Annotated in this window: 44 protein-coding genes and 1 riboswitch (1 of these 45 running past the window's edge); of the genes, 21 read left to right on the top strand and 23 right to left on the bottom strand. The window is 38.1% G+C overall.

The features are described 5' to 3' along the window. On the top strand, positions 1-180 hold the 3' end of the coding sequence (locus tag NU09_RS14970) for an SRPBCC family protein (RefSeq protein ID WP_129752119.1). It extends 279 nt beyond the left edge of the window; only the last 180 of its 459 coding nucleotides appear in the window; its start codon lies off the left edge, out of view; the stop codon is at positions 178-180. Positions 181-236: 56 nt separating this feature from the next. Here the strand turns inward: NU09_RS14970 and NU09_RS14965 are convergent, their stop codons facing one another. From NU09_RS14965 to NU09_RS14945, 5 genes are all read right to left on the bottom strand, one after another. Next, positions 237-2,444, bottom strand: a complete 2,208-nt coding sequence (locus tag NU09_RS14965) for a TonB-dependent receptor (protein ID WP_129752118.1) — start codon at positions 2,442-2,444, stop codon at positions 237-239. Positions 2,445-2,528: 84 nt separating this feature from the next. Further along, positions 2,529-2,620: riboswitch (TPP riboswitch) on the bottom strand. Positions 2,621-2,703: 83 nt separating this feature from the next. Then, on the bottom strand, positions 2,704-3,105 hold the full coding sequence (arfB, locus tag NU09_RS14960; protein WP_129752117.1) for an alternative ribosome rescue aminoacyl-tRNA hydrolase ArfB: 402 nt from the start codon (positions 3,103-3,105) through the stop codon (positions 2,704-2,706). Positions 3,106-3,111: 6 nt separating this feature from the next. Then, a complete protein-coding gene (locus tag NU09_RS14955) occupies positions 3,112-4,971 on the bottom strand; it encodes a DUF4301 family protein (RefSeq protein ID WP_129752116.1) in 1,860 nt (619 codons plus the stop codon). Continuing rightward, entirely contained in the window at positions 4,932-5,567 is a 636-nt protein-coding gene (gene pnuC, locus NU09_RS14950) for a nicotinamide riboside transporter PnuC (RefSeq protein ID WP_129752115.1), read from the bottom strand. Before pnuC ends, NU09_RS14955 begins: the two co-directional genes overlap by 40 nt. A gap of 2 nt (positions 5,568-5,569) precedes the next feature. Then, the gene (locus NU09_RS14945) at positions 5,570-6,205 is read right to left on the bottom strand and encodes a 4'-phosphopantetheinyl transferase family protein (RefSeq protein ID WP_129752114.1); all 636 of its coding nucleotides are present in this window, start codon (positions 6,203-6,205) and stop codon (positions 5,570-5,572) included. Between the two features lie 155 nt (positions 6,206-6,360). Between NU09_RS14945 and ahcY the strand changes: the two genes are divergently transcribed. Beyond that, positions 6,361-7,677, top strand: coding sequence for an adenosylhomocysteinase (gene ahcY, locus NU09_RS14940; protein ID WP_129752113.1), 1,317 nt, complete (start codon positions 6,361-6,363; stop codon positions 7,675-7,677). A gap of 125 nt (positions 7,678-7,802) precedes the next feature. Here ahcY and NU09_RS14935 read toward each other — a convergent pair whose 3' ends face one another. From NU09_RS14935 to NU09_RS14925, 3 genes are all read right to left on the bottom strand, one after another. Continuing rightward, a complete protein-coding gene (locus tag NU09_RS14935; RefSeq protein WP_129752112.1) occupies positions 7,803-8,366 on the bottom strand; it encodes a DNA-3-methyladenine glycosylase I in 564 nt (187 codons plus the stop codon). 6 nt (positions 8,367-8,372) lie between these two features. Next, the gene (locus tag NU09_RS14930; RefSeq protein WP_129752111.1) at positions 8,373-12,065 is read right to left on the bottom strand and encodes a TraB/GumN family protein; all 3,693 of its coding nucleotides are present in this window, start codon (positions 12,063-12,065) and stop codon (positions 8,373-8,375) included. 98 nt (positions 12,066-12,163) lie between these two features. Next, a complete protein-coding gene (locus NU09_RS14925; RefSeq protein WP_129752110.1) occupies positions 12,164-12,817 on the bottom strand; it encodes a queuosine precursor transporter in 654 nt (217 codons plus the stop codon). Between the two features lie 189 nt (positions 12,818-13,006). Here NU09_RS14925 and ald point away from each other — a divergent pair, with 189 nt between their 5' ends. From ald to NU09_RS14910, 3 genes are all read left to right on the top strand, one after another. After that, the gene (ald, locus tag NU09_RS14920) at positions 13,007-14,101 is read left to right on the top strand and encodes an alanine dehydrogenase (protein ID WP_129752109.1); all 1,095 of its coding nucleotides are present in this window, start codon (positions 13,007-13,009) and stop codon (positions 14,099-14,101) included. 70 nt (positions 14,102-14,171) lie between these two features. Next, complete coding sequence (locus NU09_RS14915; RefSeq protein WP_129752108.1) at positions 14,172-14,732, top strand: hypothetical protein; 561 nt, start codon at positions 14,172-14,174, stop codon at positions 14,730-14,732. A gap of 72 nt (positions 14,733-14,804) precedes the next feature. Next, a complete protein-coding gene (locus NU09_RS14910) occupies positions 14,805-15,380 on the top strand; it encodes a hypothetical protein (RefSeq protein ID WP_129752107.1) in 576 nt (191 codons plus the stop codon). Between the two features lie 78 nt (positions 15,381-15,458). On the opposite strand, the gene tsf is transcribed toward NU09_RS14910, so the two are convergent. The 10 genes from tsf to NU09_RS14860 form a co-directional block, all read right to left on the bottom strand. Continuing rightward, entirely contained in the window at positions 15,459-16,283 is an 825-nt protein-coding gene (gene tsf / locus NU09_RS14905) for a translation elongation factor Ts (protein WP_129752106.1), read from the bottom strand. Between the two features lie 100 nt (positions 16,284-16,383). Next, positions 16,384-17,142, bottom strand: coding sequence for a 30S ribosomal protein S2 (gene rpsB, locus NU09_RS14900; RefSeq protein WP_129752105.1), 759 nt, complete (start codon positions 17,140-17,142; stop codon positions 16,384-16,386). Between the two features lie 165 nt (positions 17,143-17,307). Beyond that, positions 17,308-17,694: a 30S ribosomal protein S9 gene (rpsI, locus tag NU09_RS14895; protein ID WP_129752104.1), complete on the bottom strand. Its 387-nt coding sequence runs from the start codon at positions 17,692-17,694 to the stop codon at positions 17,308-17,310. Further along, the gene (rplM, locus tag NU09_RS14890; RefSeq protein WP_129752103.1) at positions 17,695-18,150 is read right to left on the bottom strand and encodes a 50S ribosomal protein L13; all 456 of its coding nucleotides are present in this window, start codon (positions 18,148-18,150) and stop codon (positions 17,695-17,697) included. 209 nt (positions 18,151-18,359) lie between these two features. Then, entirely contained in the window at positions 18,360-18,734 is a 375-nt protein-coding gene (locus NU09_RS14885; RefSeq protein WP_129752102.1) for a hypothetical protein, read from the bottom strand. Positions 18,735-18,766: 32 nt separating this feature from the next. Then, positions 18,767-19,324, bottom strand: a complete 558-nt coding sequence (locus NU09_RS14880) for a hypothetical protein (RefSeq protein WP_129752101.1) — start codon at positions 19,322-19,324, stop codon at positions 18,767-18,769. Positions 19,325-19,458: 134 nt separating this feature from the next. Further along, a complete protein-coding gene (locus NU09_RS14875; protein WP_129752100.1) occupies positions 19,459-22,326 on the bottom strand; it encodes an alpha-amylase family glycosyl hydrolase in 2,868 nt (955 codons plus the stop codon). A gap of 56 nt (positions 22,327-22,382) precedes the next feature. Next, positions 22,383-23,483, bottom strand: a complete 1,101-nt coding sequence (locus NU09_RS14870; protein ID WP_129752099.1) for a SusE domain-containing protein — start codon at positions 23,481-23,483, stop codon at positions 22,383-22,385. Positions 23,484-23,504: 21 nt separating this feature from the next. Further along, a complete protein-coding gene (locus tag NU09_RS14865; RefSeq protein WP_129752098.1) occupies positions 23,505-25,106 on the bottom strand; it encodes a RagB/SusD family nutrient uptake outer membrane protein in 1,602 nt (533 codons plus the stop codon). 10 nt (positions 25,107-25,116) lie between these two features. Next, positions 25,117-28,074, bottom strand: coding sequence for a SusC/RagA family TonB-linked outer membrane protein (locus NU09_RS14860; protein WP_129752097.1), 2,958 nt, complete (start codon positions 28,072-28,074; stop codon positions 25,117-25,119). A gap of 227 nt (positions 28,075-28,301) precedes the next feature. Between NU09_RS14860 and NU09_RS14855 the strand changes: the two genes are divergently transcribed. From NU09_RS14855 to NU09_RS14815, 9 genes are all read left to right on the top strand, one after another. Next, complete coding sequence (locus NU09_RS14855) at positions 28,302-29,324, top strand: LacI family DNA-binding transcriptional regulator (RefSeq protein WP_129752096.1); 1,023 nt, start codon at positions 28,302-28,304, stop codon at positions 29,322-29,324. Positions 29,325-29,527: 203 nt separating this feature from the next. After that, entirely contained in the window at positions 29,528-30,880 is a 1,353-nt protein-coding gene (locus NU09_RS14850) for an MFS transporter (RefSeq protein WP_129752095.1), read from the top strand. A gap of 12 nt (positions 30,881-30,892) precedes the next feature. Beyond that, positions 30,893-31,549 (top strand): beta-phosphoglucomutase, encoded by a 657-nt coding sequence (pgmB, locus tag NU09_RS14845; RefSeq protein WP_129752094.1) that lies wholly within the window; start codon positions 30,893-30,895, stop codon positions 31,547-31,549. A gap of 1 nt (position 31,550) precedes the next feature. Continuing rightward, positions 31,551-33,860, top strand: coding sequence for a glycoside hydrolase family 65 protein (locus NU09_RS14840; RefSeq protein WP_129752093.1), 2,310 nt, complete (start codon positions 31,551-31,553; stop codon positions 33,858-33,860). A gap of 68 nt (positions 33,861-33,928) precedes the next feature. Further along, positions 33,929-35,764 carry a glycoside hydrolase family 13 protein gene (locus NU09_RS14835; protein ID WP_129752092.1) on the top strand — a complete coding sequence of 612 codons (1,836 nt, stop codon included), beginning with the start codon at positions 33,929-33,931 and terminating at the stop codon, positions 35,762-35,764. A gap of 5 nt (positions 35,765-35,769) precedes the next feature. Next, positions 35,770-37,200, top strand: a complete 1,431-nt coding sequence (locus NU09_RS14830) for an alpha-amylase family glycosyl hydrolase (protein ID WP_129752091.1) — start codon at positions 35,770-35,772, stop codon at positions 37,198-37,200. 89 nt (positions 37,201-37,289) lie between these two features. Next, a complete protein-coding gene (locus tag NU09_RS14825; RefSeq protein ID WP_129752090.1) occupies positions 37,290-37,976 on the top strand; it encodes a glycerophosphodiester phosphodiesterase in 687 nt (228 codons plus the stop codon). After that, complete coding sequence (locus tag NU09_RS14820; RefSeq protein WP_129752089.1) at positions 37,973-39,196, top strand: NAD(P)/FAD-dependent oxidoreductase; 1,224 nt, start codon at positions 37,973-37,975, stop codon at positions 39,194-39,196. The genes NU09_RS14825 and NU09_RS14820 overlap by 4 nt, the downstream gene beginning before the upstream one ends. A gap of 58 nt (positions 39,197-39,254) precedes the next feature. Further along, positions 39,255-39,836 (top strand): hypothetical protein, encoded by a 582-nt coding sequence (locus tag NU09_RS14815; RefSeq protein ID WP_129752088.1) that lies wholly within the window; start codon positions 39,255-39,257, stop codon positions 39,834-39,836. A gap of 58 nt (positions 39,837-39,894) precedes the next feature. On the opposite strand, the gene NU09_RS14810 is transcribed toward NU09_RS14815, so the two are convergent. The 3 genes from NU09_RS14810 to NU09_RS14800 form a co-directional block, all read right to left on the bottom strand. Then, positions 39,895-40,467 (bottom strand): hypothetical protein, encoded by a 573-nt coding sequence (locus NU09_RS14810; protein ID WP_129752087.1) that lies wholly within the window; start codon positions 40,465-40,467, stop codon positions 39,895-39,897. Between the two features lie 121 nt (positions 40,468-40,588). After that, entirely contained in the window at positions 40,589-41,278 is a 690-nt protein-coding gene (locus NU09_RS14805; protein ID WP_129752086.1) for a DUF4397 domain-containing protein, read from the bottom strand. Positions 41,279-41,377: 99 nt separating this feature from the next. Further along, positions 41,378-41,854, bottom strand: a complete 477-nt coding sequence (locus tag NU09_RS14800; RefSeq protein WP_129752085.1) for a TspO/MBR family protein — start codon at positions 41,852-41,854, stop codon at positions 41,378-41,380. A gap of 90 nt (positions 41,855-41,944) precedes the next feature. Between NU09_RS14800 and NU09_RS14795 the strand changes: the two genes are divergently transcribed. From NU09_RS14795 to NU09_RS14775, 5 genes are all read left to right on the top strand, one after another. Continuing rightward, positions 41,945-43,030 carry a diphosphomevalonate/mevalonate 3,5-bisphosphate decarboxylase family protein gene (locus NU09_RS14795; RefSeq protein ID WP_129752084.1) on the top strand — a complete coding sequence of 362 codons (1,086 nt, stop codon included), beginning with the start codon at positions 41,945-41,947 and terminating at the stop codon, positions 43,028-43,030. A gap of 57 nt (positions 43,031-43,087) precedes the next feature. Beyond that, a complete protein-coding gene (locus NU09_RS14790; RefSeq protein WP_129752083.1) occupies positions 43,088-44,026 on the top strand; it encodes a mevalonate kinase in 939 nt (312 codons plus the stop codon). A gap of 112 nt (positions 44,027-44,138) precedes the next feature. Beyond that, positions 44,139-45,059: a geranylgeranylglycerol-phosphate geranylgeranyltransferase gene (locus NU09_RS14785; RefSeq protein ID WP_129752082.1), complete on the top strand. Its 921-nt coding sequence runs from the start codon at positions 44,139-44,141 to the stop codon at positions 45,057-45,059. A 25-nt stretch (positions 45,060-45,084) separates the two neighbouring features. After that, positions 45,085-45,996, top strand: coding sequence for a pseudouridine synthase (locus NU09_RS14780; protein WP_129752081.1), 912 nt, complete (start codon positions 45,085-45,087; stop codon positions 45,994-45,996). A 43-nt stretch (positions 45,997-46,039) separates the two neighbouring features. Continuing rightward, positions 46,040-46,402, top strand: coding sequence for a nuclear transport factor 2 family protein (locus tag NU09_RS14775; protein WP_129752080.1), 363 nt, complete (start codon positions 46,040-46,042; stop codon positions 46,400-46,402). 46 nt (positions 46,403-46,448) lie between these two features. Here the strand turns inward: NU09_RS14775 and NU09_RS14770 are convergent, their stop codons facing one another. Further along, on the bottom strand, positions 46,449-48,569 hold the full coding sequence (locus tag NU09_RS14770) for a M3 family metallopeptidase (RefSeq protein ID WP_242501887.1): 2,121 nt from the start codon (positions 48,567-48,569) through the stop codon (positions 46,449-46,451). A gap of 206 nt (positions 48,570-48,775) precedes the next feature. Here NU09_RS14770 and NU09_RS14765 point away from each other — a divergent pair, with 206 nt between their 5' ends. Continuing rightward, positions 48,776-51,658 carry an AsmA family protein gene (locus tag NU09_RS14765; RefSeq protein ID WP_129752078.1) on the top strand — a complete coding sequence of 961 codons (2,883 nt, stop codon included), beginning with the start codon at positions 48,776-48,778 and terminating at the stop codon, positions 51,656-51,658. Positions 51,659-51,689: 31 nt separating this feature from the next. Here NU09_RS14765 and NU09_RS14760 read toward each other — a convergent pair whose 3' ends face one another. Then, on the bottom strand, positions 51,690-52,589 hold the full coding sequence (locus NU09_RS14760; RefSeq protein WP_129752077.1) for a NifU family protein: 900 nt from the start codon (positions 52,587-52,589) through the stop codon (positions 51,690-51,692). Positions 52,590-52,871: 282 nt separating this feature from the next. Between NU09_RS14760 and NU09_RS14755 the strand changes: the two genes are divergently transcribed. Next, the coding region (locus NU09_RS14755; RefSeq protein ID WP_129752076.1) for a choice-of-anchor L domain-containing protein at positions 52,872-57,671 on the top strand (4,800 nt) is incomplete at its 3' end.

The raw sequence follows: 57,671 nt of genomic DNA, 5'->3' as shown, positions 1-57,671 counted from the left end.
GACCATTTGTTTGAAGAAAGAGATGGTATTGTGATTCTTACTGATGTTTTTGATTATAAGAGTCCGTTTGGAGTGTTAGGTAGGTTTGCAGATTTACTTTTTCTTAAGTCTTATATGAAAAGACTGCTTGAAAAGCGAAATGACATAATAAAAGAATTCGCTGAAGACGATACTAAGTAAAAAAAATCCTGCCCCTTTAAAGGCAGGATTTTTAGCATTACTAAATTATATTAAGCTTAAAATTTTAAAGTAGCGCCAGCCAGGAAGTTAATTCCTGCCTGAGGATAATAGCCCGCACCTTCTACAGTTGTAATTGTTCCCGGTACAGAGAAGTCATCATCATACGTGTAGAAATATCCGTTAGACTCATACTTAACATTAAATATATTGTTTATAAGTCCGCTAAGCATAATAGATTTAAATATCTTATTAGTTTTAAATTCATAAGAAACATTTAAGTCATTTATAAAATAGCTGTCCAGTTTAGAGAAGTCAGAGTCAATGTTACCCATATACTGCTCTCCTACATATTTTGAAAGTAAGGTAATCTGAAGGTTTTTAACGGGTAATCCGGTAAGGGCGTTTGCAGCAACCAGGTTAGGAGAGTAAGCAATGTTTGTATTTCCTAAGTTTTGAAGTTCCCCGTCTCTCTGGAAGTAAAAATCGATATTCTTATTAGTACTTACCGATACATTAGGGTGTAGTATTAAAAAGTCTGTCAGGAAAAATGTAGCATCCGCCTCAATACCTAAACGGTAACTGTCGCCACTGTTTGTATATACAGGTGCCCCTACATCGTTAAGTGCCCCTGTAAGTACCAACTGGTCTTTGTAACGCATGTAGTAACCATTAATGCTCATTCTTGTTTTAACGGTAGTGTATCTCCAGCCTAACTCAAAATCATTAAGGGTTTCCGGCTTAGAACTGCCATTTTCATAATCATCCCTTCTTGGTTCTCTATTAGCCCTTGCATAAGAAAAGTAAATGTTGTTTTGGTTGTTTAAGGTATAGGTAAGTCCCGCTTTTGGATTAAAGAAATTAAACAGGTCGTTTACAGGATCGGCAAGGACACCATCTGCCTTATAGCGCACTCTTCTATATTGCATATCTCCAAAAAGATTTAGCTTTTGATTAAGTTGCCAGTTCGCTTTAGCAAATGCATTAAAATCAGTCTTTACTGCATTATCGTCATAATAACGGTCTCTTATTTCACTTTGTGAAGCATAACGTGCCCATATTATTTCTCCAAAATGGTCGCCCTCATACCTGTTTAACGCACCACCAACAATAACATTCACGTTATCATTTTTGTAGTTTGCAGAGAAAGTAGTTCCGTAAAAATCGTTTTCAAGCCATCTTCTTCTAATAAGATCAGTAGAATTAATGGTCTCACCACCTATAGTTATTTCGTTAAGTCCGTAATCTGCAAAATCCTCATCCTGCCTATATTGTTCGTAATACCCTTTACCTATGGTGTAGTGAAGCGCAGCATTTGTACTCCAATTATCTGATATTTTTTCATTCCAGTGTAACTGATAGTGGTCCTGCTGGTAGTTGTCGGTCTCATTGTCGTAGAAACGGGTAACACCATTTTCGTCGGTGTATTCTCCGGCACTGTTATAAGTTCTGTCATTTTCAAGTTTGTCAGTGTCTTCAAGCCCGTTCCATGCCTGATATGTCTGCTCTTTACCACCAAATACCAAAGCTTTGATCAAGGTAGTTTTGCCTACATAAGTACCTTGTAGGAAATAAGATTTTAAATCGGAAAAAGCACGGTCTATGTATCCGTCGGATTCAATTTTTGAAAGTCGACCGGCGATTTCAAAATGATCGTTCATAAGTCCGGTGCTAAATTTAACCGTGTTTTTCATTGAGTTGAAACTACCAATCGAAGTAGAAATCTCACCGCTTGATTTTTTAGAATAAGCATCGGTCAATAAATTAAGGCTGGCACCAAATGCACCAGCTCCGTTTGTAGATGTACCTACACCACGCTGTAACTGAATATTCTCAGTAGAAGAGGCAAAATCTCCCATGTTAACCCAAAATGACCCCTGAGATTCGGCGTCATTATAGGGAATACCATTTACAGTTACGTTAATACGGGTAGCGTCAGAACCCCTTACACGCATTGAGGTATAGCCTATACCTGCGCCTGCATCGGTAGTTGTAACTACAGATGGTAGATAATTTAATAATACAGGGATGTCCTGCCCTAAGTTGCGCGGAGCAAGTTCTTCTTTAGATACATTTGTAAAGGTAACCGGTGTTTTTTTGTCTACACGAACCGCAGATACAAGCACCTCATCCATCTTGTAGTCAGAAGATTGTGTTTTAATACTGTCCTGCTCGGTTTTGTTTTCCTGGGCATGAGTACTTAAAGCAAATAAGCCTAAAGCGACAAGCCATGCTTTTTGGCTTTTAGAAATGAATAAAGTTTTCATTCGTAAAATGTGTTTTACGAATAAAAGGGGTAATTATTCTTTGTGTTAATAATAATGATATAATGGTGGCAATACGGCGTGCACTCCGTTTAATTGCCTTTTCCCTTGGCAGCATTACCCGCCCAGGTTCTTTGGGTATAATCTCAGCCCTTAGTAGAGCACCCCTTTGAGACGGCGCAAAGGTATATATTTATTTTAAAAATATGATTTTACGCTAAAATTATTTGAAGATTATGTTTTGTGTCTGATTATGTGCAGGTTAGAAGTCAAATCTGCGACGTGACTGCTTTTTGTCTGCCTGACGCCTTTTGTTTTCCAATCGTTTTTTAATAACCGCTTTAGGTATTTTTGTCGCTATTCTGGGTCTGTCTTTTTGCAAAGAAGCCTCGATAAGCTCTATAAAGCGCTTTGTGACCAATTGCTTGTTGCGAATTTGGCTGCGGTCTTCATCACAATGTAAAGAAAGTATGCCTTCGCTGTTAAGCCTTGTAGACAGTTTTTGAGAAACCAGTTCTTTTTCTTCGTTATCAAGTGCCTGCGAATTTTGCAGGTTAAAGCTAAGTATTACTTTAGAGGATACCTTATTTACATTTTGCCCTCCTGCACCACTGCTTCTTACAGCTTTATATTCTAATTCTGTAATTATTTTATCCTTGTTCATTTTCTATTAAGGCTGGTGGGATGGCTTTAAAAGATCGTTTACTGTTTTTACCGGATTAAAAGTATCTAAGGGAACTTCAACAAAAACGGTTATCCATCCTGCCATGGCGCCATTCCAAAGGCCTGGCAGTTCATACGATTTTACATCATGTCCCATTCTGTTCTTAACAACTATAAAACCGGTATCTGGATCAACAAAGTTCTTAAGATCAAAATATTCTCCTTTGTAATCCTTAAGTCCGCATACCAAATCAACCGGATTAAAATGTGTGGCGTTAGAAAGGATTTCACTTTGTGAGCTATTGTTAAGGTCTATTTGTGAGCTTTCTACAATCTGTAGTGAAAGTTTTCCGTCTTTAGATTTTACCCAAAACGGTCCGCCACCCGGTTCACCTTCATTTTTAACCATACCGCAAATACGTATTGGCCTATTAAGCAGTTCCTGTAGGTATTGCATTTTATATTCGCAGGTATATTTGTCTATATCTGCCGGAATATTCAAAAACAGCTCGTTCCTGGCAAAATCAACAATGCTGTTAATTTCTTCTTTGGTAGAGTTGTCCTGCTCCAGTTTTTGTAAAAAACCAAAAACCTTTTCCTGTAATTCTATAAGTATACCAGCGAGAGCCTTTTTATAAAGGGCGATAGCTTCAATATTGTTATGGCTTACATTGTCTATGTTCTTTATAAAAACAACATCGCTTTCAAGTCTGTTAAGGTTTTCAATGAGCGCGCCATGTCCTCCAGGTCTGAAAAGAAGTTCACCGCTGCTTTCCCTAAAAGGGTGATTATTCATGTCAACAGCTATGGTGTCGGTTTCCTTGTGCTGGTATGAAAAATCAAACTCTATCTTTATGCCTGATTCTTTTTCAATATCTTCTTTTACTTCCTGAATGCTGTCTAAAAACCCGTTAAGGTGCTCTTCAGAAATAGTAAAGTGAACATGCGATTTACCGTTAGAGTCAGCATACGCAACACTCTCCTTTAAGTGTTCATATACAGGAGTGGCCGTAAAGCCATCATACTGATGAAAAGGTAATATGCCCTTGGGTTTGTTGGCATAATTAAACTTTTCGTCAGTAAGTAGTATTTTTATAAAGTTATGATAGCGCTGGTCTTTTGTCCAGTTGTTGTACTCAGGATCTTTTCTTGATTCCTCGCGAACATCATTAAAAAAAGGAAATTTATCAGCACCTATTATAAATATCTTAAGCGCCTCATCTTTCTTTTTATTGATATAAGCATTTACAGTATCTTCAACAGGGTTAAAATTTAGCAGAAACTCGTTTAAGAACTTAAACATTCTTGTTGCTGCTCCCGATGCTGGAACAAATTTTTTAAAACTGAGTTTATTCTTGTTATTTTCAAAAAAGGAAGCATAATCAGTCGCTTCTTTTTTTGAAAGGGGTTTAATGCCGTCTTTAATTGTAGCAGGTCTCTCCAGTACAATTTTAGCAATGCCTTTTTTAAAGGTTTCCAGTTGTGACGTTATCTTGTTTAGATCTATGCCAAGACTATAGATCTGGCTGAAATCTTTTAAAGTAAAACCAGACTCTAAAGCTTTCGGTAGATTATTTACAACGGTTTCAATACTATCAAAGCTCTCAATTATGATGTGTGGTATTCCGTTTTTATTAAACTCCTTTATAAGTATTCCGGCTGCCCTGTTTTCTTCAGGAGCTACCAAGATGGCTATGTCCCCGGCGATTTGATTAGAGAATCCTGAAGTATTGAATGTAAAAGTTAAAGCCTCTTTTTTAAAAGATTTGTTTAGATTTTCTCTCCACTCCTCCTTTTGTGATACATTATCAGAATAGATAATAACACTTATGCTGTCTGTATGTTGTTTTGTAATATTTTTTTCCATGCTAAATAGCCAAATATGGCCACTATTGTTAAAAACAGATAGAGTATGCTGGATAAGGTATAACCTTTTATAAAGTAAAGCGGAATAGAAATAATATCAGCAATAATAAGGAAAATCCAGTTCTCTATTTTTCTTTTGGCTAAAAGCCACATGCCTATAAAACACAGGGCGGTAGTAAGATTATCTACATAGGCCCACCATTTGGTAAATCTGTCGAAATATATGTATACGGCTGATACAAATATAACCGAAATCACAAAAATACCCACACATATTAAGCTATCTTTAGCATTCATTGAGGATATTTTAAGCATGGTATGCTGTTCGCTGTCTTTTCGGCTCCATATATACCAGCCATATATACTCATTACAAAATAGTATCCGTTAATTATAAGATCGCCATACAGTTCCCAATTGTATAAAAGAAAAACATAAATAATGATGCTTATTATCCCTGTAGGATAAACCCATATACTATTTCTGGCAGAAAAAACAACGCTTAATGCACCAAAAAGAAAACCCATGGCTTCAAGTACTATAAATAAGGTGCTGTAATTTTTATAAGGAGCAAAAAGGAAATCGAAAATCTCGGTCATGACTAGTTATTATCAATGCTGTAAACTAACGTAAAATCTTCTATTTCCTCAAAATAAAAAGGAAGATTACAGTTAATCTCTTCAAAATGTACTGTAGCCGTGCCATTTAGGTCGTCCATTTTAAAAAAATCTACATCAATATTCTGTTTAAAACTAAGGCCTTGGCGCGAAAACATTTTATACAATGCTTCCTTAACACCCCAAATCACGATAAGTCTCCTTACATAATCCTCTGTATTATTCTGCTCCAGGTAACTAAATTCTTTTTCTACAAACTTGTCGGCTATCCTTATTACCTTTTCCCTACGTATTTCCATGTCAATACCAATGCTTCGGTTGCTTATTATGATGGCCGAAAAACTATAGGAATGTGTAATGGAAATATTTTTTCCGTCTGTAAGATGAGGTTTTCCGTCTTCAGTATAAAACAGGTCAAGATCGCTGTATCCTGCTTCTGCAAGCAGTTTTCGTACGCTCATGAAGCCTTTGCGGTGCTGTTCGGATTTCATTCCCGAAAGGCGTTGTTCGCAAACATTTTTAAGGACAGTACCTTCAGACAGTTCTTCCAGGCTCTCTGTTATCTTCCAAACCAGTAACTGCGTGTCGTGAGCTATTTTATAAGACTTGTATAAAGGCATTTATATGTTTTAAAGAGTTTAAGTTCATTTTGTTGCAAATCAAACAATTATAAGTGTTCAACGATTTTTAAAATATTCATAAAACTGTTTGTTTACAAAGGAAATCACTAAATTTGCAAAAATTTTTTTAGCTAAAATACAAATATACAATATTCATGAGTACGAAGACTGTGCCTTATGTGGCTTACAAAGTAAAAGATATTTCCCTTGCAGAATGGGGTAGGAAAGAGATAGAACTTGCTGAGGCAGAAATGCCGGGATTAATGGCTTTACGTGAAGAATATAAAAATGAGCAGCCTTTAAAAGGTGCGCGTATAGCAGGATGTCTTCACATGACGATACAAACAGCAGTTTTAATTGAAACGCTTGTGGCTCTAGGTGCTGAGGTTACCTGGAGTTCTTGTAATATATTCTCTACTCAGGATCATGCTGCTGCGGCTATTGCTGCTGCCGGTATTCCTGTTTATGCATGGAAAGGCTTAAACGAAGAGGAATTTGACTGGTGTATAGAGCAAACACTTTTCTTTGGTGAAGACCGTAAGCCTCTTAACATGATTCTGGACGATGGTGGTGATCTTACCAATATGGTATTTGACCGTTACCCGGAACTTACTAAAGATATTAAAGGTCTTTCTGAAGAGACTACAACGGGTGTACACCGTTTATATGAGAGAATGAAAAACGGTACGCTTGTAATGCCGGCTATTAACGTGAACGACTCTGTTACCAAATCTAAATTTGATAACAAGTACGGATGTAAAGAAAGTGCTGTTGATGCTGTTCGTCGTGCTACCGATGTTATGCTTGCAGGTAAAAGAGTGGTTGTGTGCGGATATGGTGACGTAGGTAAAGGTACTGCTGCTTCTTTCCGTGGAGCGGGTTCTATCGTTACTGTTACTGAAATTGACCCAATTTGTGCACTACAGGCTGCAATGGATGGTTATGAAGTGAAAAAACTTGATACTGTAATTGGTAATGCTGATATAGTAATTACTACTACAGGTAACAAGGATATCGTTGTGGGCCGTCATTTTGAGCAGTTAAAAGATAAAGCTATCGTTTGTAATATAGGTCACTTTGATAACGAGATTGATATGGCATGGTTAAACAAAAACCACGGCGCTTCTAAAATTGAAATCAAACCTCAGGTTGATAAATATACTATTAACGGTAAGGATGTTATCATTCTTGCAGAAGGACGTCTTGTAAACCTTGGTTGTGCAACAGGACACCCAAGTTTTGTAATGAGTAACTCTTTCACTAACCAGACGCTTGCTCAAATTGAGCTTTGGAAGAACAGTGAAAGCTACGAAAACAAAGTATATATGCTGCCTAAACATCTTGATGAAAAAGTGGCATCACTTCACCTTGCTAAACTGGGTGTTGAGCTTGAAACACTTTCTAATGAGCAGGCTGCTTATATTGGTGTTGAGGTTGAAGGTCCGTTTAAACCGGAATACTACAGATACTAATTTTAGTATTAAGATAGTAGAAGTGAGTATCGAGCTACTTACAGATAACATAAAAAAAAGACCCGCAATGGCGGGTCTTTTTGTTTTAATTTGAGAGCTATTTCTAACTTCTTATATCTGTTGTCTCAATTCTTTTTTGTCCAGCATTCGGCAATATGGTCGTTAACCATTCCGGTAGCCTGCATGTTGGCATAAATAACGGTAGAGCCTACAAATTTAAACCCACGCTTTTTCATATCCTTACTAATCTTGTCAGATAGCGGTGTAGTGGCAGGAACCTGAGATAATGAGACGAATTTATTGTCTATGGTTTTGCCGTCTGTAAAATCCCAGTAGTATTTTGAAAAACTGCCAAATTCATCCTGTATTTTCATAAAAGCCTGCGCATTTGATATGGCAGCCAGTACTTTTAGCCTGTTTCTTATAATACCTGCATCCTGTAGTAAACTGTCTATTTTGTCCTGCTTGTAGGAAGCAATTTTTTTATAATCGAAATTGTCAAATGCCTTTCTGAAATTCTCCCTTTTCCTAAGAATTGTAATCCAGCTTAACCCTGCCTGAAAGGTTTCCAACAGCAGGAACTCAAAGAGCTTTTGGTCGTCATAAGCGGGTTTTCCCCACTCCTCGTCGTGGTATTGTTCATATAATGCATCGCCTTTGCACCATGCACATCTGTTTTTTTGTTCCATATTCTTTTAATAGTCGTAGTCGTAATCACTGTAAGGCATACGGTTGTAATCGTCTTCTTTTGTAAAGGAAGCTCTTGTTTTATCTCCGTTAATTATAGAGTCAATCATTTCCTTCATGTTGTTTTCCAGTTCATCCTCATCAATAATAACTTTTGAAGCCATTATTTTGTATGCTGCCGGATTAATGGTGTTGTCTTCCTGTATGAAAGCAATACCTGTTATTTTATCAGGGTTGTAGTCATAAGGGTCCTTATCTTCACTGATGTTTTGAATCTTAAAGAAATAAAACTCGGCCTTGTGGCTATAAACCGGAACAATCCTTTTTTCAATGAAAACCAAAGAGTCTTCTTTGCTCTTCATGTTTTTTAACGAGAATAATGCCGATGCGGCCACCTCCTGATGTGAAATGTTTTTTATTAATCCCGGTTCTTTCTTATAGAGCCTGTTGTAGGTTAAAAACAATGTTTCTTTATCTTTTAAAAGCTCTGTAAGCTCGTTTTTGTCAACTATACCGTTGTCTATATTGAGTTTAGATACGGCCAGGTTAGCCTGTTTAATATTGGTTTTTTTAATACTTTCAAAAAAGGCTTTAACATCGCTGTCTCCTTTAAACGGATATAGTAATGTAATGTAATCTAAAAGTTCTTTAGTTTCGGGAGTGCCATTGTACTGTTCCTTCATCTCCTGTTTTGCCTTGCGGCTTTTTACCCTTTTCAATTCCAGCTTGGCGTTGGTAAGGATCATCTTTTTGAAGTTCTTAAGCTTTTTGGCCTTAACCGTTTCACTGCTTAAAAGGGCAGAGGTAAAGTTAAGTATTGGCTCATGATACTCATTAATGCTATAAAACTGGAAGATATCCGGGAAGAGTACATTGCTGTTCTCCATATCACTTTCAAAATACCTGAATAGTGATTTTATTTCATATCCGTTGTCTGATACAGGGAGGTCATATTCCATAAGCTCCAGTATCTTTTTATAGCCTTCTTCTGAGTACTGATTGGTTAGTGCATTTAATACGGCAAACTGAATTATAGTATTGGTATTCTCCTTTTTGTACTGCTTTTCAAGAAAGGCAATCGCTCTTTTATCATCCAGTTCACCTATTTTTTCATACAGTTCTGTAAGGGCTTCGGTCTCATCTTTTTTAAAGTCAAAGGTATTTATAAAGTTTTCCAATACCGGCAGGTCTTCTTTTTCTACCGAAAGGTTTGAAACCGACTGTAATGCCGAGTATCGGATACTGTCGTGGCTGCTTTTGGCATCTTCTATAAATAGGGAAACCTTATTTTTATTGATGTCGTTACTTTGCTTTTTTGTTAGGCGGAAAGAACTAAAAATCTTTTCAATATCAGTATCCTCGCCGTTATAGTCTTTGTTTACTAAAGTCCTTATCAGGTATCTTTCGTTATCACGGTTTATATAGGTGTACTTTAAGGCCTGCTCTGAATTGGAATCAACAGCAATCGCATCCATACGGTAGGTGTCGGTACTTTCATCGTGAGATGTCTTTTCATTCCTGATTGTTGTTTTGTGTTTTACTTCAGGATCTTTAGACAGAATGATATCCCAGGCGGTTTTATAATCACTGTTGGTTCCGTAATAGCCTCCGTGGTTATTGTTTTTGTTTTTGTATATGTCCTCAAGAGTGTATGTCTTGTCTTCGTCTATTTCATCATCACTAATTACCCTTTCCCTTAGTTTTGTCCAAAGGCTGTCTATAGGAGTGGCTTTTCTATATTTATGATCCTGATGATACCACACGCTAACGGCTTGCCCTGACGGAAGCGTAAAGCTGTAATTGCTGTTTTTTATCTGGAATTCGTTTACTTTATCATTGCCGTAACGCTGAGGTTTTTTGCTTACAAAGTCCAGTCTTTCATTTTGCAGTTTTGGTATATCAACCACAAAGCCCGAAATAGTGTCTTTAAACTCCCTGAATTCTGTTTGAGATTTTGCAGGCTGGAAGTTAAATGAACTGAAAAAACGTTTTGTGTTTTCTTCACTAGCCCCAACAGTACCCATAAGATAATATTTAGCCCCGTTAAGGAACGTTTTAAGCTCTATGGTCTTGTTGCCTATTTTTGATGATGAGGTAAAGCTTAAAGGTGTTTTAGTGCTTTTTGTTTGGGTAGAGTCTATATCAAACTGATTGTAGAATTCATACTGTATACGCTTTAACTCGAAATCAGAGTTTTCAAGGGTTTGGTTATCGCTAAGGGTACGTTCCAATATAAAATAGTGTGCGTTATCCTCTGGAGCATATGAAAGCATCTCGATATCCGAAACGGTTTTAGAAACTGCCCTGTCTCCGTAAACAATGGTGTAGGAAGGAGCGTCAACACTAAAGCCTCCCTTGTTTGGTGTAAAAGTATTCCAGCCGGAAGCAATAGGCTTAAGCTGTATCTTGTTAAATACTTCCTCTTCAAATTTTCGGGTATAATCCTCTTCACCCGCCATGCTTACCACAATAATTTCAAGCGGAGTAATATAGTATCTGTAATGTTGCGCGTTACCTGTTTTGGTAACGTTCTTTATGTCGTAAATTTCATAACCATCCTGTTTGTAGAATTTTTTATCCAGTATTTTACCCGGAATGTTTTCGTAAAACAGGCTGTCTAACGATTTATGGTTAAAAGGCTTGTTGTCTTTTTTAAGGAAATCCAGTAAAGGAATGCGCTTTACATTAATATATCCGCCATTTGCCAAATCGGGCGATTCAAGATTTTCTTCATTTTCTATTACTGCTATATGCAGTGGCAGGCTTATTATTCCGTCGGGTGTAGTGCGGTTTTTATAGGCAGGCTTAATAAAATATGACTCTATTTCCTGCTTTTTAGCTTTACCCTGTTCGGTATAGCTATCAAATACGGGATTAACAGTATAGCCTTTTGCCCTAAGCATCTCTATGATGCCTTTTTTGCCTGGAAGGTGGGCTGCACCAACAGCAGCAAAAAGACTTCCTTTACGGGCAAGGGAGTCTATAGATTTTACCATTACAACATTCCTGTCATAAAGCAGGGCTTTAAGATAACCTTCAGGGGCTGATAATACGGTAAGCGAATCGATCATGTCAAGATCTTTGTCCCTGTAAAAGTTTATCATAGCATCCTCATAAGCATTATTCTTAAGGATTTTTTGCAGGGCGATCATATTCTCCTCTTTAGGCCTTGTGTCGCTTACATCAGCATTCATTATGTTGATTATGGAAGTCTTGGTGTCTTCCAGTCCAACAGTCTTTTTGTTATATTTTCTGCCTGTTCTGTATATAAACATATCAAGATAGGTTTCTTCCTGATATTCCTTTTGGTGTTCATTTGTCCTGAACAGGAGATTGTTCATTGTAAAGTTATTCATGTAAAATAGCGGATACATTTCATCTTTAGTAAGGGGAGAAAGATAAAACTGAGAATAGAACTTCTCGTTGTTGTAACGATAGCTTCCGGGGTTAAGTGCGCCATACAGGTCTATCCATGTAGAAGGTTCACTTTCGTTAGCAACCATATCTGCATCCAGAAGGTGTTCAAAAAAAGCATCAGACAAATGGTAGGACACCTTGTCGCTCACGTGCATTGAACCATACAGGTATGACTTTTTAGCCAGTCCGTTACCCGATACCTCCCATAAAAGGCTTTGGTATTTTTTTTCCTGCGCAAAAGCAATGCAGGTAAATAGTAGTAATAGTAAAGCAGATTTTTTCAAGACAAATAAATTAAGTAGGTAGTGTTATATCAAATATAACGCTTAGTTTTTAAAAAACCTTGTGGGGTTATCCGCTTTTTTTCTTAGGTTCCAGCAGCTTACTCTTTTTTTGGTTCCATGTATTTTCTAATCCACGCATGGCCTGCATAAATAAGAGGGGTAAGGGCAATGGCTATTACAAGCTTAACAAAGTAACCTGTAAATGCCGAAGCGATATAAGTAGGGGTGTCTATCTTACCTGTCATCCAAAAGGCAATACCCAATACAATAAAGCTGTCAAAAAGCTGAGATATTACTGTAGACCCTGTGGTTCGCAGCCAGATCATCTTATTTCCTGTCTTTTCCTTAAAGAAATGAAATACGGTTATGTCTATAAGCTGAGAGACTAAAAAAGCGGTTATACTTCCTACAATAATCCACATGCTTTGCCCGAAAACGGCATTAAACTGTTCGTCGTTGACGGTTGGCAATCCTTTTGCCGAAGGAATCATCAGTGCGAAATAAAGTACTATAAAACAGTAAGCAATAAGGCCTGCGGTAATATAAGATAGTTTTTTTACGCCCTCACGGCCAAAGTATTCATTAATAAGGTCGGTAGTTAAAAATACCACTGGCCACGGCAAGATACCTATACTCATGACATATGGGCCTATGTTAATTAGTTTACCTCCTATAAGCTCTGCAACAACAGCATTGGTTATAAAAATTCCGGCAAGTATAACGTAAATAGTGTCTTTTCTTGATTGAAACATGATAGTAAACGTAAAGGGGATTTTATCAAAAGTAAGATTTTTATGGTAAAGTATGTAATGCTAATTATTATGAGTTGTCTTTTATGATTTTTAGGGGTTGATTTTAAAAATTTGTTAATTTATTGAATTATAGTGTATAAATTATAGGGGTAGTTTGTTATATTTGATTAATTTTTAAAGTTTAGTTGTATGAAAATAGGGGTTCCAAAGGAAATTAAAAATTTCGAGAGCCGTGTAGGAATTACACCGGCAGGCGTTTTTGAACTGGTTAACTGCGGCCATCAGGTATTTGTACAGGAAGGAGCAGGGGAAGGAAGCGGCTTCTCTGATGACGATTATCGTGATACAGGTGCCTTTTTGTTAGCTACTATCGAAGCTGTTTATGCCATGGCAGATATGATAGTGAAAGTTAAAGAACCCGTGGACTATGAATACAGCCTTGTTAAGAAGAACCAGGTTGTATTCACCTATTTTCACTTTGCTTCAAGCAGGGAACTTACCGAAGCCATGATAGAAAGCAAGGCTGTTTGCATAGCTTATGAAACCGTTAGGGATGAAGATGGGTTGCTGCCGTTACTCACCCCAATGAGTGAAGTTGCAGGTAGGATGGCTATACAGCAGGGAGCTAAATACCTTGAAAAACCCATAAAGGGCAGGGGAGTGCTTTTAGGCGGAGTACCCGGTGTACCTCCGGGAAAAGTGCTTGTGTTAGGTGCCGGAGTGGTAGGGGTGCAGGCTGCAAAGATGGCGGCAGGGCTTGGTGCTCATGTTACCATTTTAGATATTAATATGAAGCGTCTTCGTTATGTTAACGATATTATGCCTAACCACGTTGTTACCGAGTTTTCCAGTGTTTACAATATAAAAAGACATATTAAGAATCACGACCTTATAATTGGTGCTGTGCTTATACCTGGTGCTAAAGCTCCTAATTTAATAACACGCGACATGTTAAAGGAAATGCGTCCGGGGACTGTTATGGTAGATGTGGCTGTAGATCAGGGAGGCTGTTTTGAAACTACAGTACCAACAACTCATGAAAATCCTACGTATGTAGTAGACGATATAGTGCATTATTGTGTAACCAATATGCCCGGTGCGGTACCTTATACCTCTACACTGGCATTAACAAATGTAACCTTGCCTTATGTTTTAAAGCTTGCAAATCTGGGATGGGAAAAAGCATGTGAGCTTAACCCTGACCTTGCAGCGGGACTAAGCATTGTAAAAGGGCAGGTTGTGGCTAAAGAGTTATTAGAAGCTTTTGAGTTACCGCTTATTTAGTTTTTTTAAATATAAAATGCTTATATTTAGTGTTTTAAACTTTATATTTAACCATCAAACCGCCAGCCTTATGAAGAAATTATATTTAGTATTTCCGGTTCTTTTAATGCTTTTTACATTTACTAATGATAAGATAGAAGGGCGTAGTGATAATTTAATGGTCAAAACTGAAATTGATGAGTCTGTTATTCCTTTTGACAGGGTAATATTCAGTGTTATGGGTGATGAGCATATGTATAAAACGGAACAACTAACTGCTTTTTATAAAATTGATATGAATACGGCAGCTCCAGAATATATAGACAACTTAAAGAATATGTGGTTTTGTTTGTTGTGTTCTAAAATAGCTAAAGAAGGTAGTATTGAAGAGAAGAAATTTTTTCTGAATGAACAGATTAATCTGTACAGTAATTTGCCAAACTACAACCGATTTTATTATCTGCTTCGCAATTGTTCTTCTTTTATAAGTGATGATGAGATGAAGTCAATAGCAACTGCTTTCTACGATAAGAATAATAAAATTCTTAATGGTACGAATTGGGAGGATGAAAATACTGAAAAGCAATATAAGGAGGATCTTATTATGTCTATAAGAAATCATGGTTTGCTTACATCGCACTATAATCAGTAGTTTTTTAGGTTATTTAAATTGCTTATATTTAGTGTTTTAAGCTTTATTGTTAACTTATAAACTGCCAGCCTTATGAAGAAATTATATTTAGTACTTCCGGTTTTTTTACTTTTTATAACATGTTCTGATGAGAACACAAAAGAAGCTAAAACGGCTGTAAACACTATGAATGTTCGTGTGGTTCATGATGATGACCCGCCAACGGGGCAAGGTGATATTCCACGAAGTAAACTTGTGTACAAATCGTTTGACCATAACAGTTTTACACTTACCGAATTATGCGAACGCTATAAAAGTGATATTGAGGTTACAGCACCCGATTACCATGATAACCTTAAGAATTTTTGGTTTAGTATAATAGGAGACAGAATAATTTCTGAAGGTAGTGATGAGGTGAAAAAATACTTTATTGAAGAACAATTAGGCTTGCAAAATAACCTTATGAATATTGAAAGGTTTTATAAGTTGTTACTGGCTTCTCCGTTAACCGAGGAGGAAGGCCTTGTTGCATCGAATACTTTCTATGAGATTAATGAAGAAGCTATTGCCGGTTTACAGTGGAAAAGTGAAAAAGAGGAAATGGCTAAACGAAGGGAATTGGTTTATACCAAACGTACCTATGAAATATTAATAAGAAGCAGTAAATAAAATTGCTGATATAATATAAAATAAAAATCCCGAATCATATGATTCGGGATTTTATATTGTTTATGTTATGCTTTTTAATTAAGCAAGTGCAACTCTTTTGAAACCTGTTACAGTTAGAGAAGCGTCTACAGACTTAACATAACCGCTTACGCTTAGTTTGTTGTCTTTAATGTAGTCTTGGTTAACAAGAGTGTTATCTTTAAAGAAACGGCCCAGTTTACCTTTAGCGATGTTGTCTAACATAGATTCCGGCTTACCTTCCTGACGTAGTTGATCTTTAGCGATTTCGATTTCTTTCTCGATTACTTCAGCGTCAACACCTTCTTCGTTAAGAGCAATTGGAGCCATAGCAGCAGCCTGCATAGCAACGTTTCTTGCAGCCTCTTCACCACCTTCTACGTTAGCAGAAAGGCTTACTAAAGTAGCGATTCTGTTACCAGCGTGGATGTAAGATCCTACAAATGCACCTTCAAGTCTTTCAAAAGCACCGATCTCGATTTTCTCACCGATTACACCAGTTTGCTCAGTAAGTTTCTCTTCAACAGTGATTCCATTGAAAGGAGCAGCAAGTAATTCTTCTTTAGTGTTATAGTTAAGTGCAAGGTTAGCCATGTCGTTAGCTAGGTTAACGAAAGATTCGTTTTTAGCAACGAAGTCAGTCTCACAGTTAAGAGAGATAACAACACCTGCAGTTTTATCAGCATTAACAACAGCTATTACAGCACCTTCAGAAGACTCTCTGTCAGCTCTGTTAGCAGCAACTTTCTGTCCTTTTTTACGAAGGATTTCAATTGCTTTATCAAAATCTCCTTCAGCCTCAACAAGGGCTTTTTTACAGTCCATCATACCGGCACCTGTAGTTTGCCTTAATTTATTTACGTCAGCAGCAGTAATATTTGCCATTTTGATTTATTTTTAATAGTTAAAATTAAAAGTCGTTATGTTGATAATGGCTACAAAAGTAAACATATACCAGCACAACGACTTTATTGTAATGTTATTTTTATTCTTCAGTAGCAGCTGTTGGAGCTTCTGCTTTAGCAGCAGTTGCTTCCTGCTCATCTTTTTCAGACTTTCTGTCAGAAAGACCTTCAACGATAGCACCAGTAACTAAAGATAAAATTTTGTCGATTGATTTTGAAGCATCATCGTTTGCAGGTATTACATAATCAACCTCTCTTGGGTCAGAGTTTGTATCTACCATTGCGAAAACCGGAATGTTTAATTTTTGCGCTTCTTTTACAGCGATGTGCTCAGCTTTAATATCTACTACAAACAGTGCAGCTGGTAATCTGGTCATGTCGGCAATTGAACCTAAGTTTTTCTCAAGTTTTGCACGTAGACGATCTACCTGTAAACGCTCTTTTTTAGATAGCGTGTTAAATGTACCATCTTTCTTCATTTTATCAATTGAAGCCATTTTCTTAACAGCTTTTCTGATAGTAACGAAGTTAGTTAGCATACCACCCGGCCATCTTTCAGTGATGAACGGCATGTTTGCTGCAGTTGCTTTTTCAGCAACAATATCTTTTGCCTGTTTTTTTGTGGCAACAAATAATACTTTTCTGCCTGATGCTGCGATTTTTTTAAGGGCTTCGTTAGCCTCTTCTATTTTAGCAACAGTTTTATATAGGTTGATAATGTGAATACCATTACGCTCCATATAAATGTAAGGAGCCATGTTTGGATCCCATTTTCTAGTCATGTGTCCAAAGTGAACACCTGCTTCTAGTAAGTCTTTAACTTCTACTTTATTTGCCATTTTTGTAATAGTTTACGTTCTGTTGAGTAAGCAATGGTTAAGTGGCGGTTTTTCCGGCCTTAGCCATTTAGATGCTAAACTAACTCCCTTGCGGGACAACAACACTTTGTTTTAAATTCAATAATAAAAAATGAACTGAATCGAAATAATTTCGACAACAGCATATTAACGTTTAGAGAACTGGAATCTTTTACGTGCTTTTTTCTGACCGAATTTCTTACGCTCAACCATTCTAGGATCCCTTGTTAATAAACCTTCCGGTTTAAGGATGCTTCTGTTTTCAGCGTCAACTTCGCACATTGCTCTTGCGATAGCCATTCTTACAGCTTCTGCCTGTCCTGTTATACCACCTCCGTATACGTTTACTTTTACGTCAAAGTTAGAAGCGTTCTCTGTCATTGCAAGAGGTTGCATTACTTTGTACTGTAAAGTAGCTGTAGGGAAATAAGTTTCTAAGTCTTTTTTGTTAACGGTGATTTTACCGTTACCTTCAGTAACGTAAACACGCGCAACAGCGGTTTTTCTTCTACCGATTTTGTGAATAGTAGCCATTTACTTTAGATCGTTTAAGTTAACGGTTTTAGGTTTTTGAGCGTCATGTTTGTGCTCAGAACCTACATATACATTTAAATTACGGAATAGCTCAGCACCTAATTTGTTTTTAGGTAGCATTCCTTTTACAGCTTTTTCTACTAATACTGCAGGGTTTTTAGCCATTACATTTTTAGCAGTCATGCTTCTTTGACCTCCAGGGTAACCAGTGTGGCGGATATAAGTTTTGTCCTCCAGCTTGTTTCCTGTTAGATTGATTTTTTCTGCATTAATAACAATTACGTTATCTCCACAGTCCACGTGCGGTGTATAATTTGTTTTGTATTTACCTCTAAGAAGCATAGCAACTTTTGAAGCAAAACGGCCCAAATTATGACCTTCAGCGTCAACAATAATCCACTCTTTCTGAGCAGTAGCTTTGTTAGCTGAAACTGTCTTGTAGCTTAATGTGTTCACAATAAATTATTTTAATTAAACATTCCATCCCCAATAAAGGGGATGCAAAAGTACAATTATTTATTAGAAATTCAAATAGATGTAAAAATTATTCTTTTTGAGATAATTTTTTGAAGATGAGAGGGGTAAAGGTATGCTAATTATTTAATTATGGCAGGAATAAAATTACCATTAACTATTTAAGTAAACTTTATATTATAAAGGATGTTTTATTCGTTGTTTTCCTGCCAGTCTCCATAAGTTTCATAAAATTTATCATGAAGCATTTCCTCTGATTCCAGTTCTTCATCTTCACCCATATCCTCAAGCTTAATGCCTGTCCATTCACCTGCAGGGTTTGTTACCCCGTCTATAAGACAGAAAATATCGAACACAACTGAAGCGGCTGTGTCGGCAGTTATTTTTTGCAAAGCACTTTTTAAAACAGAATTATTGTTTATTTTTCTCAGCTCTTCTTTTTCAGCCTCTGTAAGCTCACTACCTGGAGGGTAGGTAATATCTTCTGATAATTCATTACTATAGCTGTTAATACTGTTATGTATTTCGAGCATTAATGAGTTTAGGTTTGAGTCTGAAAGAGGCATGGTTTTAAATTTTTGCTAAAATAGAAAAAATACTAATCCAATGGCCTTAGCGTATTGCTGTACACCAATACAAAAGGACTTTCTTTGTTGGAATTGTCTTTTTGAAGATAGATAAACTTGTGCTTTTTAGCCTGTTTGCTGTCTATCATGATATCTTTTTTAGTAAGGTTTTCAAAAACCTTTACATCTTTTGTATTGTCTATGGTAAGTTTATCAGCATAGCCTGTTTTTACGTTAGATATAAGATAACCGCTAAAAAGTCTTTTATCTTCGGATGTTACCACAATCTTTTCTCCCTTAAAGTTTTTAGTAAAGATAAGCAGTGAGTAATTGTCTTCGGTAGCTTTAGACTCTTCCAGTATTTTTTGTTTTTCCCTGTCTGATACCGAAAGAAAGTCATCCCTGTATTGTATGTTATAATGAGCGCGGGAGCCAGATGTGGTTGTTGAAGATCTTTTTGTGGTAGTCCCTGAACGTGATGCAGTTGTTTTTTTTGATTTGTTGTTACTGCCAAATACATTGTTCACGGTGTCGCATTGTGTAAATAATAGTGCTGTTAAAAGCAAAAGAACGATTTTTTGTATTCTCATTTTCATTTTCATTTCAAATAGGAACGCAAAATTACCGCTCACATTTTATTTTTCACATTTCTTTATGATTTATATAACAAAAAGCCCCCTGCTTGACCAAGAGGCTTTAAGAACTTAACTAAAACTTGCTCAAATTAATCTTTTATCATTTTAAAAGTATTCTTGTTGTTATAAGAATCGCTAACCTTAACAAGGTATAAACCTTTTGCAAGTGTACTGATGTCATAAACATCATAAGCCAGCGATTCGCCAAATGTTTTTACCAATTGCCCTGTAATGCTGTATATTTCAACACTGGTTACATCGGCTGTTAAGGTAAACTGCGTAGTTGCAGGGTTAGGATACAGTACTACTTTTTGAGTTTCAAACTCACTGTTACCCAGTTCTACCTGTTTGTTACCATATATCCTGAATTCTCCGGCAGGAAGGTTTATAACACCGTTTACATCGGTAACCTCAATTTCCTCATTGTTCATTAAGTTATACCATGTACCTGTATAAGGGAAATCAGGATCTATGTTTTGAGCTGTAACATTAAAGTTAGATATAACAACCACATCTTTAAGGTCGGCACTTGTTAGTGCATCGTTCCAGATATGGATTTTTGGAGTAAGCGAATTACCCGATGAAGGAGTTATTTGGTAATCGCCTTCAAAAACATCTTCCTGTTGTTTTAGGTAATTAAGCCTGCTCCATGTATAATATATTTTTTGACGTGTAATGTCGTTAATCCAGTCTTCATCCCATTGTGGTTGCGGCTTAGTGTCCAGCTTGCAGTCGCCATCGGTACCGCCAGGTAGATTTACTGTTCCGTTATTACAGGTAAATATAGAGAGCTCATAACCCAGGTCACCAAAATGCCATATCATTTTTGGCCCCGGTACAGGCAGCAGTACTGCTCCAAGAGCCTGCATTCTTTTAAGCGCAATATTCAGGTCTTTTACATTGTGTGAAGCATTACTGCTGTTACCATACTCAAGGTTTTTAAACATTAATCGTTCTTCGTCGTGGCTTTCGGCATAACCTACAAGTCTTTTGGCGGTAAAGCCACGGCTGTTGCTGCCTACTCTGTTTATGTTAGAGTTATCGGCATAACCCATTGTAAGCTGGTTGTATTGGGCATTAAGAATACCCCACATCATTATACCCTTACCTTCGTCAATTTTGTAGTTAGCCCATTGCTGTTCTTCGGCGTCTGTACCTAAGTGTTCAAATATTGCATAATGGGTAGGATCAAGGCTCCATGAATAATCTACATATTCTTTAAGTACATCAACCCTGTCCTGCTGATAAGCATTGGTACAGGCTTCGTCGTTAGCTGTACAGTTTTGGGTAAAACCTTTTGTAAGGTCCCAACGGAAACCATCTATATGAAATTCTTCAACCCAGTGCTTAACAACCCTTTTTACGTAGTTTTTGGTTCTTGCCTGTTGATGATTAAAATCGTTACCTACATTATAAGAGTGTTTTGCCTCTGTATTAAAATAAGGGTTCTCGGTACTTGGACCTCCCCAGCCGTCTCCGTCAGGGTCATCCATCCACATTCTTACCATTGGGTTACGGCCAAAGGCATGGTTTAGAGCAACGTCAAGTATAACGGCAATACCGTTTTCATGGCAAAGGTCTATAAACTCCTTAAGTTTATCGGCAGGGCCATAAAACTTATCGTTTGCAAGATGAAACGCCGTGTTGTATCCCCAGCTTTCGTTGCCTTCAAACTCCATAACAGGCATAAGCTCTATGGCGTTTACATTTAGGTTTACAAAGTAGTCTATCCTGTCTATAAGATCCTGATAGCTCATATCCGAATCAAAATCCCTAACAAGCACCTCATATATAATAAGGTCTTCGTTTTTAGGCTTTACAAAATCGGTTACCTGCCAGTCATATTCAGCCTGACCGGTTTGAAGTACTGTTACTTCGCGTTCCTGTCCTGCAGGATATGCTGGTAAATTAGGGTATTTAGATACAGGTATGTACGGGTCATCATAAGGAGACAGTACTAAAGTAGAATAAGGATCGGCTGTTTTAACCAAAGCAGGAGAATTGGCAATAGGTGTTTCATCAACCACCCAATACTGATAAGTGTAAACTTCGCCGTCTGTTAATCCTGTAAGTTCCAGCCAGAATTTACCTGAATTCGTGTCCTTTTTCATGGCATAGGCCGATGTAGGCTGCCAGTTATTAAAACTACCCGCTACATATACAAAATCCTTACTTGGAGCATCTAAAACCAATACGGCTTTAGTGGCATCAGTTTCGTTATAAGTAATACCGTCTTCATAATCCTGAGGCATGGCCTCTTCCAAACTGCCCGGATTTACTATTGCCGAGAATGTTTTGCTAATAGAATTAGCACCTTGGGTAACTACAAGTTCGTAGTTTCTGTTTGAGGTAACATTACTGTCGGTATAATTATAAGTACTTACATCTGTAGCAGTATTTATGCTAATACCGTTAGCAAACAATTCGTAATTGGCAGTACCACCTGTGTTAGTGGCTGCTATGTTAAAGTTACTTCCCGAAGTAATAATAGTATTGCTGTTATTTGCAGGAGTGGTAAGCGAAACCTGAAAGTTACCTACCTGTAAAATAATGTCCTGTGATTTTTTATCGCCGTTAGCATCTTTAGCCTTTACTAAAAAGCCAATGGAACCTATTCCTGTCCTGTTATAAAAAGTAGTAGGAACAAAGGTCATTGTATAGGTATCGGTACCTGAGTTGTATGTGAATTTATTAGCTTCGTTTGAGCTTCCCCATGAACCATTGGTAGGGCAGTCCATAGAGTTTTCGTCGTTAAGATCATAAGACCAGCCCCAAAGGTACAGAGCATTGCCTGTAATGCTCCATGTAGCTTCGTTAACGCTTGAACCGTTAATGGTGATGGTGATAGACTCATTTTCATTAAAGGTAGTGGGCGAAACCGAATAGGTAACATTTTGCTGTTGCGTAAAACCTATTGAAGCGGTTAATAAAAGTAATAGTTGAGTAATTTTTTTCATGATGATAAAAAGATAAAAAGGGCTGTTTAACACAGCCCTTTTTTAAAACAATTATATTAAAGTCCTGATACGGAAACAACTCCGTCAAAAGCTACCGAGTATGTTATGGTAGTTGCACCAGCCGCTACGGCAATGTCTCCGGCACCATTATCATAAGCTACCATAGGGTCACTGTTTCCTGTCTGGAAAGCCCATTCGTTGCTGTAAATCGCATCTCCTGCATTCTTACATCTAAATTTCATGTTATCCTGAGTTAGGGTAACATCGATAGAGAAGCTATTGCTATCAAAATCATAGGTCATAGCAGTTTCACCATCCCATCCGCCAGGAGTAGCTGCACCAATAATACCCCAGTTCATTTTAACAGATTTGTAGGTTAGTTCATCAATGTTTACCTGAATATAGTATAGGCCCTGACCATCATTTTCGGCAACTTTGATATCACCGCTTCCTCCAGAATTTTCAAGGTTACCATCCTGAACGCCACCAATAACACCATAGTTTCCGTTATCCCAGCTTCCCTGTTGGCCTATAAATTTAAATCCGTCACCAGGAGCTACTTTAAGATAGGCTTCATATACCTTAGTAATACCGTCACCTATATATCTCATTTCTATTGCAGTAGTGTTATCCCATGCATTAAGTCCATAATAAGCCTGAGGTGCACCTACTAGGTATAAAGGTGGTACTACCGATACATATGGTGTTACGGTAATGGTTGCAACATTACTGTATAAAGGTTCAAACGTATCATTTACACTTGCTTTTACTCTAACCTGATAATCTGCTTGCTCAAAGGCTGTTCCTCCGGCTGCAAGTACAGCATTGTTTAACGATTCTACAGAAACAGATAACTGGTTTTCACCAATTACAGAACCTAAAACTTGTGGAGAGGCAAATTCAGCTCCATCCATGTCGATTTCTAGTGTGTAAGTAATTGCAACATCTTCTCCAAAAGTGGCTGATGACCATACAAAACGTTCTGCCTGCTCAGAGGCCTGCTCAATTGTAAGGACATAACTATTGCCGTCTTCAGGGGCTGCTAATACAGGAGCATCTCCGGGTATAATAACCGGCCTGTCTTCTACATCGTCGTTGCTACATGAAAATGCAAGCACTCCAAATAAAATAAGTAATGATTTTGATATATTTTTCATCTTTAGTAAATGTTAGTTTTATTAATATCCTGTGTTTTGTTGTAATGACGGATTAGCAGTTATTGCTCTTGAAGGTATCGGGAACAGTTTAAGATGTTCTGATATAGGGGAACCATTAATCGCATCGCCTTTCCACTGCCATAGGTAAGAACCACCGGTAAATTTGCCAAAACGTATTAAATCGGTACGTCTGTGGCACTCCCAGTATAGCTCTCTTGCTCTTTCATCAAGAATAAAGTCAAGATTTAAGTTTGCTTCAGTAATTGTAGGAGCATTGGCTCTGTTCCTTAAAACATTTACATAATCTCTTGCTTGTGTTAAAGACCCATGACCCCTAACAGCTAACTCTGCATATATAAGATAAGCGTCTGCAAGTCTAAATAGAGGGAAGTCGGTATCTACGAAATTTAAACCGGGATCAGATCCGTTTTCGCCATTAGATTTTTTATTACTCCACTTAGTAATACCATATCCGTAAATTTCATTAGAGATGTTTGTCAAGTCAAGAGTCTGGCCTTCTGTATGGAATTTAGCCCTGTTATCAGTAGCTCCGGATATATCATCAAATTTATTAACAAACTCTCTTCTTGTTCTTAATCCTTTCCATCCTGTATTAACACCAAAATCACTAGCGTTCATAGAACTCAATATAGCAGCGTGAATTATATAGTAAGTACCTCCACCTGTGGTATATTGGCCATCAAACCTTACAGGGAATATAAATTCGTTTTGTGCACCATTGGTGTCATTGTCAGCCATAAACAGGTAAGAATAAGGAACCTGTGCAATCTGGTAGCTGGAAGCCAATACATCATTTATGGCAGCTGCTGCTTCAGCATATCGGTCTTCGCCTATGTATACTTCAGCATTAAGCAGTACATTAGCTAAAAGCATTTTTGCAGCTACTCTGTCGGCACGGCCATACTCGTTAGTTTGAGAAGCTTTTAAATCGGCATCTATAGCATTAAGTTCGTCTACAATGTAGTCAAATACCTCTTGCTTGCTTTTTTGTTCAGGGAAAAAGAAGCCCACAGGGTCGTTTTCTGTAACAATAGGAATCTTACCAAAAAGGTCTAGTGCATGCCAGTAAGACAATGCTCTAAGAAAGCGGGCTTCAGCTCTGTAAGACTGCATGTCTGCTACAATGGCAGGGTCAACAGGCCTGCTGCTAACTTTCTCGTCTGTAGACTGTCTTAAAAACTCGTTTGCTAAGCTTATCTGGTAAAAAGTTCTTGAATACATTACATAGATAAACTCATTGTTACTGGTCCATGTATGTGTATTCATAGATGGTAAGTTACCATCCTGCCATGCAATTACTGCTTCATCAGAAGGTAGTTCCTGCATAGTAAAAAGAGATCGCAAATAAGGGCTAAAGTCATTTCTTATACCGCCTATATCTTCTCCTCCGTCTCCTTCACCAATACCTGCTCTTGCAAGGCCTCCATATAGTTTTGCCAAAAACATTCTGTAGGCCTGAGGGTTTTCATAATATTTTTCTGCAGTGAAGTCATCATCGTCCTGTGGTACAACATCAAGGTCATCTGTACAGGAAATTCCCATAGATGCTATTAGCAGAAGTAATAGCGCTCTTAAGGTTAATATGTTCGTAAATTTTTTCATAGGTCAATTTTTAAAAGTCTAGGTTTACTCCAAACATGAACATTCTCGCACGAGGATAGATAGTATTGTCAATACCACTGAATATTTCAGGGTCTACACCATCATAATCTGTAATAGTAAGTACGTTTTGAACACCAACGTTTACTCTTAGTTTTGAATTCTGGTAACCCAGTGGGTCCATAATTGTGTATCCCAGTGTAATGTTGTCAAGCTTTATCCATGATGCGTCCTGAATATAATAGTCTGAGAAAAACCTGTTATTACCCTCTTCAAGGAAACCTGTGTTATAAAAGTCAGAATGTATATTACTGATTACATCATTGTATCTTATTCCTGCCTGTAAAACACCAGCGTTAGAAGCTACGTTGTTGTACATATAGTTTCCTACACTTGCTCTCCATGCCATAGAGAAATCAAAGTTTTTGTAGGCCATATTGTTCTGGAAACCAAACGTAAAGTCAGCATATGGTTTTTTGTATCTGTATCGGTCATTTTCATTAATTATACCGTCTTTGTTTCTGTCTACATATACACCTTCTACAGGTTTTCCGTTAACATCATACACTTGTTCGTATACATAAAAAGAAAAAGGGGAATAATCAACAGAATGTACCTGGATAGTATTACCCCCACCACCTTGTATATCTCCGGTAGGTATGTCTACACCATTTGCAAGGTCATTAATTTCACGATCGTTATAGAACATGTTGAAGTTTACATTGCAGTAAAAATCCTGGCTTTGTACTATGTTATAGTCTATCATGAATTCAAAACCTCTTGTTGTAAAGCTACCAAAGTTTCTAAAGCCCTGATTTGTTAGGTTAGCTCCGTCAGGATAAGGAACAGAGGCAAGAAGATCTTCAGATTTTTTTTCAAAGAAGTTTAATGAACCAGTTAGCCTGTTGTTAAAGAAGCCATAATCTAAACCAATAGTCTTGTCTGTAGTTTCTTCCCATTTTAAGCCTGTATTATAACCCTGTGGACGTCCGTATGGAACAAAAATGTTTCCGAACTGATACTGCCCCTGAGTAGATGTTGAAGTGGTGTATCTTGGTATATACTCATAAGCTGCGGCGATGTCCTGCTGTCCTGTAACACCAAGGCCTACTCTCAGCTTAAGATCTGAAATGGTTTTTGAGTCTTTAAGAAATGCTTCTTCACTAATTCTCCAAGCAAAAGCACCGCTGTAAAAATTACCCCATCTGTTTTCTGGTGAAAAACGAGAAGTACCATCTCTTCTGTAATTTAAGGTAAGCAGGTATTTCTTGCTGAAGTCGATATTCATTCTGGCAAAATAACTCTGCAAGTTAATGTCAGGGTTTGTATTAACGTCTGCAATTGAATTAGGGTCATAAATATTACCACTGTTAAATTGTTCTGCTTCAAAAAGCTGGTAAGAATAACCACCGGTAAGGTCTAAGTTGACTTTACCTATTTCTTTAGCATAAACCAGGTAGGCATCCAGTAGTTTGTTTTGTCTGCTGTCAGTAAATGTAGTTAAAGACCCGTAGTTAACAAAGTTTCCGTTGCTATAAGAGCCTGTTGAGTATCCTGCAGGACTCATGTTAGAAAGAGTGTTAGTTCCGCTACCTTCCTGTTTGTCTAATCCAAGGTTTAATACAGCTCTTAAATCTTCAAAAAAGTGAAATTTATAATCAAATTGTACGTTACCATAAATTCTTCTGTTGTCAGTTACATTTCTTCTTTGCTCTAATAAAGAAACGGGGTTCATTTGGGAACCTGTAACAACTCTGTCTCCATCTGCCTCAAGCCATTCAAAATATCCTCCATAATAAGAGTCGGCATCATAAACAGGCTGTGTTGGGTCAAAGCGTAGAGCATTTCCTATTGCACCTTCATCAGCAAAACGATTGTCCTGCCATGTAACATTTGCATTTAAATTAATTTTAAGATGATCGTCAAAGAAAGAAGGGTTTAAAGCAAGTGAAGTTGTTGTTCTTTTAAATTCACCTGTTTTTAAAAGTCCCGGTACATCTGTGTATCCTACAGATAGTCTTACAGGTAACGTCTTAAAAAGGTTTCCTGTAAGGGTAAGGTTACTGTTAACTGACATGGTGTTTTCAAAAATCTCATCTTGCCAGTCAGTGTTAGCATCTCCTAAAAGGGCTACTTGCGTAGGTGTTCCAAACTCATTTACAAGATTCCTGTAATCACTTGAAGAAAGCATGTTTACCTTTTTGGCAAGAGTATTATAAGTTGTCAAGGCGTTAAAAGAAACTTTAAGATCACCTTTGTTTCCTTTTTTAGTAGTAATAATTATTACACCATTTGATGCTCTTGAACCATAAATTGCTGTTGCCGAGGCATCTTTTAAGATAGAGTATGATTCAATATCATTAGGGTTAATTGAAGCAAGAATACTTGTAGAACCTCCTACATTATCATTGCTTATAGGTAGCCCGTCAATAACGATAAGGGGAGAGTTGTTTGCTCCTAATGAGGCACCTCCTCTAATCCTTATGTCTGATCCTGATCCCGGAGCACCATTTGTAGCGATAGTAACACCGGCAACCCTACCATTTATCTGGTTTTCTGCGGTAGCATTAAAGCCTTTATTAAAGGTTTTAGGAGTAATTACTTCAACTGATCCTGTTGCATCTTTCTTTTTAACAGTACCATATCCTACAACCACTACTTCTTCAAGTTGAGTGGTATCCTCCTGTAAGCTAATAGTTAGGGAGGATTGTCCGTTGTATTCAATAACCTGATCGGCATAACCGATAAAGCTGAATACAATGCGTTGCCCGTTGTTAATGTTGGGGAGGGTAAAGTTACCATCAAAATCGGTAGCGGTACCGTTTGTAGTACCCTCAACAATTACGTTTACGCCCGGGAGTGGCTCACCGGTTGCGCCATCACTAACTGTTCCTGTTAAAGTGCTCTGAGCCAGCATGTTTAAAGGGAGCAGTAGTAACAAAAGCAATAACTTTTTATACATTGTTCTCATTACAATTTGTTTGGGTTAATTTTGTGTTTTGTTTTTGCTTATAATTCACTTCGAATGTTAAAATTATGTAAAATCCTGACTCAAAAAAACGTTTTCGTATTTACAACCCACCGAAAACGTTTGCGTGTTGAAAACTTTTCTTAATTTACAATAATTGCGTGAGAATATTGCTACTAATAAAATTTAAGATTACCTTTATTTACGAAATGTTATTTTTTATCGATAAAATGAAAAGAAAAGTCACGCTAAAGCAAATTGCAAGAGAACTGGATGTATCTATTTCAACGGTTTCAAAATCACTAAGAAACAGCCCCGAAATAAGTGAGGATACAAGACAAAAAGTTCAGGCATTTGCCAAACTATATAACTACAAGCCAAACAATATTGCATTAAGCCTTAAGAACAAGAGGACAAAAACGATTGGGATTATCATTCCGGAGATTGTGCATCACTTTTTTGCTACAGTTATTAGTGGTATAGAACAGGTAGCAAATGAAAATGGCTATAACGTAATTGTATGTCTTTCAGACGAGTCGTTTGATAAGGAGGTTATAAATATGGAGATGCTGGCAAATGGCAGTATAGACGGATTTATTATGTCGCTTTCTAAAGAAACCCAGCTTAAAAAGGACTTTCACCATATAGTAGAGGTTATTAACCAGGGTATGCCGGTTGTTATGTTTGACAGGATTACTAACGATGTATTTTGCGATAAAGTAATAATAGACGATCAGATGGCGGCTTATGAGGCTGTGGATTATCTTATAAGCAAGGGCTTTAAAAAGATAGCACTTGTTACTACGGTAGATTATGTTAGCGTTGGTAAACTCCGTACAGAAGGTTACCTTAAAGCACTTAGAGACCATAACATGCCAATAGAGGAAGAAATGATCGTTAAGATAGAGGATATAGAAAACTGCTCGGTTAAGATTGAGCGATTGCTGGATGAGCAAAAGCCCGATGCCATATTTGCGGTTAATGAGCTTTTTGCGGTAACAAGCATTAAGCTTGCAGCAAAAATGGGGGTTAATGTTCCCGAAGACCTTTCGGTTATAGGATTTACCGATGGTATCATTTCGCAGTTCTCTACACCTAGCATAACCACGGTTAGCCAAAACGGAATTAAGATGGGAGGCCGCGCTGCGAAAATGCTGATTGACCGACTTGAAATGGAGGAGGAAGACGAACATTACCGTACCGAAGTAATAGAAACTCACTTGGTAGAGAGAGAATCTACGCCAACGTTGTAGTTTTGTTTAATTAGTTGTAATTCAGTGTTTTGAAAACCGTGTTTTTGAGCCTGCTCTAAAAAAATTAATATTTAAAAGCATAGTATTAGATTAAAAATAATATATATTTGTCACTGATTATCAAAGCTTATACTTCACTTCGCAACAAAAAGTAAGTTTTGATAAGCCACGCGCTTATCGTATTATAAATTTAAATTACGATAATGGAAAAGCGTAGATTAGGTTTTCTGGAAATCTGGAACATGAGTTTCGGATATCTTGGAATCCAAATGGGCTTTGCATTACAAAATGCAAATGCCAGCAGAATCCTTCAGATTTTTGGTGCCGATGTGCACAGCCTTTCCTGGTTTTGGATTATAGCCCCGTTAATGGGACTTATAGTGCAGCCTATAATAGGGCATTACAGCGACAACACCTGGACACGTTTTGGCAGGAGAAAGCCATTCTTTCTTGCGGGGGCATTACTTGCTTCCATAGGATTGGTGTTAATGCCGCAGGCCGATATTTTTATATCGCTTATGCCGGCCTTATGGGTAGGTGCCGGTTTCCTAATGATTATGGATGCTTCCTTCAATATTGCCATGGAGCCTTTTAGGGCACTGGTGGCAGATAACCTTAGGAGCGATCAGCGTACATTAGGTTTCAGTGTACAAACGGCATTAATAGGTTTTGGAGCAGTAATCGGTTCTGTATTACCTTATGTAATAACTAACTGGTTTGGTGTTTCAAATGAAAGGATAGGGGATAGTGTTCCTTTAAATCTTACACTTTCTTTTATTATTGGCGCCGTCGTGTTGGTAATAAGTATACTGGTTACGGTTTTAACGACTAAAGAGTATACGCCCGAAGAAATGGAAGCATTTGAAAAGGCTACAGAACCTGAAGTGGAGGCTATAAAGCCAAAACTAACGGATATCTTTAAGGATTTTGCTAAAATGCCTTTAACAATGCGTCAGCTAAGCTGGGTACAGTTTTTCTCCTGGTTTGGCCTTTTCGGTATGTGGGTATTTACTACTCCGGCCATTGCACAGCATATTTATGGACTTTCCATTAACGATTCATCCAGCAACGAATATCAAAACGCAGGAGACTGGGTAGGTATTCTGTTTGGGGTGTATAATGGTGTATCTGCCGTATTCGCTTTCTGTTTACCTTTTATAGCTGCTAAGTTGGGAAGGAAGCTTACACACTCAATATCACTTTTTATTGGTGGATTAGGTTTGCTTTCAATATACATTATGCCAAATGAAGACTGGGTTGTAGTTTCCATGATTGCTGTTGGTATTGCATGGGCAAGTATACTTTCTATGCCTTATGCCATACTTGCGGGTTCCATTTCACCTAAAAAAATGGGCGTATACATGGGGATATTCAACTTCTTCATTGTTATACCGCAAATTGTAAATGCGCTTATAGGAAGCCCTATTGTAAAATATGTTTACAACGGCAATGCTATTTATGCAATTATGACAAGCGGTGTGAGCTTTATTATCGCAGCCCTTCTTGTGTCGAGGGTTAAAGACGTTGATGACGTTAAATCAAAGGAAATACTATAACAGGAAAGATTAATGAAAACGAAAGCATTTATATTCGACCTTGACGGGGTTATTGTAGATACTGCAAAATACCACTATTTAGCGTGGCAAAAAATCGCTTCTCAGTTAGGAATCGATTTTACACATGAACATAACGAACTGCTTAAAGGTGTAAGTCGTGTGCGTTCCCTTGAAATTATTTTAGGATTAGGAAACATAGAGGCTTCACAGGAAGATAAGGATAAGTGGCTGGTGCAAAAAAATGAAGATTACCTGGGGTATATAACCAACATGAAAGAAGATGAAATTCTGGAAGGGGTTATTACGGTTCTTCGTTTTTTAAAAGCCAACGGCCAGCTTATAGCATTGGGTTCTGCAAGTAAAAATGCGAGGCCAATTTTAGAAAAGGTAAACATACTGCACTATTTTGATGCTATTGTAGATGGTAACGATGTTACCAATGCAAAACCCGATCCTGAAGTTTTTATAAGGGCAGCAAAGCTGTTGGGCAAAACGGCAGAGGAGTCTATCGTTTTTGAAGACTCTGTGGCGGGAATTCAGGCAGCAAATATTGCAGGAATGGTAAGTGTGGGTATTGGGCACAAGGATATTCTTAATGAGGCCCGATACAACTTTAACGATTTCACAGAAATCGACAACAATTTTTTACAAACCTTAGTAAACACATAAAATGAACCAGGATTATATAGTACCGGATAATTGGTCAATTATAGAAGAAGGATTTGATGCGGACAGGGTAAAATCTTCCGAGAGTTTATTTAGTATAGGTAACGGTGCCATGGGGCAGCGTGCCAATTTTGAAGAACATTATTCAGGACATACGTTTCAGGGAAGCTACATTGCAGGCGTTTACTATCCGGACAAAACAAAAGTGGGGTGGTGGAAAAACGGTTATCCCGAGTATTTTGCCAAGGTTTTAAATGCACCAAACTGGATAGGCATTAATGTAGAGGTAAATGGTGAGCAGCTGGACCTAAATACCTGTAAGGAGGTAAAGAATTTCAGGAGGGAACTTAACATGAAGGAGGGCTGGTACAACCGTTCATTTACGGCAGTGCTGCAAAATGGTGTTGAGGTGTCAGTAAATGCAACAAGATTCTTATCGTTGGTTGAAGATGAACTTGGTGTTATAAAATATGAAGTAACTCCGGTTAACCAGTCGGCTCAAATTGTATTTAAACCTTATGTAGATGCAGGGGTAAAAAATGAAGATGCCAACTGGGAAGAGAAGTTTTGGGAGCCTTTGGATTCTCAATATGCAGAGAACAATGCCTTTGTAACGGCGCGTACTTTTAAAACGCATTTTACAGCTGCTACCTATATGCATAACAGCCTATTGCTTAATGGTAACCCAGCAGCTGTAGAGGCAGGAGATACAGTGGCGACTAATGATAAGGTGCAGTTTAGTTATGCACTACAGGTCAATGCAGGAGAAACGGCAGCAATTGTAAAGTTTGGTGGTTATGTGGTATCGCTTAACCATGATGAGACAGCCCTTATTGATGCTGCCAAAACTGTAATTGCTAATGCCATTAGCAAAGGATATGATGCCTTGCTTGAAGAACAGAAACAGGCTTGGGCCGGTATTTGGGAAATGGCAGACATCACTATTGATGGTGATGTAAAGGCACAGCAGGGTATTCGCTTTAATATTTTCCAGCTTAACCAAACCTATTTAGGTAAAGATCCAAGGCTTAATATAGGGCCTAAAGGTTTTACGGGAGAAAAATACGGAGGTAGTACCTACTGGGATACCGAAGCTTACTGTATTCCGTTCTATATGGCTACTAAAGACCAGCAGGTGGCACGTAACCTGTTAACTTATCGTCATAATCAGTTAGGTAAGGCTATAGAAAATGCACAAAAGTTAGGTTTTACTAATGGTGCTGCTCTATATCCTATGGTTACCATGAATGGTGAGGAGTGCCACAACGAGTGGGAAATCACCTTTGAGGAAATTCACCGTAACGGGGCCATTGCTTTCGCGATTTATAATTACTACCGCTTTACCGGAGATTACAGCTACATTCCAGAAAAAGGACTGGAAGTGCTTATTGGTATTGCGCGTTTCTGGCATCAGAGAGCTACGTTCTCAACGTCTAAAAACAAGTATGTTATATTAGGCGTAACAGGTCCTAACGAGTATGAAAACAACGTAAACAATAACTTCTATACCAACTATATTGCACAATGGTGTATTAATTATGCGATAGAGAATATTACTAAGGTAAAAGACGAGTTTGCAGCAGATCATAACCGTATAATGGCACTAACCAATCTTGGAGCCGAAGAGATAAGAGACTGGCAAAAGGTTGCCGATAACATGTATTTCCCTTATTCGGAAGAGCATGGTGTATACCTGCAACAGGACGGTTTCCTGGATAAGGAAATGGTGAGAGTAAGCGACCTAGACCGTTCGCAAAGGCCAATTAACCAAAAATGGTCTTGGGACAGGATTCTTCGTTCGCCATACATCAAACAGGCCGACGTGTTACAGGGCTTCTATTTCTTTGAAGATCATTTTTCAAGGGAAGAGATGGAAAGGCATTTTGATTTCTATGAACCGTTTACAGTACATGAGTCTTCGCTTTCACCATGTGTGCATTCAATACAGGCAGCAGTGCTGGGAAGGATGGAGCAGGCTTACACGTTTTATTTAAGGACGTCACGACTTGACCTTGACGATTATAATAAAGAGGTGAAAGAAGGACTTCATATTACCAGTATGGCAGGTACCTGGATGAGTATTGTAGAAGGTTTTGGCGGTATGCGTGTTAAAAACGGGCAGCTGCATTTTGAACCGAGAATCCCTGAACAGTGGAAAGGATATTCATTCAAGATTAATTTCAGGAACCAGATCGTGAAAATATCGGTACATTCGGGAGAAACACGATTTGATCTTGAAGGCGATAAGGAACTTACCGTATTTGTACACGGAAAAGAAGTAAAAGTAGCCCCTAATAAGGCTGTAACAATATAATTATTATAGACCTGTAATACCTTTTAGGGTATTGCAGGTTTTTTATAAGACCGCATCAAACTAAATACATGAAAAAAATATTTTACCTATTAGTCTTTAGCTGCACTTTTGTCTTTGCTCAGGCAGACAGGGTAGAGCCACCTTTTTGGTGGAGTGGTATGCATAATCCGGAACTGCAGATTATGTTTTACGGAAAGAATATAGCGCAATATCAGCCTGTGTGTAACGGGGTGGTTATTAACAATGTGATAAAGACCGAAAATCCAAACTATGTTTTTGTGACTGTTGACACTAAAGGTGTTCCTGCCGGAGAACTTGTTTTTGACTTTAAGAACAGTAAGAACAAAACAGCTTTCAGCCAGAAATACACACTTAAAAACAGAAGGGAAGGCTCGTCGCAAAGGGATAGTTTTGATTCTTCGGATGTGATTTACCTGTTAATGCCCGATCGTTTTGCAAACGGGAATCCTGATAACGATACCAGTAAAGCCCTAAATGAGAAAGGGGACAGGAGCCAGCCGGGTGGCCGTCATGGCGGAGATATAGAGGGAATAATTAAGAACCTTGATTATCTTGACGAGCTGGGTGCTACAGCGGTATGGAGCACACCACTTTGTGAGGATAACGATAAAGGTTATTCCTATCATGGTTACGGGCAAAGTGATGTGTATAAAATAGATGCAAGGTATGGTACCAATGAAGATTATGTGCGCCTTTCGGCAGAACTGAAAAAGCGTGATATGAAGCTTATCATGGATTATGTTACCAATCACTGGGGGGCTGAACACTGGATGTATAAGGATTTGCCGGCTTACAACTGGATTCATCAGTTTCCGGGGTATTCACAGTCCAATTACAGGATGACAACCCAGTTTGATCCTAATGCCTCTCAAACCGATGCAAGACAGTGTATGGACGGTTGGTTTGTGCCTTCAATGCCCGATTTAGATCAGTCAAATCCTTTAGTGCTTAACTATCTTACCCAAAATGCCATCTGGTGGATTGAGTATGCCGATTTGGATGGTTTCCGTGTAGATACTTATTCTTACAACGATAAGGAAGGCATTGCAAAATGGACAAAAGCCATTACCGATGAGTATCCTAATTTTAATATTGTAGGGGAGGTATGGATGCACGATCAGGCTCAAATGGCCTATTGGCAAAAAGACAGTAAGATTGCGGCTATACAAAGCTATAACTCTTACCTGCCAAGTGTAATGGACTTTACCCTGCACGATGCTATAGGCGGAGTATTTAACGAAGACCAATCCGGCTGGGATGCGGGTATGCAAAGGGTATATGATAATTTCACGAATGACTTTTTATATCCTGATATCAACAACATCATGGTTTTTATGGAAAACCATGATACGGGTCGTTTTAATGAGATCTATAAAGGAGATATCAATAAGTACAAAATGGCACTTACACTTATTGCTACCGTACGCGGTATTCCGCAAATTTACTACGGTAGTGAAATAGGTATGGCAGGAGATAAAGGTAAAGGTGATGCTGATATCCGCAGAGATTTCCCGGGCGGATGGAATGGCGATAGCAATAATGCCTTTGCAAAGTCAGGACGTACTGAGCAGCAGCAACAATTTTTCGATTTTACTTCTAAACTTCTAAACTGGAGAAAAAACAAGGATGTTATCCATAATGGTAAAACCACACACTACCTGCCTGACAATAACGTATATGTATACTTTAGGCATAATACTAAGGAAAGCGTAATGGTAGTTATGAATAACAGTAATGAGTCCAGGGCTTTTGGGACTAAACGTTTTGTAGAAAATATTAAAAACTATACAACAGGAACCGATGTACTAACTGGTAAAAAGGTAAATCTTGCTAACGAAATTAGCATGGAGCCAAAATCGGTTATGGTACTGGAACTAAAATAAACGATATGAAGAAAACAATTCTTTTAGGGATTTTCCTTGCGGCTTTTATAAGCTGTAAAGAAGGGAGCAAACAGGAAGAGGCTAAAGCAGAATCTGCAGCACTTGCTCCGGTAAGTGATGCCATGATGGAGAATAGCGTTATTTATGAGGCTAATATTCGTAACTACTCTCCGGAAGGGACTTTTAATGCATTTACTAAAGATATTCCTGAACTTAAAAAGCTTGGGGTAAAGGTAATTTGGCTTATGCCTATTTATCCTATTTCCATGAAAAACAGGAAAACTACAGACGGGCGTATGGTAGAGGATATAAAAGACCCTGCTGAGCGTGAAAAGTATTTAGGAAGCTATTATGCCATTTCCGATTATACTGCCATAAATCCTGATTTAGGGACGCTGCAGGATTTTCAGAATTTGGTAAACACAGCTCATAACAACGGGATGTATGTAATACTGGACTGGGTAGCTAACCATACGGGTTGGGATCATAAATGGATTACCGAGCACCCTGAGTACTATCATAAAAACGCAAAAGGAGAGGTGACCGATCCGCTTAATCCGGAAACGGGAGAAAGCTGGGGTTGGACAGATGTAGCCCATTTGGATTATACAAGCAAAGCGCTGTATGAGCCGATGAAAAATGAGATGCTGTACTGGGTAAAAGAACAAAATGTTGACGGGTTCCGTTGTGATGTGGCAGATAACGTACCTACCGAGTTTTGGCAATTTACGGTGCCTAAGCTAAACGAGGTTAAGCCTGTATTTATGCTTATGGAATCTAACAAGCCATACCTTTTCAATGGTATTTTTGATATGGGTTACGGTTGGGAAGCACACCACTTAATGAATGATATTGCCCAGGGCAAAAAGACTGTTGCCGACTGGGATGTCCTTATGGAAAAGCAGGCTAAGGAGTATAAAAAGGAAGATATATGGATGAACTTTACTTCCAATCATGATGAAAATTCATGGAACGGTACTGAATATGAAAGAATGGGTGATGCTGCTGAACTTTTTGCTGCATTAACCTATACGATGCCGGGGATGCCGCTTATTTACACGGGTCAGGAATATGATTTTAACCGTCGTCTTAAATTTTTTGAAAAGGACGAGATTACCCATACAAAAGGTAAAATGTTTAAGGTCTATGAAAAGTTAGGTGAGCTTAAAAACAGTAATGAAGCATTAAACGGAGGTAAACAGCCTGCTGCTTATAATAGGATTGCAACCTCAAGGGATAAAAATATTCTTGCTTTCGCAAGGGAAAAAGATGGTGAAAAAGTAGTTTTTGTAGGTAATCTTACTAAGGAACCGCAGAGCTTTACACTTCCTGTAGAAGGTAATTTTACCAATTATATTACGGGAGAGAAAGTGCAGCTGGCTCCGGGTCAGGAACAAAAATTTGGTCCCTGGGAGTATTGGGTACTAACGAAATAATTTTTTCTCATAGATAGTTGTTAGGAGCACAGGCAATTTTGCCTGTGCTTTTTGTATATTTAGAAGTATCTTTACAAAAATATTCAGGTATGGCACAAATCCTTAAAATAGGCCACAGGGGAGCAAAAGCCCATGTGCCTGAAAATACACTGGCTTCTTTTCAAAATGCACTTGATATGGGTGTGGATGGCTTAGAGCTTGATGTACATGTTTGCAGTACGGGCGAACTGGTGGTAATACACGATTTTACGGTAGACAGGACTACAAACGGAACAGGAGAAGTGAACAAAATGACCCTGGCGGAACTGAAAGAACTGAAAGTGGAAGGAGGACATAAAATCCCTACACTGGAAGAAGTGCTGGAACTGGCAGGTAAAAAATGTTTTCTGAATATTGAGTTGAAAGGCCGTCATACCGCCGCTCCTGTTTCAGAGCTTATGGAAAAATATATAGTGGAAAAAGGCTTTTCCTATAATGACTTTATAGTGTCCAGTTTTCAAAGAGAAGAGCTAATGATAATGCATGACAGTAACCCTAACATTCATTTAGGAGTGCTTTCTCAGGCCAGTGTTACCCAGGCATGGGAGTGGGCGCAGGAGTTTTCGGCAAAAGCCATACATCCACATTTTTCCCTGCTTACCGAAAGCAATGTGAAAAAAGCACAACAGGCAGGCTATAAGGTGTATACCTGGACAGTAAATGAACCCGAAGATATAGAACGAATGAAATCGTATAATGTAGACGGAATTATGTCCGACTACCCTGAACGTTTATGAGTAAGAGTTTTGATGTAATTATTGCCGGTGGGGGTGCTGCCGGATTTTTTACAGCTATTAATATAGCAGAAGCTAACCCTAAGCTTAAAATAGCGATACTGGAAAGAGGGAAAGAAGTACTGAGTAAAGTGCGTATTTCCGGAGGCGGGAGGTGTAACGTTACCCACGCCTGTTTTATTCCTAATGACCTTGTTAAGTTTTACCCGAGAGGGGAAAGGGAACTTAAAGGGCCTTTTAACCGTTTTTGCTCGGGAGATACTATTGAGTGGTTTGAAAAACATGGGGTAGAACTTAAGATAGAAGAAGACGGAAGAATGTTTCCCGTTACCGACAGTTCCCAAACCATTATAGACTGCTTTATGGAAGCGACTAAAAAACAGGGAATCCAGGTGCTTACAGGAGAAAGTATTCAAACTATATACAGGGCAGAAGACTACTGGAAAATAGATACCCAAAAAGATACTTTTCTGGCTGCCAAACTGGTAATGACAACCGGCAGCAATCCTAAAATGTGGGATATAATGCAGGAGTCAGGTCATACTATAGTGCCACCTGTTCCGTCGTTGTTTACTTTTAATATAAAAGATCCGCGTATAAAAGACCTTATGGGGTTGTCGGCATTGGCATCGGTTAAGGTAAAAGGAACTAAGTTAAATGCTACCGGCCCGTTGCTTATTACCCACTGGGGTATGAGTGGTCCGGGTATATTAAGGGTGTCAGCTTGGGGTGCCCGTGAACTGTTTGATAAAAACTATCAGTTTACCTTACAGGTTAACTGGCTTAATGATGTTGGCTATGATGAGTGTGAGGAAATCCTTAGAGATTTAAAACAGGATCAGCCTAAAAAAACAGTAGCAAAATACTGTCCGTTCGATTTTCCTAACCGTTTATGGCAAAGCCTGGTTAATGCAGCCGGAGTTTCTCAGGAAGCACGTTGGGCCGATGTTTCTAAAACACAGCTATTGGCACTGGTAGGCCAATTGGTTAATGCAGAATTTAAGGTAAACGGTAAGAGTACCTTTAAAGAAGAGTTTGTAACAGCTGGCGGAATAGAACTTAAGGATGTTAACTTTAAGACTATGGAAAGCAAGATGCAAAAAGATCTTTATTTTGCTGGAGAGATACTTAACATAGATGCAATAACAGGAGGATTTAACTTTCAAAATGCATGGACAGGAGGCTATATTGTGGCACAATCTGTTTTAGAGGATTTCCAGTAATTTAACGCAACCATTATTTATTTGTAGCATCTAATTAAAAACCAATTAATTATAGGCTATGAAAAAATCATTTTTACTATTAGTTTTTGCAGCTTTGCTGATGTCTTGTTCCGATACGGATACAGATCCTGTTAATGGGTCGCCTGAAGGGAATAAAGTATTATTATTAAAAGTAGACCTTTTAACTAATGTATTTGAAGGAGGTAAGGAACTTACTTTTCCTGATAATAGTAACTTCACTATTTCAACGGTCTATCATCCGCCGGGAGATTTTGGCGATATTACCTTAAATTATGATGAGGTAAACATGCCCATTTTTGCAGGAGATATTATATGGATGGGGTTAGGAGAAATAACCTATCCTGAATCTATGGATACTCCGCAGGAATTTGACTTAACACAAAACAGTGTTGAAATGCCTTCGTCATCGCAGTTTGCATTGGTTCCTTATGGAGAGTTTTTTGAGTATCCTGAAGTAATAGATTATGAGGGTATTTGGGACGCTGTAGACAATCTTAGCCTTGTAAAACAATACAGGGTAATTAATCCGCAGGCAAAAGTCAACCTATTTTTATATACACCAAGCGTAGGCATAGGTGATCCGGCTGACTGGGACTGGATAGTGATTTTAAAAAATTAATCTGCGTTTATATATCTTTTTTATGTGAAAAAGCCCCTCATTGAGGGGCTTTTTATAATTATTGTAGTTGTAGTCTTGCTATTGCAAGTTGTTTTAAAGCCGGGTCTTCAAAGTCAATTTCATCTAATGTTTTTAGTATGCTGGTATCAATACGCCTGAAAATGGATTTCCTGACTACATAATATTCGTCTTTATATTTAAAAAAGATTTTCCTTTTATTAATCTCCTGAGACAAATTGAAATTCTCATAAATCCTGAAATCAAGAGTATCAGTAACCACGCGGCTAAGCCCACTATGGCTGCTGATTCTTTCAAATTTAAATGTATTCTCTTCATCCTTTAATTCAAGATAACTCATTTTTTTGTCACCTACATAAATACTATCCTTTTGAAATTTAATGAAGTTGTTCTTTAGAGTAAAATCAGCATCTATTCGCTTACAATCATATAAAACATATCCTTTAAGGGTGCCGGGGTAAGAATATATCTTTACACCGGAAGGTGGTGCTCCCTTGTACATAACTAAAAAATTGAAGAAAGCAGCACTACTCTTTGATTGTGAGAATGATACTATTGGTAAAAAAAGCAATATTATCCAGAACAGGTTTTTCATGGTTGTTAATCTTTTCAAATACAATACAATATCGTTTGGGTTAAACTAACTCAGCAATAAAAATAATTAAAATTTTTAAATGAAAAAGCCCCTACTTGAGGGGCTTTTAATGTAGTTTAATATTGAGATGCCTGTTTGTTTAGTAATTTCTCATCCTTTTGGTGCTGAAAGTATCTTCACTTCCAGCAGGAGGTGTTACATAACCTTTAGTGTATATGGTATATATCTTTCCGGCTGTAAAAACCATATCTACATCAGTGTATAGTGTAGTGTCGTTACTATCAGTATAAGTAATGTTATATGTTCCTGCCGGAATTTCCATAAAATCGGTAGCCTGTTTAAATTCAAGTGCAGTTGCAAGATCATCTGTTTCGGTAGCGATGTTAATAGCCGGGGCATCAGGAGAAAGGTTTATAAAACGAATCCCCGCATGATTTACAGCCGGATATTCCAGAATATCATCATAGGCTACAAGTTCAATTTCATCAAAGTTATTTACTGCAAAAAGGGTAAAAAAGTCTCCCGCAGTTAGTGTTTTATCAAGAGTGGTAAGCTCGTGTCCGTCAGAATCCTGGATGCTGAAAGTGCGGTCGCCCAGATAGAAGTTATAATACCCGGCAGCATTTGTGTATTCAAGCGGATTTTGGTTTATATCATTCTGGTCGGCATAAAAAAATAGTCCGTCAGAATCGGGACTCGCATTGGCAATTATACCCAATGCTATGTTATTGCTTGGATAGTAGTAAGTGTAGTCATCGTCTACATTACATGATCCCAACAGCAGTAATGAGGCTGCAGCCATTATTACTTTAAAAAATCTAACCTTCATAATCTTCAAATTATATTAATCAATCTTTTTATAAGATGAGAATTAAAACGGATGGTTGCGTTTTTTTAACTAACAGGAATATATTTTAACATCTTAGGCTTATCGGTTAAGCCACCATATCGAAGCATTTAATATTGTAGCAAAGCTTACCCAGAGCATATATGGTATAAACAGGTAGGTAGCTGTTTTACTTACTTTGTTAAACTGCGCCATGGTTTCATATATAAAAAGCCACAGTAATATAATGTCAAATAAACCCAGTAGGGGATTTTTAAGTCCGAAAAAAAGATAAGACCACAGCAGGTTAAGTCCCAGTTGTGCAAAAAAGAAAGTCATTCCCCTTTTTACCGATTTCTCATCTATGGCAATTTTATTCCATACAATTCCGGCAGCAATACCCATTATGATATAGAGTGTGGTCCATACGGGTGCAAACAACCAGTTAGGCGGATTAAAGCTTGGTTTTTCAAGTGTAGGATACCAGGTCTGTACACTTTCAACAGTTATTTTACTTCCTAAATATCCAATGGCGAGGCAAAGCAATACCATTCCAATTATCCTGAAAGCTTTTGTCATTGATTGATGTGGTTTGGGGTTTTAACCAAAGTTAATAAAACAAAAATGTAATATTTCTATAAAAAACTATCTTTGTATAAATTTTAAGATATGCTGTCTGAAAAGGATTTTATTCCTAAACAATATACCTCTTTTATGCAAACCGGAAGTTTTGAATGGAGCGCACCCAGTAATATTGCACTTGTAAAGTACTGGGGTAAAAAAGAGAACCAGATTCCTGCCAACCCTTCGGTTAGTTTTACCCTTAACAACTGTAAGACGATAACAAAACTTGGTTTTGAGAAGAAAGAGAACAACGGAAGCTTTTCGTTCGACTTGCTTTTTGAAGGAAAATCCAAGCCGGATTTTCGTCCTAAGATTGAAAAATTCCTGCAAAGAGTGGAAGAGTATCTTCCTTTCTTAAAAGAATATCATTTTACTATTGATACCCAGAACACATTTCCGCACAGTTCGGGTATAGCATCTTCGGCTTCCGGCATGGCGGCTTTGGCTATGAACTTTATGAGTATGGAAAGACTGCTTAATCCTGCTATGGATGATACTTATTTTTACAAGAAGGCTTCATTTTTAGCGCGTTTAGGTTCGGGCAGTGCCTGTAGAAGTGTAAAAGGCAATGTTGTGGTTTGGGGCGAACATAAGGGTTTTGAGGAGAGTTCAAATCTGTATGGAGTGACATTTCCGTATGTAATACATGATAACTTTAAAAACTATCAGGATACCATCCTATTGGTAGATAAGGGAGAGAAACAGGTTTCCAGTACGGTAGGTCATGACCTTATGCATGGTCATCCGTTTGCAAAACAGCGTTTTGAACAGGCACATGATAATCTTAGTAAGATTAAGGAAGCATTAGTAAGTGGCGATCTGGAAAGCTTTATCAGTATTACCGAAAGTGAAGCCCTAACGTTGCACAGTATGATGATGACATCTATGCCTTATTTTATACTGATGAAACCTAATACACTGGAAATCATTAACAGGATATGGAAGTTTAGGAGAGAAACTGCTGTTCCTGTATGCTTTACACTGGATGCAGGTGCTAATGTGCATGTGCTGTATCCTGAAAACGATAAAGTAAAAGTTTTGGAATTTATTAAGAATGAATTAGTTGCCTATTGTCAAAACAGTCAGTACATTTGCGACGAAATTGGTAATGGTGCACAACAGATAGCTTAAGGCAATAATTTAGGAAATCTGCGGTTTTTTAATTACCTTTAATAAAAATATATCCTGATGAAAGGACCTTTATTTTATTCTAAAATACTTCTGTTTGGAGAACATGGCATTAACAAGGGCTCCAAAGGATTAGCTATTCCGTATAACTTTTATAACGGAGGCTTAAGGCTGACTGAGACCGATACCGAGCTTGCAAAAAAATCGAATGAAAAATTAAAAGGCTTTGTTGCTTATCTTGAAAAGATGCAGCAGGAAAATCCTGAACTGGTAACTTTTGATTTTGACAGCTTACATCGTAATGTAGAGGCAGGAATGTATTTTGACTCCAGTATACCGCAGGGTTATGGTATAGGAAGTAGTGGTGCGCTTGTAGCGGCTATTTATGACCAGTATGCCAATAACAAGATTACAGTTCTGGAAAACCTAACACGTGAAAAGCTGATGCAGCTCAAAAAGATTTTCAGTAAAATGGAATCTTATTTTCACGGAACAAGCTCTGGGCTTGACCCGCTTAACAGCTACCTGAGTCTTCCTATACTTATCAATTCTCACGATAATATTGAGGCTACCGGTATACCAATGCAAAACCTTGAAGGTAAGGGGGCAGTGTTTTTACTGGACTCTGGTATCGTTAAGGAAACAGCACCTATGGTGCAAATATTTATGGAGAGCCTTAAGGATAAAGGTTTCCGTAATATGGTGAAAACCCAGTTCCTTAAGTATACAGATGCATGTATTGATAACTTCCTTCACGGGGATGTAAAATCACTTATCAATAACACTAAAGAACTTTCTAAAGTGGTATTCAATAACTTTAAGCCTATGATTCCGGAAGGTTTCCATGAGTTATGGCAAAAAGGGATTGAATCAAACGACTACTATCTTAAGCTTTGCGGTTCGGGAGGCGGAGGTTATATCCTGGGCTTTACCGAAGATATAGATAAGGCTAAAAACGCTTTACAAGGACATAAGGTAGAAGTGGTTTATCAGTTTTAAGATAAAAAAATCTGCTATTTTATTTATAAGTAAACCTTTACGTTTTTATATTTACGTATTGAAGCAATATTTGCTCCTCAAAAAAGTTTAATGTAAAAACCTTTATATACCTATGGCATCAAGGAAAACAAGATTGACACTGATGAAAATTCTCAGCTTGTTTTCCGTGGTGCGAGGCTATAACATTCCTGTTATTGCTTTAGCACAATACCTTTCGGCTATATTTATACTCGCTCCCGAAGAGCGTGCCCTTGATGTTATACTGGATTTAGACCTTTTCCTTATAGTGCTGGCATCAACGCTCTCAATAGCATCGGGATATATTATCAATAATTTTTACGATGCCCAAAAGGATCTTATAAACCGCCCCAACAAATCAATGCTGGACAGGCTTGTAAGTCAGCAAACAAAACTAAAGGTTTATTTTACCCTTAATATACTAGCTACCCTTATAGCTTTTTTAGTTTCATGGAGGGCAGCCTTCTTCTTTGCAGGCTATATATTCCTTATATGGTTCTATTCGCATAAGCTTAAAAAGTATGCTATAATAGGCAACTTAACGGCAGCCTTGCTGGCAGTACTACCTTTCTTCGGTATACTTATGTATTTTAAGAATTTTTATCAGGTAATCTTTGCGCATGCCACATTTCTGTATCTGCTTATACTTACCCGCGAGATTATAAAAGATCTTGAAAATATAAAAGGCGATTTGGTTGCCAATTACAAAACTATACCTGTTTTATATGGAGAAAAAGTAGCTAAAAGCATAATCATGCTGCTTACTTTTTTAACTGTTATTCCCGTATTTCTTTTAATAGAGATATATGATGTAGGCTATATGGATATTTACTTTTATGGCGGAATGATAGTAATTGTATATTTCCTTATTAAATTATGGAAAGCCCATACCCAAAAAGATTATTTACTGCTGCATAATGTACTTAAGTTTCTTATTGTGGCAGGGGTATTTAGTATAGTACTTATAGATCCTGTTGTTTTAGTTCACGGCAGGAAGCTTTTATCGGCTATTTAATCTATCTTTGCAAAAAATAAATCAGATGAATAACAATAACAGGAGAGGCAATACATCCGGTAACGGAGGTAGTGACAGGAAGAGAACGGGCGGCAATACTTCACGTCCCGGCGGAAATAGTAAAAAACCATCATTTGATAAACCGGCATCGGGCGATAAAAAGCCTTACGGTAATAAACCATACGAAAAGAAAACGGCTGCACCAAAACCTAAAACGGTTAAACAGTCAGATGAGCTTAGGCTTAATAAATATATAGCTAATTCAGGCATGTGCTCACGCAGGGATGCCGATCTTTATATCAGTTCAGGAAACGTAAAAGTGAACGGACAGGTTGTGACTGAGATGGGTTACAAGGTAAAGATTACTGATAAGGTTGAGTTTGACGGTGTTAAAATTATTCCTGAGAAAAAAGAATATATACTTTTAAACAAGCCTAAAAACTTTGCTACATCGGGAGATGAAGGTAAAGACATGCGTAATGTTATGGAGCTTGTGCGTATGGCTACCAAAGCCAGTATACAGCCTATAGGCAGGATGGACAGAAATACTACTGGTTTGCTTATATTTACTAACGATACCGATATGGTGCGTAAGTTCAATCAGCCAAACCAAAAGTCGTTCAAGATTTATCAGGTGTCTTTAGATAAAAATCTTAAGTTTGAAGACCTTGAAAAAATAAGTGGAGGTGTTACGCTTGACGGACACAGATTGTTTATAGATGAAATAAGCTATATAGATGATCAGCCAAAAACGGAAATAGGTCTAAAACTAAGAACGCCTAACGTAAAAGTGGTGAGGGCTATTTTTGAAAGCTTTAAGTATGATGTACTTAAAGTGGACAGGGTATCTTTTGCAGGGTTAACCAAAAAGAACCTGCCAAGAGGTAACTGGAGGTTCTTAACAGAACAGGAGGTAATAAACCTTAAGAATATATAACCCCAATCCTGAAGTTTTGCTTCAGGATTTTTTGATAACACAAATGAGTAATAAAGAAGTAGAATTTATAGCTATTAAATGGCTGGAGGCTTTTAATGCCAAAAAGCTGGACAAACTTTTGGAACTGTATGATGATGCTGCAGAGCATTTCAGTCCGAAACTGAAAATAAGGAGACCCGAAACCAATGGACTGGTTACCGGTAAGGCCGCTTTACGTGACTGGTGGCAGGATGCTTTTGACAGGCTTCCTACACTACATTATAAAGTGCGTACACTTACTGCCTGTGTAGATCGCGTTTTTATGGAATACCTTAGGATGGTAGAAGGGGAAGAGGATATGAATGTTGCTGAGGTACTGGAAATAAAAGACGGGAAAATTATGGCCTCAAGGGTATACCACGGCTAATGGAATTATGATAAATAAAAATCCCGCCTAAGGCGGGATTTTTATTTTATAGAGATGTCTCTTCTGTTTGTGGTTTTTGTACCGTTACTTTTTTGCCGTCAAGCCCTCTTTTTCTAAGCAAAGGCTCAATAGAAGGCTCAGCTCCCCTAAACTGTTTGTATAGTATCATTGGATCGGCAGTGCCTCCTCTTTCAAGTATATTGATTCGGAAAGACCTTGCTGTCTGTTCGTCAAATAGAGATGTGCTCTTAAAGGCTTCAAAAGCATCGGTGTCCAGTACGCCCGACCATATATAGCTGTAATATCCTGCTGAATATCCGCCGTTAAAGATATGGTTAAAGTAAGTACTTCTGTAACGAGGGATGATAGCGTTAGGTAACCCCAGTTTTTTCATGGAAGCTTCTTCAAACGGAACCACATTTTGTGTTAGTGGTTCGGTAAGTGTATGATAATCTAGGTCAAGGTAAGAAGCTGCCAGATACTCTACAGTAGCAAATCCTTGGTCAAAAGTTGAAGCTTTTTGCAGTTTTTCAATCAGTTCATCCGGTATTACTTCTCCGGTTTTGTAATGCTTAGCATACATTTTAAGGACTTCCGGTTCAGCAGCCCAGTTCTCCATTATTTGAGATGGTAGCTCAACAAAATCGGTATATACACTGGTGCCTGAAAGGCTTTCATATTTTACGTTAGACAATAACCCGTGTAATGCATGTCCAAATTCATGGAAAAATGTAAGTGTTTCATCAAAGGTAAGTAGGGCAGGGTTATTACCCGTAGGCTTAGAAAAATTACATACTATAGAGATAATTGGTGCTACGCGTTTACTGCCTTCCATTTTTTCCTTACGGTAAGATGTCATCCATGCGCCTCCTTTTTTAGAAGCACGCGGGTAGAAGTCCATATAAAGTATTCCCATAAGCATACCTGCCTCGTCAGTAACTTCCCATGCGGTAACATCCTTATGGTATACCGGCACATTGCTAAGCTGTTTGTATTGCAGGCCATATAGTTTTTTAGTAACTGTAAAAATACCTTCGCGTACATTGTCAAGGCTAAAGTAAGGCTTTAGTTCCTGTTCGTCCAGATCATAGCGCTGTTTTCTTATCTTTTCGGTATAATACCTCCAGTCATAAGGCTGTACGTTATCGTTAATGCCTTCGGCAACCATCATTTTTTTTATGTCGGCTTCTTCCTGTTTTGCTTTTTTAAGTGCAGGCTGCCATATTTCATCCAGCAGTTTATATACATTTTCAGGTGTTTTTGCCATTCTTTCCTCCAGTATATAGGCAGCATGGTTTTTATAGCCTAAAAGCTTAGCTTTTTCCATTCTAAGGTTGGCAAGCTGTACCACATTACTGCGATTGTCAAACTTGTCGCCATTATTACCTCTTCGTTGGTATGCCGTCCATATTTTTTTTCTCAGTTCCCTGTCTTTGGCATATTGTAAAAACGGCATTACACTTGAGTTGTGTAATGTAAATACCCATTTGCCTTTTTTGCCTCTTGCTTCAGCCTCTTCTGCGGCAGCGGTAACAATCTCTTCCGGTAAACCTGCCAGTTGTGCTTTGTTTTCCACAACCAGTTCAAAGTTGTTGTTTTCGGCAAGTACATTGTCACCAAACTTTAAAGAAAGTACAGACAGCTCTTCGTTTATCTTTCTTAAACGATCTTTGTCTTCATTATTAAGGGCAGCACCATTTCTTTTAAAGGCCTTGTATTTGCTTTCAAGGAGTTTAGTTTCTTCTGCCGATAATTTTAATTCTATCTGATTATCCCAAATGGTTTTTACCTTATTGAAAAGTTTTTCATTAAGGTAAATGTTATCATTGTTCTTAGACAGTTCAGGTGCTATTTCCTGGGCAATAGCCTGTAAGGTGTCGTTGGTGTTAGCTGAGTTAAGGTTGTAAAAAAGGGTGGTAATCCTTTTTAGCAGATTACCTGAATTTTCTAAAGCCTCAATTGTATTTGCAAAAGTAGGCTTGGTGCTGTTAAGGGTAATGGCTTCTATTTCATTTTGTTGTAGCTGTATAGCCTCCATTACGGCAGGCTTAAAATGATGGTTTTCTATTTCGTTAAACGGAGGAACCTCATAAGGGGTTTCATATACGGCAAGAAGCGGATTGTTTTCTCCTATGACTTCTGCTTTATTTTCTCTGTGGCAGGACATAAATAGGCAAGTAGTTAAACTTAAAAGAATCAGTGATTTTGAATTCATGAATTACATGTTTTTCTTGAAAGAAGTAAAGTTATTTTAATTTGGGTTAACTGGCAACAAATATTAATAACAAGTTAAACTTTAGAAAAATATTAACAGGAAAGAACTTTGTGTCAGTAAATTACATAACTTTATTAGAGGATGTAAACAGAAAAGGTATGAAAGTGCCTGTTAAAAAAATACTCATTACCGGTTTAAAATGGCTGGGAGGCTTTATAGCCGGTGTACTGCTGTTGCTTTACCTTATTCCACTTGTTTTTCCGGGAACCATAGCACAACAGGTAAAGAACTTTGCAAACAAAAGCCTTGACGGGGAATTGAATTTTACCGATTCTAAATTTTCATTCTTCACACATTTCCCTTCACTTACAGTATCGTTAAATGACTTCTCTTTAAAGGGGTCGGCTCCTTTTAGAAATGATACGCTTTTAAAAGCCGATGAAGTGGCGTTTGGTGTCAACCTTAAGAGGCTCATTTTTGACCGTGAGATTAAGATTGATGAGGTATATGTGTCAGACGCCTTTATAGATGTAATGGTAAATGAAAAAGGAGAAGCCAATTATAATGTATATGTTTCTCAGGAAAAAACACCTGATACCATTGACTCTAATACTTCTTTAAGGTTGGAGCGCGTTGACTTTGAAAATTGCCATATCAGGTATAACGATAAGTCGGCTAAGATATTTACTGAGGCATTCGGCTTTAATTACGTAGGTAAGGGTGATTTAAGTGAAGATGTTTTTGACTTACGAACCGATGCCCTCATAGATTCGCTCGACTTCTTTTATGATGGGATTCCCTATCTGGAAAAGAAAAGGGTGCATGCCGATCTTATAACGCGAATCAATACTAACTCATTATCCTTTGTTTTAGAGAAGAATGAGCTGCGCATAAATCATTTTCCTTTAGAGTTTACAGGTTTTTTTACCATCCTTAAAAACGGATATGACATAGATATTAATGCGATTTCAAAAAAACATAAGTTTAGTGAGCTTTTATCACTTTTACCGCCCGATTATAGTCAGTGGAAAAAAGATACGAAGATAAAAGGGCAAAGCGATTTTCAGTTTGTTTTTAAAGGCAGATATGATGCTGCCCGAAACAAACAGCCCGATTTAGGCTTTAATCTAAAGGTGACGGACGGTTTTATACATTATAAGGAGTCGCCGTTTCCGCTTACCGATTTTGACTTGGATGTAAGTGCGTTAGTACCGTCGCTGGATTTTAGAAAACTCGATTTAAAATTGAGAAAATTAGACTTTAAAGTAGCAAAAGATTTTTTTCATGCCGATGTGGTTTCCAAAAACTTTCCCGATATGGATCTCAAGGCAAATGTAAAGGGTTCGGTAAATCTTCAAACACTTAATAATACTATAGGGATTAATGCTTTTGATATAAAAGGTACCCTTAAGGCAGATATCAAGGCAAGAGGTGTTTTTAATAAGGATAAGGGTCTTTTTCCAAAAACAAGTGGAGGCTTTAGCCTGCAAAACGGGGAGCTTAAAACAAAGTATTACCCTAATCCTATAAAGAATATAAAACTGATTGCCTCAGTACAGAATAACGAAGGTACTTTTGAGGATTTAAAAATTGCCGTTACCCCGGCATCATTTGTTTTTGAGGATAATCCGGTCTATATAAATGCAACGCTTTCCAACTTTAATGATGTGTTGTATGATATACAGGCTAAGGGTGAGCTTGATATTGCGAAGATTTATAAAGTATTTGCGGTAGAAGGTGTTGATATACATGGTTATGCCAAAGCCGACCTTTCTTTGCAGGGCAGGCAAAGCTATGCGGTAAATGGTCAGTATAATAAACTCAATAACAAAGGGACACTTCTATTAAGAGACATTACGGCAACTACCGAGTATTTTCCTAAGGCATTTAACATAAGCGAAGGTAGGTTTACTTTTGAGAACGAAAAGATGTGGTTCAACTCTTTTAGTGCCACTTACGGCAAGTCTGATTTTTCTTTAAACGGTTATCTTTTTAATGCCGTAAATTACTTTTTTGATTCCAGTACAACTATTAAGGGAAGTTTTACCAATAATTCAGGTGTAATAAATGTTGACGAATTTATGGCTTCACAAGTAGTTGCTGGTAAAGATGAGATGGAAAAAATAGTTGTGGAGCAAAGTCCGAAACAATCGGGAGTAGTAACACTGCCTCCAAATCTTGATTTAGAACTCAATGCAAACGCTAAGAGGATAGAGTATACTGATATTGTTTTAAACGATCTTTCAGGAAGGATTGCCATTAATAAGGGTAAACTTGTATTGCAAAACGGTTCTTTTTCTGTTATAGGATGTAAGGTAGGTATTGATGCCGATTATGATGATGAGTCGCTTACCTCGGCCAACTTTAAGCTGCATCTAAAGGCCAAAGACTTTGATGTGAAAAAAGCCTATGAGGAAATCCCGTTGTTTAGGGAACTGGCTTCGTCAGCAGAGAATGCTGAAGGTATTATTTCTGCCGACTATACCATAGAAGGCGATTTGAGTGCTGATATGGCTCCGGTCTACGAGTCCTTAAAAGGTGGTGGTACATTATGGGTGCGCGATGTAAAGGTTTCTGGATACAAACTGTTTAATGTATTAAGTTCAAAAACGGGTAAGGAAGACTTAAGTGATCCGCATCTTGAGGATATAGAAATCAAGTCGACTATAAAGAATAGTATCATAACTATGGAGCCTTTTAAGTTTAAGGTTTCAGGCTTCAGGCCAAAAATAGCAGGAAAAACCAGTTTAAAAGGGGATCTTGATTTGCGAATAAGATTAGGTTTGCCACCGTTAGGCATTATTGGTGTGCCGGTAGTAGTAACGGGTAATCAGGATAATCCTAAAATAAAGATTTTCAGTAAAACGGGAGAGGAGATTCCGGAATCACAATATAATGAAGAACTTAATCAGGTTGTTGATGAAGGCGGCAGGGAAGAGGGAGGAACCGTTCAGCCTCAAGACAATCCGGATGATACAGCTAAACCTGCACAGGAAGTAAAACCGGAAAACGAACAGGAAGATGCTACTGATAATAAATAAAAAAATCCCGGCTTAGCCGGGATTTTTATGATTAAGCGTTTAGTGCTTCTACTTTAATGTCATGATCGTTAAGCATGTCCTTCAGCATATTCTCAATACCACTTTTAAGAGTAAATGTTGATGAAGGGCATCCGCTACAGGCTCCCTGAAGAATAACCTTAACGCGTTTCTCTTTTTCATCATACGAATCAAAAGCAATATTACCACCGTCTCCGGCTACTGCAGGTTTTACATATTCCTCCAGTATATTAATAATGCGTTGTGAGGTAGAGTCAAGAGAATCAAAATAAGCTTCCTGCTGTTTTTCGCTTTGCGGTGCTTTTTGTAATAACGATTCGTCTATTACTGTTTTTCCTTCTTCAATAAATACTTTAATGAACGAACGGATTTCAGCGGTTATCTCATCCCATTCCGTTACCGCATATTTAGTGATGGATACATAATTCTCATCTATAAATACTTCCTTAATAAACGGAAACTTGAAAAGTTCTTTTGCTAATGGCGACGGAAGCGTTTCGTCTATGTTTTTAAACTCGGCAGGTGTTTTAGTAAGTCTCTTGTTAGAGACAAACTTTAATACCGCTGGGTTAGGAGTGCTTTCCACATATACTGTAGAAGGTACTTTCTTTGTAGTTTCAGCTTCTTCTTTTAATATTTCACCGCCTTTATTTACAAAATCTTCAATTTGAGAAGCTACTTCATCCTGTACATCTCCCCATTCAACAATTGAATACTTTTCAACAGCTATAAAGTTACCCGAAATATATACGGTCTTTACAAACGGAAGGAAGAAAAGCTGCTTTGCAAGAGGTGAGCTGGCAGTTTCATCAATGTTTTTGTATTCGTAGTTGCCGTTTTTAGCTATAAAATCGCTGAACTCAAACTTTACGATTGAAGGATTTTGTGTTGGCTGTATATTTATTTTTTCCATGTTTACAGATATTTAGGTTGCAAAGGTACAAACAATTGCTAAAAAAATATTAATTAATGGGTAGGGTAAATTACTTTGTGAATGTTACAGTAAAGCAGGATTATATTTATTTTACGGGATATTAGAGTTAATAATTTTTGAAATTTTCATGAATTTTGTGATTTTTTGAAATTTAACTGCTAATATTTTATTGAATAATTATATTTGATTTTTTAATATTCTAACATTTTTTTAAATGTTTATTAAATTGATTACTAACGGCTCATTAATAAAATTTGCTATATGATTAGATTACTACTAACAGCGTTTTTGTTTTTAACAACAATTACTACGTATGCGCAGTCTGATTTGGTCGTTTTTAGTACTAATCCCACTAATGAATATGAGGGGGGAGAGTTACTAACGTTTACCATTATGGTAACAAATAACGGACCATCTCCGGCATCAAATGTAAATACGTATTATGCTATTCCCCCCGGACTCCTTCCTATTCCAAACGGGATTGTAAGGTTTTGGTGGACTGGAAGTAACGGTACATCAGGTACAAACGTACCGGTTAACAGTACTATTGCATCGCTTGGTGTAAACCAAACGGTGAGTTATACTATTAATATTCAGATACCGGGTACATTTACCGATCCTCTGCCAGATGCAATAGTGACTTACGATACTTTATCGGATATAGAGGTTGTTAATACAAACGGGCAAACTAATTATATCCCGGGTACACAATCTGTATATACAGTAACAGTAACTAATAATGGTCCTGAAAATGCTGCAAACGTTGCAGTTAACAATCCTATTCCTGCGGGAATAACAAACTTCTCATGGACAGGTGATAATGGTTCTTCAGGAACTAACGTTGCACTAAATGATGTTATCGCATCATTACCTGTAGGTACAACGGTAACTTATACGGTTACACTTGATGTTCCTGTAGGTTTTACAAACCCTATTGTAAGTACGGTTACTTATGATGGTGTAAACGATCCTACTCCTACATGCGATCAGTGTACAGATACTGATTATCCTTCTGTAGGGACAGATATCGTAATTGTAAATACTGATGGGCAGGAAGTTTATACTCCGGGCTCACCTTCTGTTTATACGGTAACCGTTTCTAATAACGGTACTGTTGCTGCGGCTAACGTTAATGCATTTTTCACCGTTCCAGCATCTGTTACTAACGTAACATGGACAGGAAGTAACGGTTCTTCAGGAACACAAGCCAACTTAACAAATAATATAGGTACATTAAACGTAGGGCAAACAGTTACCTATACGCTTACTGTAGATGTTCCTGCCGGGTTTACCGGTAATTTTGTTGTTAGTGCTTCGGCAACAACTTCAACTCCTGAAACTGACGGTACATGCGAATTTTGTACCGATACGGATTATGAATCAGCTTCAGCTGACATAGTTGTGGTAAATACAAATAACCAAAATATATATACTGCAGGAACCACTTCTGTTTATACAGTAACTGTAACAAACAATGGTCCTACTGCAGCAACAAACGTTCAGGTCGATAATGCTATTCCTGCCGGAATAACAAACTTCTCATGGGTAGGAGACAACGGTTCATCAGGAATTAATACAGCTTTGTCTGATCTTATCGCCTCACTTCCTGCGGGCGATGTGGTAACCTATACAATTACGCTTGATATTCCTGTAGGATATACGGGCTTACTAACAAGTGAAACTACTGTAACAAGTTCAACTCCGGATCCTGATCCGTCATGTGCTGCTTGTGTAGATACAGATAGTGATACTGCTTCTGCAGATTTAGTAGTGACTAAAACTTTGGCATCAGGAGCTACTTATACGGCAGGAATGGATGCAGTATATACAATTACAATAGAAAACATGGGTCCTACAGAGGCACAAAACGTAGATGTTTCTGACGTTATACCTGCAGGTATAGACCCAACTACTGTAACATGGTATGGAAGCAACGGCACTTCTGGTACAGGTAACCTTACTGACAATGTTGCTTCGATAGCAGTAGGTGAGGTTGTAACTTACCAGTTAGTAATGCCGGTGCCAAGTAACTTTAACCAGACTGCAAATATTGTAAATCAGGTTCAGGTTACAAGTTCAACTCCTGATCCAAACCCGGCTTGTCCTGACTGTATACATACGGCTACTCCAAATCCGTTGGCTAACCTTGTAACGGTTAAATCGAACGGACAGAGCACTTATGTTGCCGGTACTCAAACTATTTATACCATTACGGTAACTAACCCTGGTCCTAGTGATGCATACAATGTAGTAGTGCACGATGCTAAACCTTACCAGATTGTTTTAATGACATGGATAGGTAATGGTGCTTCAGGTAGTGGTACCATGCACAATACCATACCGGTATTGGCAGCAGGGGAATCAATGACTTACGAAGTGAGTATAGAAATTCCGGATGACTATCATCTAACGGTAGGTCCACTACAAAACCAGGTAAGCGTAACCAGCGCAACTCCCGATCCTATCCCAACCTGTACGAGCTGTACAGATACAGATCAGCCATCTTCTAACTTCGTTACTGTTACACAAAATAGATATACAGTTGAAGAACTTGTTAGGGATGTACTTATTGGTGTAGACTGTGTTGGTATAGACAATATCACATGGAGTACGGGAACCAACTTTGGACTTACAGTTAACGGTATTGGATACTTTGAGGGTAACAACTCTAGTTTTGATCTTCAGTCGGGTCTTATCCTTCAATCGGGTAATGCTCTTCAGGCAGGAGGGCCTAATACTAACGTGCCACCTGGTGATGGTACGCTTTCCGGAGGAAACTGGGCTGGTGATGGCCAGTTATTAACGTACATGCAGGGTCTTGGCTTTAATGTGGCTAATTATAATGATGCTACTATTATAGAGTTTGATTTTACCCCAATTTCAGACCATATGAGTTTTGACTTCCTGTTTGCTTCCGAAGAATACGGAACCTTCCAGTGTAGTTTCTCTGATGCATTTGCCTTTTTCCTTAACAATACAACAACAGGCGGTCCGGTTACTAACCTTGCGGTGATTCCGGGAACAACTACTCCTGTAGCAGTAACTTCTATTAGGAATAACTTGTATAATGCAGGATGTCCTTCTGCAAATGAAGCATTTTTTGCCCAGTATAACGGTAATGCTCCTGGTAATGCAGTTGCTCCTATCGACTTTAATGGCCAAACGGTTGTTATGACTGCAGAGTCTGATGTTGAGCCGGGAGATGTTTACCATATCAAACTGGTTATTGCAGACAGGAACGATAACGCTTTAGACTCAGCTGTATTCCTTGAGGCGGGTAGTTTTAATATCGGTCAGCCGGTACTTCCTGAAGATTTGACTATAGCAAATGGTGGTGCTCTTTGTCCTGAAGATTTTTATGTACTTGGTGCTGAAAATACAGAAGGAGCTTCTTTTACCTATCAATGGGAAAAAGATGGAGAACTTATATTGGATGAATTTGGCCAGCCTGTAACTACAGAAACGATTACTGTAGATGAGCCTGGTGTTTATACAATATTGGCATCTTTTGTTTCTAACCCTGATTGCCAGCTTGAAGATTCAATAAGAATTGAATTCCAGCCTAATATAGAATTTAATGATCCGGTAGATCTTACTCAGTGTGGAGATATAACAGCTCCTATGGTTTTTGATCTTACTCAAAATACAGCAACAATAACACAAGGAAATACAGTTTTATATGATCTAATCTACTTCGAGTCTATGGAAGACCTTGAAGAAGGTAATCCTATATTTACTCCTTCTACTTATGAGGCTACTAATGGTCAGGAAATATTTGTAGCTCTTATTCCTTACCTTAACGGCTGTATCATTACACGTAGCTTTACATTAAATATAATTGACTGTGAAGTTCCGCTTCCTGAGCTGGATCCTATTGCAGTATGTGAGCCTTCACCATATGATGGTGAGGAAATGTTTGACCTGACTGTATATGAAGATCAGCTGGTAGAAGGTTTAACAGACCCATTACAATATACAATTACGTATTATGAAAATGAAGCTGATGCTGATGCGGCAGTTCCGGTTCCTGGAACAGAAATTGCTGATCCTACAGCTTATTTAGGAGGACCTGATACTATTATTTATATAAGAGTACAAAATAATACTCTTGCAGAAGCTTATAATACAACTGAGCTGGAGTTAATTGTTAACCCTCAGCCGGAAGTAATATTGCCTGCAGGTCCTTATGAGGCTTGTGTGGATACCGGATATACGCTTCCTGCCCTTGCCTTAGGGTCTTACTTTACAGGTACTCAGGGTACAGGAACTCAAATGAATCCTGGAGATATCGTTTCTACATCACAAACAATATATGTTTATGTAGTAACAGGTACAGCTCCTTATACATGTGATGATGAAGATAGTTTTGATGTAATAATCAATCCGCTTCCAGCTCCACCTGCTCCCATCACTGACTACGTTTTATGTGACCAGACGGACTACATGACCCCAGACGGGATTGAGGAGTTTGATTTAACCACAAAAGATTTGGAGATCACTGGGGGTAACCCGGATTATGCGGTAAGCTACTATGCTACCCCTAATGATGCGGACCAGGCGCTTAATGCGATCGCTAACCCGACGACCTATACCAATACCACACCAAACCTGCAGACGATCTATGTAAGGCTGGAGAATACGGTAACCACGTGTTATGATGTCTTTGATTTTGATCTTGTTGTAACCCCTCTTCCTGCATACGATAGCGCTGCGACGGACTTTTATGAGTGTGAGGAGGTACCGGGCCAGGCCGACTTCGACCTTCACAGCCATGATTCTGCGCTAGCTGCGGGCGTATCATCAGTAACGGTTAGTTACTATAACAGCCAGATAGAGGCGGAAGTGGGCGATCCTGCCACACAGCTTCCGGATATCTATGTAGCCCCTAACGGTGAGGAGATCTGGGCAAGATTACAGAGCAGTGTAACGGGTTGCTGGACAGCAGTACGCATTACCCTTCATGTCAACCCTGCACCTATTGCCCCTGCGCTTACGGCGTTGGAGGAATGTGCCTTTGACAATGACGGTTTTGAGAATTTCGATGTACAGTCGGTAATTGAC

Origin of the sequence: Flavobacterium beibuense (assembly GCF_004151245.1) — a bacterium.
GTDB classification, from domain to species: domain Bacteria; phylum Bacteroidota; class Bacteroidia; order Flavobacteriales; family Flavobacteriaceae; genus Flavobacterium; species Flavobacterium beibuense_A.
The sequence above is the reverse complement of the archived record's forward strand: the minus strand, read 5'-3'. Positions and strand labels throughout refer to the sequence as shown.

Excerpts from the sequence above, each read along its gene's own strand:
- NU09_RS14965 (WP_129752118.1), bottom strand. The coding sequence starts at position 2,444 with ATGAAAACTTTATTCATTTCTAAAAGCCAAAAAGCATGGCTTGTCGCT.
- arfB (WP_129752117.1), bottom strand. The coding sequence starts at position 3,105 with ATGAACAAGGATAAAATAATTACAGAATTAGAATATAAAGCTGTAAGA.
- NU09_RS14955 (WP_129752116.1), bottom strand. The coding sequence starts at position 4,971 with ATGGAAAAAAATATTACAAAACAACATACAGACAGCATAAGTGTTATT.
- pnuC (WP_129752115.1), bottom strand. The coding sequence starts at position 5,567 with ATGACCGAGATTTTCGATTTCCTTTTTGCTCCTTATAAAAATTACAGC.
- NU09_RS14945 (WP_129752114.1), bottom strand. The coding sequence starts at position 6,205 with ATGCCTTTATACAAGTCTTATAAAATAGCTCACGACACGCAGTTACTG.
- ahcY (WP_129752113.1), top strand. The coding sequence starts at position 6,361 with ATGAGTACGAAGACTGTGCCTTATGTGGCTTACAAAGTAAAAGATATT.
- NU09_RS14935 (WP_129752112.1), bottom strand. The coding sequence starts at position 8,366 with ATGGAACAAAAAAACAGATGTGCATGGTGCAAAGGCGATGCATTATAT.
- NU09_RS14925 (WP_129752110.1), bottom strand. The coding sequence starts at position 12,817 with ATGTTTCAATCAAGAAAAGACACTATTTACGTTATACTTGCCGGAATT.
- ald (WP_129752109.1), top strand. The coding sequence starts at position 13,007 with ATGAAAATAGGGGTTCCAAAGGAAATTAAAAATTTCGAGAGCCGTGTA.
- NU09_RS14915 (WP_129752108.1), top strand. The coding sequence starts at position 14,172 with ATGAAGAAATTATATTTAGTATTTCCGGTTCTTTTAATGCTTTTTACA.
- NU09_RS14910 (WP_129752107.1), top strand. The coding sequence starts at position 14,805 with ATGAAGAAATTATATTTAGTACTTCCGGTTTTTTTACTTTTTATAACA.
- tsf (WP_129752106.1), bottom strand. The coding sequence starts at position 16,283 with ATGGCAAATATTACTGCTGCTGACGTAAATAAATTAAGGCAAACTACA.
- rpsB (WP_129752105.1), bottom strand. The coding sequence starts at position 17,142 with ATGGCAAATAAAGTAGAAGTTAAAGACTTACTAGAAGCAGGTGTTCAC.
- rpsI (WP_129752104.1), bottom strand. The coding sequence starts at position 17,694 with ATGGCTACTATTCACAAAATCGGTAGAAGAAAAACCGCTGTTGCGCGT.
- NU09_RS14885 (WP_129752102.1), bottom strand. The coding sequence starts at position 18,734 with ATGCCTCTTTCAGACTCAAACCTAAACTCATTAATGCTCGAAATACAT.
- NU09_RS14880 (WP_129752101.1), bottom strand. The coding sequence starts at position 19,324 with ATGAGAATACAAAAAATCGTTCTTTTGCTTTTAACAGCACTATTATTT.
- NU09_RS14875 (WP_129752100.1), bottom strand. The coding sequence starts at position 22,326 with ATGAAAAAAATTACTCAACTATTACTTTTATTAACCGCTTCAATAGGT.
- NU09_RS14870 (WP_129752099.1), bottom strand. The coding sequence starts at position 23,483 with ATGAAAAATATATCAAAATCATTACTTATTTTATTTGGAGTGCTTGCA.
- NU09_RS14865 (WP_129752098.1), bottom strand. The coding sequence starts at position 25,106 with ATGAAAAAATTTACGAACATATTAACCTTAAGAGCGCTATTACTTCTG.
- NU09_RS14860 (WP_129752097.1), bottom strand. The coding sequence starts at position 28,074 with ATGAGAACAATGTATAAAAAGTTATTGCTTTTGTTACTACTGCTCCCT.
- NU09_RS14855 (WP_129752096.1), top strand. The coding sequence starts at position 28,302 with ATGAAAAGAAAAGTCACGCTAAAGCAAATTGCAAGAGAACTGGATGTA.
- NU09_RS14850 (WP_129752095.1), top strand. The coding sequence starts at position 29,528 with ATGGAAAAGCGTAGATTAGGTTTTCTGGAAATCTGGAACATGAGTTTC.
- pgmB (WP_129752094.1), top strand. The coding sequence starts at position 30,893 with ATGAAAACGAAAGCATTTATATTCGACCTTGACGGGGTTATTGTAGAT.
- NU09_RS14840 (WP_129752093.1), top strand. The coding sequence starts at position 31,551 with ATGAACCAGGATTATATAGTACCGGATAATTGGTCAATTATAGAAGAA.
- NU09_RS14835 (WP_129752092.1), top strand. The coding sequence starts at position 33,929 with ATGAAAAAAATATTTTACCTATTAGTCTTTAGCTGCACTTTTGTCTTT.
- NU09_RS14830 (WP_129752091.1), top strand. The coding sequence starts at position 35,770 with ATGAAGAAAACAATTCTTTTAGGGATTTTCCTTGCGGCTTTTATAAGC.
- NU09_RS14825 (WP_129752090.1), top strand. The coding sequence starts at position 37,290 with ATGGCACAAATCCTTAAAATAGGCCACAGGGGAGCAAAAGCCCATGTG.
- NU09_RS14820 (WP_129752089.1), top strand. The coding sequence starts at position 37,973 with ATGAGTAAGAGTTTTGATGTAATTATTGCCGGTGGGGGTGCTGCCGGA.
- NU09_RS14815 (WP_129752088.1), top strand. The coding sequence starts at position 39,255 with ATGAAAAAATCATTTTTACTATTAGTTTTTGCAGCTTTGCTGATGTCT.
- NU09_RS14805 (WP_129752086.1), bottom strand. The coding sequence starts at position 41,278 with ATGAAGGTTAGATTTTTTAAAGTAATAATGGCTGCAGCCTCATTACTG.
- NU09_RS14800 (WP_129752085.1), bottom strand. The coding sequence starts at position 41,854 with ATGACAAAAGCTTTCAGGATAATTGGAATGGTATTGCTTTGCCTCGCC.
- NU09_RS14795 (WP_129752084.1), top strand. The coding sequence starts at position 41,945 with ATGCTGTCTGAAAAGGATTTTATTCCTAAACAATATACCTCTTTTATG.
- NU09_RS14790 (WP_129752083.1), top strand. The coding sequence starts at position 43,088 with ATGAAAGGACCTTTATTTTATTCTAAAATACTTCTGTTTGGAGAACAT.
- NU09_RS14785 (WP_129752082.1), top strand. The coding sequence starts at position 44,139 with ATGGCATCAAGGAAAACAAGATTGACACTGATGAAAATTCTCAGCTTG.
- NU09_RS14780 (WP_129752081.1), top strand. The coding sequence starts at position 45,085 with ATGAATAACAATAACAGGAGAGGCAATACATCCGGTAACGGAGGTAGT.
- NU09_RS14775 (WP_129752080.1), top strand. The coding sequence starts at position 46,040 with ATGAGTAATAAAGAAGTAGAATTTATAGCTATTAAATGGCTGGAGGCT.
- NU09_RS14770 (WP_242501887.1), bottom strand. The coding sequence starts at position 48,569 with ATGTCCTGCCACAGAGAAAATAAAGCAGAAGTCATAGGAGAAAACAAT.
- NU09_RS14765 (WP_129752078.1), top strand. The coding sequence starts at position 48,776 with ATGAAAGTGCCTGTTAAAAAAATACTCATTACCGGTTTAAAATGGCTG.
- NU09_RS14760 (WP_129752077.1), bottom strand. The coding sequence starts at position 52,589 with ATGGAAAAAATAAATATACAGCCAACACAAAATCCTTCAATCGTAAAG.